55 protein-coding genes and 1 riboswitch (2 of these 56 running past the window's edge) are annotated in these 55,771 nt (G+C 71.6%); of the genes, 36 read left to right on the forward strand and 19 right to left on the reverse strand.

What is annotated here, in order from left to right; all coding sequences use genetic code 11:
* The 4 genes from OG574_RS36915 to OG574_RS36930 all read left to right on the forward strand — a co-directional run.
* Positions 1-126: the 3' portion of a barstar family protein gene (locus OG574_RS36915; RefSeq protein WP_100597436.1), read on the forward strand. It extends 234 nt beyond the left edge of the window; only the last 126 of its 360 coding nucleotides appear in the window; its start codon lies off the left edge, out of view; its stop codon occupies positions 124-126.
* Positions 127-235: 109 nt separating this feature from the next.
* Positions 236-1,678: a GuaB1 family IMP dehydrogenase-related protein gene (locus OG574_RS36920; RefSeq protein ID WP_326776735.1), complete on the forward strand. Its 1,443-nt coding sequence runs from the start codon at positions 236-238 to the stop codon at positions 1,676-1,678.
* A gap of 313 nt (positions 1,679-1,991) precedes the next feature.
* Positions 1,992-3,464, forward strand: coding sequence for an amino acid permease (locus tag OG574_RS36925; RefSeq protein ID WP_100597438.1), 1,473 nt, complete (start codon positions 1,992-1,994; stop codon positions 3,462-3,464).
* 10 nt (positions 3,465-3,474) lie between these two features.
* Positions 3,475-3,927 (forward strand): Lrp/AsnC family transcriptional regulator, encoded by a 453-nt coding sequence (locus OG574_RS36930; RefSeq protein ID WP_100597439.1) that lies wholly within the window; start codon positions 3,475-3,477, stop codon positions 3,925-3,927.
* A gap of 4 nt (positions 3,928-3,931) precedes the next feature.
* Here OG574_RS36930 and OG574_RS36935 read toward each other — a convergent pair whose 3' ends face one another.
* Positions 3,932-4,483 carry a hypothetical protein gene (locus tag OG574_RS36935; protein WP_326776736.1) on the reverse strand — a complete coding sequence of 184 codons (552 nt, stop codon included), beginning with the start codon at positions 4,481-4,483 and terminating at the stop codon, positions 3,932-3,934.
* 306 nt (positions 4,484-4,789) lie between these two features.
* Between OG574_RS36935 and OG574_RS36940 the strand changes: the two genes are divergently transcribed.
* Both OG574_RS36940 and OG574_RS36945 read left to right on the forward strand, forming a co-directional pair.
* On the forward strand, positions 4,790-5,587 hold the full coding sequence (locus OG574_RS36940) for a carbon-nitrogen hydrolase family protein (RefSeq protein ID WP_326776737.1): 798 nt from the start codon (positions 4,790-4,792) through the stop codon (positions 5,585-5,587).
* A 59-nt stretch (positions 5,588-5,646) separates the two neighbouring features.
* Positions 5,647-7,350, forward strand: a complete 1,704-nt coding sequence (locus OG574_RS36945) for a flavin monoamine oxidase family protein (RefSeq protein WP_326776738.1) — start codon at positions 5,647-5,649, stop codon at positions 7,348-7,350.
* Positions 7,351-7,390: 40 nt separating this feature from the next.
* Here the strand turns inward: OG574_RS36945 and OG574_RS36950 are convergent, their stop codons facing one another.
* Complete coding sequence (locus OG574_RS36950) at positions 7,391-8,320, reverse strand: LLM class F420-dependent oxidoreductase (protein WP_326776739.1); 930 nt, start codon at positions 8,318-8,320, stop codon at positions 7,391-7,393.
* Positions 8,321-8,424: 104 nt separating this feature from the next.
* Complete coding sequence (locus tag OG574_RS36955; RefSeq protein ID WP_326776740.1) at positions 8,425-9,129, reverse strand: DUF5995 family protein; 705 nt, start codon at positions 9,127-9,129, stop codon at positions 8,425-8,427.
* Positions 9,130-9,309: 180 nt separating this feature from the next.
* On the opposite strand from OG574_RS36955, the gene OG574_RS36960 reads away from it, so the two are divergent.
* The gene (locus OG574_RS36960) at positions 9,310-10,428 is read left to right on the forward strand and encodes a glycoside hydrolase family 6 protein (protein ID WP_326778741.1); all 1,119 of its coding nucleotides are present in this window, start codon (positions 9,310-9,312) and stop codon (positions 10,426-10,428) included.
* On the opposite strand, the gene OG574_RS36965 is transcribed toward OG574_RS36960, so the two are convergent.
* Complete coding sequence (locus tag OG574_RS36965) at positions 10,410-11,816, reverse strand: uracil-xanthine permease family protein (RefSeq protein ID WP_326776741.1); 1,407 nt, start codon at positions 11,814-11,816, stop codon at positions 10,410-10,412. The two genes, OG574_RS36960 and OG574_RS36965, sit on opposite strands and share 19 nt — an antisense overlap.
* A 204-nt stretch (positions 11,817-12,020) precedes the next feature.
* Between OG574_RS36965 and OG574_RS36970 the strand changes: the two genes are divergently transcribed.
* Complete coding sequence (locus tag OG574_RS36970; RefSeq protein ID WP_326776742.1) at positions 12,021-13,301, forward strand: alginate lyase family protein; 1,281 nt, start codon at positions 12,021-12,023, stop codon at positions 13,299-13,301.
* 98 nt (positions 13,302-13,399) lie between these two features.
* Entirely contained in the window at positions 13,400-13,858 is a 459-nt protein-coding gene (locus tag OG574_RS36975) for an acyl-CoA thioesterase (protein ID WP_326776743.1), read from the forward strand.
* On the opposite strand, the gene OG574_RS36980 is transcribed toward OG574_RS36975, so the two are convergent.
* On the reverse strand, positions 13,818-15,038 hold the full coding sequence (locus OG574_RS36980; protein WP_326776744.1) for an MFS transporter: 1,221 nt from the start codon (positions 15,036-15,038) through the stop codon (positions 13,818-13,820). The genes OG574_RS36975 and OG574_RS36980 overlap by 41 nt on opposite strands.
* Positions 15,039-15,178: 140 nt before the next feature.
* Between OG574_RS36980 and OG574_RS36985 the strand changes: the two genes are divergently transcribed.
* The gene (locus OG574_RS36985; RefSeq protein WP_326776745.1) at positions 15,179-16,372 is read left to right on the forward strand and encodes an ROK family transcriptional regulator; all 1,194 of its coding nucleotides are present in this window, start codon (positions 15,179-15,181) and stop codon (positions 16,370-16,372) included.
* A 19-nt stretch (positions 16,373-16,391) separates the two neighbouring features.
* On the opposite strand, the gene OG574_RS36990 is transcribed toward OG574_RS36985, so the two are convergent.
* Positions 16,392-17,138 (reverse strand): SDR family oxidoreductase, encoded by a 747-nt coding sequence (locus tag OG574_RS36990; RefSeq protein ID WP_326776746.1) that lies wholly within the window; start codon positions 17,136-17,138, stop codon positions 16,392-16,394.
* A gap of 280 nt (positions 17,139-17,418) precedes the next feature.
* Positions 17,419-17,549: riboswitch (FMN riboswitch) on the forward strand.
* A 303-nt stretch (positions 17,550-17,852) separates the two neighbouring features.
* On the opposite strand from OG574_RS36990, the gene OG574_RS36995 reads away from it, so the two are divergent.
* From OG574_RS36995 to OG574_RS37035, 9 genes are all read left to right on the forward strand, one after another.
* A complete protein-coding gene (locus OG574_RS36995) occupies positions 17,853-18,461 on the forward strand; it encodes a riboflavin synthase (RefSeq protein ID WP_100597450.1) in 609 nt (202 codons plus the stop codon).
* 2 nt (positions 18,462-18,463) lie between these two features.
* Positions 18,464-19,108: a nicotinamide mononucleotide transporter family protein gene (locus OG574_RS37000; protein ID WP_326778742.1), complete on the forward strand. Its 645-nt coding sequence runs from the start codon at positions 18,464-18,466 to the stop codon at positions 19,106-19,108.
* On the forward strand, positions 19,105-20,403 hold the full coding sequence (locus tag OG574_RS37005) for a bifunctional 3,4-dihydroxy-2-butanone-4-phosphate synthase/GTP cyclohydrolase II (RefSeq protein WP_326776747.1): 1,299 nt from the start codon (positions 19,105-19,107) through the stop codon (positions 20,401-20,403). The genes OG574_RS37000 and OG574_RS37005 overlap by 4 nt, the downstream gene beginning before the upstream one ends.
* A 66-nt stretch (positions 20,404-20,469) precedes the next feature.
* Entirely contained in the window at positions 20,470-20,955 is a 486-nt protein-coding gene (gene ribH, locus OG574_RS37010; protein WP_266668323.1) for a 6,7-dimethyl-8-ribityllumazine synthase, read from the forward strand.
* 34 nt (positions 20,956-20,989) lie between these two features.
* Positions 20,990-21,262 (forward strand): phosphoribosyl-ATP diphosphatase, encoded by a 273-nt coding sequence (locus tag OG574_RS37015; protein ID WP_100597453.1) that lies wholly within the window; start codon positions 20,990-20,992, stop codon positions 21,260-21,262.
* A gap of 73 nt (positions 21,263-21,335) precedes the next feature.
* On the forward strand, positions 21,336-22,184 hold the full coding sequence (gene hisG / locus OG574_RS37020) for an ATP phosphoribosyltransferase (protein WP_326776748.1): 849 nt from the start codon (positions 21,336-21,338) through the stop codon (positions 22,182-22,184).
* Positions 22,185-22,195: 11 nt separating this feature from the next.
* A complete protein-coding gene (locus tag OG574_RS37025) occupies positions 22,196-22,648 on the forward strand; it encodes a PH domain-containing protein (protein ID WP_326776749.1) in 453 nt (150 codons plus the stop codon).
* Positions 22,649-22,879: 231 nt separating this feature from the next.
* Positions 22,880-24,214 carry a hemolysin family protein gene (locus OG574_RS37030; protein ID WP_326776750.1) on the forward strand — a complete coding sequence of 445 codons (1,335 nt, stop codon included), beginning with the start codon at positions 22,880-22,882 and terminating at the stop codon, positions 24,212-24,214.
* Complete coding sequence (locus OG574_RS37035) at positions 24,211-25,308, forward strand: hemolysin family protein (protein WP_326776751.1); 1,098 nt, start codon at positions 24,211-24,213, stop codon at positions 25,306-25,308. Before OG574_RS37030 ends, OG574_RS37035 begins: the two co-directional genes overlap by 4 nt.
* Before the next feature lie 54 nt (positions 25,309-25,362).
* On the opposite strand, the gene OG574_RS37040 is transcribed toward OG574_RS37035, so the two are convergent.
* Positions 25,363-27,237, reverse strand: a complete 1,875-nt coding sequence (locus OG574_RS37040) for an AAA family ATPase (RefSeq protein WP_326776752.1) — start codon at positions 27,235-27,237, stop codon at positions 25,363-25,365.
* 433 nt (positions 27,238-27,670) lie between these two features.
* Entirely contained in the window at positions 27,671-28,312 is a 642-nt protein-coding gene (locus OG574_RS37045) for a uridine kinase family protein (RefSeq protein WP_326776753.1), read from the reverse strand.
* A gap of 201 nt (positions 28,313-28,513) precedes the next feature.
* Here OG574_RS37045 and OG574_RS37050 point away from each other — a divergent pair, with 201 nt between their 5' ends.
* The 3 genes from OG574_RS37050 to OG574_RS37060 all read left to right on the forward strand — a co-directional run bounded on the left by OG574_RS37050 (position 28,514) and on the right by OG574_RS37060 (position 30,876).
* Positions 28,514-29,881 carry a peptidase C39 family protein gene (locus tag OG574_RS37050; protein WP_326776754.1) on the forward strand — a complete coding sequence of 456 codons (1,368 nt, stop codon included), beginning with the start codon at positions 28,514-28,516 and terminating at the stop codon, positions 29,879-29,881.
* Positions 29,882-30,008: 127 nt separating this feature from the next.
* Complete coding sequence (locus OG574_RS37055) at positions 30,009-30,500, forward strand: hypothetical protein (RefSeq protein ID WP_326776755.1); 492 nt, start codon at positions 30,009-30,011, stop codon at positions 30,498-30,500.
* A 229-nt stretch (positions 30,501-30,729) separates the two neighbouring features.
* Positions 30,730-30,876 (forward strand): SCO1431 family membrane protein, encoded by a 147-nt coding sequence (locus tag OG574_RS37060; RefSeq protein ID WP_107489218.1) that lies wholly within the window; start codon positions 30,730-30,732, stop codon positions 30,874-30,876.
* Here OG574_RS37060 and OG574_RS37065 read toward each other — a convergent pair.
* On the reverse strand, positions 30,854-31,483 hold the full coding sequence (locus tag OG574_RS37065; RefSeq protein WP_326776756.1) for a DUF6230 family protein: 630 nt from the start codon (positions 31,481-31,483) through the stop codon (positions 30,854-30,856). The two genes, OG574_RS37060 and OG574_RS37065, sit on opposite strands and share 23 nt — an antisense overlap.
* Before the next feature lie 111 nt (positions 31,484-31,594).
* Between OG574_RS37065 and OG574_RS37070 the strand changes: the two genes are divergently transcribed.
* Positions 31,595-32,254: a TetR/AcrR family transcriptional regulator gene (locus tag OG574_RS37070; RefSeq protein WP_326776757.1), complete on the forward strand. Its 660-nt coding sequence runs from the start codon at positions 31,595-31,597 to the stop codon at positions 32,252-32,254.
* A gap of 63 nt (positions 32,255-32,317) precedes the next feature.
* Here the strand turns inward: OG574_RS37070 and OG574_RS37075 are convergent, their stop codons facing one another.
* A complete protein-coding gene (locus OG574_RS37075) occupies positions 32,318-33,559 on the reverse strand; it encodes a glycoside hydrolase family 18 protein (protein ID WP_326776758.1) in 1,242 nt (413 codons plus the stop codon).
* Positions 33,560-33,990: 431 nt separating this feature from the next.
* Here OG574_RS37075 and OG574_RS37080 point away from each other — a divergent pair, with 431 nt between their 5' ends.
* Positions 33,991-35,163: an acyl-CoA dehydrogenase family protein gene (locus OG574_RS37080; RefSeq protein WP_326776759.1), complete on the forward strand. Its 1,173-nt coding sequence runs from the start codon at positions 33,991-33,993 to the stop codon at positions 35,161-35,163.
* Here the strand turns inward: OG574_RS37080 and OG574_RS37085 are convergent.
* Positions 35,126-35,386, reverse strand: coding sequence for a hypothetical protein (locus tag OG574_RS37085; protein ID WP_326776760.1), 261 nt, complete (start codon positions 35,384-35,386; stop codon positions 35,126-35,128). The genes OG574_RS37080 and OG574_RS37085 overlap by 38 nt on opposite strands.
* Before the next feature lie 270 nt (positions 35,387-35,656).
* Between OG574_RS37085 and OG574_RS37090 the strand changes: the two genes are divergently transcribed.
* Positions 35,657-36,781: a hypothetical protein gene (locus tag OG574_RS37090; RefSeq protein WP_326776761.1), complete on the forward strand. Its 1,125-nt coding sequence runs from the start codon at positions 35,657-35,659 to the stop codon at positions 36,779-36,781.
* 12 nt (positions 36,782-36,793) lie between these two features.
* A complete protein-coding gene (locus OG574_RS37095) occupies positions 36,794-37,888 on the forward strand; it encodes a phosphotransferase family protein (protein WP_326776762.1) in 1,095 nt (364 codons plus the stop codon).
* Between the two features lie 7 nt (positions 37,889-37,895).
* Here OG574_RS37095 and OG574_RS37100 read toward each other — a convergent pair whose 3' ends face one another.
* Positions 37,896-38,336, reverse strand: a complete 441-nt coding sequence (locus OG574_RS37100; RefSeq protein WP_326776763.1) for a hypothetical protein — start codon at positions 38,334-38,336, stop codon at positions 37,896-37,898.
* A 224-nt stretch (positions 38,337-38,560) separates the two neighbouring features.
* Between OG574_RS37100 and OG574_RS37105 the strand changes: the two genes are divergently transcribed.
* The 4 genes from OG574_RS37105 (at position 38,561) to fxsA (ending at position 42,642) form a co-directional block, all read left to right on the forward strand.
* Positions 38,561-39,001: an Lrp/AsnC family transcriptional regulator gene (locus OG574_RS37105; protein WP_100597468.1), complete on the forward strand. Its 441-nt coding sequence runs from the start codon at positions 38,561-38,563 to the stop codon at positions 38,999-39,001.
* 68 nt (positions 39,002-39,069) lie between these two features.
* On the forward strand, positions 39,070-40,707 hold the full coding sequence (locus tag OG574_RS37110; protein ID WP_326776764.1) for an amidohydrolase: 1,638 nt from the start codon (positions 39,070-39,072) through the stop codon (positions 40,705-40,707).
* A gap of 516 nt (positions 40,708-41,223) precedes the next feature.
* A complete protein-coding gene (locus OG574_RS37115) occupies positions 41,224-41,985 on the forward strand; it encodes a polyprenol monophosphomannose synthase (protein ID WP_326776765.1) in 762 nt (253 codons plus the stop codon).
* Positions 41,986-42,060: 75 nt separating this feature from the next.
* Positions 42,061-42,642, forward strand: coding sequence for an FxsA family membrane protein (gene fxsA / locus OG574_RS37120; RefSeq protein ID WP_326776766.1), 582 nt, complete (start codon positions 42,061-42,063; stop codon positions 42,640-42,642).
* Between the two features lie 131 nt (positions 42,643-42,773).
* Here fxsA and OG574_RS37125 read toward each other — a convergent pair whose 3' ends face one another.
* The 4 genes from OG574_RS37125 to yczE all read right to left on the reverse strand — a co-directional run bounded on the left by OG574_RS37125 (position 42,774) and on the right by yczE (position 46,241).
* Entirely contained in the window at positions 42,774-43,148 is a 375-nt protein-coding gene (locus tag OG574_RS37125) for an RNA polymerase-binding protein RbpA (RefSeq protein ID WP_081223278.1), read from the reverse strand.
* A 255-nt stretch (positions 43,149-43,403) separates the two neighbouring features.
* Positions 43,404-44,762 (reverse strand): MFS transporter, encoded by a 1,359-nt coding sequence (locus OG574_RS37130; protein WP_326776767.1) that lies wholly within the window; start codon positions 44,760-44,762, stop codon positions 43,404-43,406.
* A 46-nt stretch (positions 44,763-44,808) separates the two neighbouring features.
* Entirely contained in the window at positions 44,809-45,576 is a 768-nt protein-coding gene (locus OG574_RS37135) for a glycerophosphodiester phosphodiesterase (RefSeq protein ID WP_326776768.1), read from the reverse strand.
* Positions 45,573-46,241, reverse strand: coding sequence for a membrane protein YczE (yczE, locus tag OG574_RS37140; RefSeq protein ID WP_398378017.1), 669 nt, complete (start codon positions 46,239-46,241; stop codon positions 45,573-45,575). The genes OG574_RS37135 and yczE overlap by 4 nt, the downstream gene beginning before the upstream one ends.
* 99 nt (positions 46,242-46,340) lie before the next feature.
* Between yczE and OG574_RS37145 the strand changes: the two genes are divergently transcribed.
* On the forward strand, positions 46,341-47,840 hold the full coding sequence (locus OG574_RS37145) for an SCO1417 family MocR-like transcription factor (protein WP_326776769.1): 1,500 nt from the start codon (positions 46,341-46,343) through the stop codon (positions 47,838-47,840).
* 19 nt (positions 47,841-47,859) lie between these two features.
* Here OG574_RS37145 and OG574_RS37150 read toward each other — a convergent pair whose 3' ends face one another.
* The gene (locus OG574_RS37150) at positions 47,860-49,470 is read right to left on the reverse strand and encodes a hypothetical protein (RefSeq protein ID WP_100597476.1); all 1,611 of its coding nucleotides are present in this window, start codon (positions 49,468-49,470) and stop codon (positions 47,860-47,862) included.
* Between the two features lie 37 nt (positions 49,471-49,507).
* A complete protein-coding gene (locus OG574_RS37155) occupies positions 49,508-49,702 on the reverse strand; it encodes a hypothetical protein (RefSeq protein ID WP_100597477.1) in 195 nt (64 codons plus the stop codon).
* A 282-nt stretch (positions 49,703-49,984) separates the two neighbouring features.
* Here OG574_RS37155 and OG574_RS37160 point away from each other — a divergent pair, with 282 nt between their 5' ends.
* From OG574_RS37160 to OG574_RS37180, 5 genes are all read left to right on the forward strand, one after another.
* Entirely contained in the window at positions 49,985-50,377 is a 393-nt protein-coding gene (locus OG574_RS37160; RefSeq protein ID WP_326776770.1) for an ankyrin repeat domain-containing protein, read from the forward strand.
* 278 nt (positions 50,378-50,655) lie between these two features.
* Positions 50,656-52,074 carry a HEAT repeat domain-containing protein gene (locus tag OG574_RS37165; protein ID WP_326776771.1) on the forward strand — a complete coding sequence of 473 codons (1,419 nt, stop codon included), beginning with the start codon at positions 50,656-50,658 and terminating at the stop codon, positions 52,072-52,074.
* 140 nt (positions 52,075-52,214) lie between these two features.
* A complete protein-coding gene (locus OG574_RS37170; protein WP_326776772.1) occupies positions 52,215-53,339 on the forward strand; it encodes a glycosyltransferase family 4 protein in 1,125 nt (374 codons plus the stop codon).
* On the forward strand, positions 53,336-54,553 hold the full coding sequence (locus OG574_RS37175; protein WP_326776773.1) for a glycosyltransferase: 1,218 nt from the start codon (positions 53,336-53,338) through the stop codon (positions 54,551-54,553). The genes OG574_RS37170 and OG574_RS37175 overlap by 4 nt, the downstream gene beginning before the upstream one ends.
* Complete coding sequence (locus tag OG574_RS37180; protein ID WP_326776774.1) at positions 54,550-55,407, forward strand: SGNH/GDSL hydrolase family protein; 858 nt, start codon at positions 54,550-54,552, stop codon at positions 55,405-55,407. Before OG574_RS37175 ends, OG574_RS37180 begins: the two co-directional genes overlap by 4 nt.
* Positions 55,408-55,501: 94 nt before the next feature.
* Here the strand turns inward: OG574_RS37180 and OG574_RS37185 are convergent, their stop codons facing one another.
* A protein-coding gene (locus OG574_RS37185; protein ID WP_326776775.1) for a biotin-dependent carboxyltransferase family protein crosses the window boundary here: on the reverse strand, positions 55,502-55,771 show its end. Its footprint extends 600 nt past the window's final position; the window shows 270 of its 870 coding nt (coding positions 601-870); its start codon lies beyond the right edge, outside the window; it ends in the stop codon at positions 55,502-55,504.

Below are 55,771 nucleotides of genomic sequence, written 5' to 3' on the forward strand. Positions count from 1 at the left end.
GACTGGGAGACCGCGCTCGATGTGTTCACGGACGCGGTCGACCGCAGGCGTGGCCGGAATCCGAGGCTCGTGATCGCCCTGACCCTTGGAGGATCCGACCACGCCCCCTCCCGACCGCCTGTGTAATCGTCCGTGGGCATGTGGTAGCGGCGGCATGGGACACTGAAGTACGTGCTTTTCCCCCACGGGCTGACCTGTCCGGGGGCCACCTCTGATCGACTGGGATGAGCAGCACGTGCGTTTCCTCAACGACATCCAGCCTGCGTACGACCTGACCTACGACGACGTCTTCATGGTGCCGAGCCGCAGCGCCGTGGGTTCCCGTCAGGCGGTCGACCTCGCGTCCCCCGACGGCACCGGCACCACGATTCCGCTGGTCGTCGCCAACATGACCGCGATCGCCGGGCGCCGCATGGCCGAGACCGTCGCCCGCCGCGGGGGCCTTGTCGTCATCCCGCAGGACATCCCGATCGAGGTAGTCACCGAGGTCATCTCCTGGGTGAAGACCCGCCACCTGGTCCTCGACACCCCCATCGTCCTCGCCCCGCACCAGACCGTCGCCGACGCGCTCGCGCTGCTGCCCAAGCGCGCACACAACGCCGGTGTCGTCGTGGACGAGGAGCAGCGGCCCGTCGGCGTCGTCACGGACGCCGACCTGACCGGCGTCGACCGGTTCACCCAGCTGTCCGAGGTCATGTCCAAGGACCTGCTCCTGCTCGACGCGGACATCGACCCGCGCGACGCGTTCAACAAGCTGGACCACGCCAACCGCCGCTACGCCCCCGCCGTGGGCGCGGACGGCCGTCTCGCGGGCATCCTGACCCGCACGGGCGCCCTGCGCGCGACGCTCTACACCCCGGCCACCGACGCGAACGGCAAGCTCCGCATCGCCGCCGCCGTCGGCATCAACGGCGACGTCGCGGGCAAGGCCAAGCTGCTCCTCGACGCCGGCGCGGACACCATCGTGGTCGACACCGCGCACGGCCACCAGGAGTCGATGATCGCCGCGATCAAGGCCGTCCGCGGCCTCGACCCGCAGGTGCCCATCGTCGCGGGCAACATCGTCGCCGCCGAGGGCGTCAAGGACCTCATCGAGGCCGGCGCCGACATCATCAAGGTCGGCGTGGGCCCCGGCGCCATGTGCACCACGCGCATGATGACCGGCGTCGGCCGGCCGCAGTTCTCCGCCGTCCTGGAGTGCGCCGCCGAGGCGAAGAAGTACGGCAAGCACGTGTGGGCCGACGGCGGCGTCCGTCACCCGCGCGACGTCGCCATGGCGCTCGCCGCCGGCGCGTCGAACGTCATGATCGGCTCCTGGTTCGCGGGCACGTACGAGTCCCCGGGCGACCTCCAGCACGACGCCCAGGGGCGCGCGTACAAGGAGTCCTTCGGCATGGCCTCGGCTCGCGCCGTCAGGAACCGGACCTCCGACGAGTCCGCGTACGACCGTGCCCGCAAGGCGCTGTTCGAGGAGGGCATCTCCACCTCGCGCATGTTCCTCGACCCGCAGCGTCCGGGCGTCGAGGACCTGATCGACTCGGTCATCGCGGGCGTGCGCTCCTCCTGCACCTACGCGGGTGCCAACTCCCTCGCGGAGTTCGAGGAGAAGGCCGTCGTCGGCATCCAGTCCGCCGCCGGTTACGCGGAGGGCAAGCCGCTGCACGCCAGCTGGAGCTAGTCGCTCCACCGCAGGACCCGGCCCCGCGCCCCCGATTTCGAGGGCGCGGGGTTTCGCTTTTTCCGGAGAAGAACGCAACGGACGAAACGGACTGCGCAACGTTCGTCCACACCCGCGCGCACCACGCAACGTTCATGCGCGCATACGCAAGGTTGCTGCATTACAGCTGGGAAGAGAAACCCTTTAGAGTCAAGCGCTGTACGTGGCGTGGCGGGGACGGCCTGCTCGGCGGTTCCCCGGTCTGTGTGGGCTGCCGTTGCTTGTTGTTCCCGGTGCGCGCCCACCTGACCGGCAGCGATGAAGGAGCCAGCCCGTGCTCGACCACGGCGCACCACCGCGCACCCGAACAACCGAGACCCCCACCCCGGGCCTCGGCGCCAGGCTGATGCGGCGCAAGCCGGTAGAAGCCCTGGTCGCGGAGGGTGGCCAGGGTGAAGGCGGCAGTCTGCGCCGCTCGCTCGGCATGTGGCAGCTGACCATGATCAGCATCGGCGCCACGCTCGGCACCGGCATCTTCGTGGTGCTCGGCGAGGCCGTCCCGAAGGCGGGCCCAGCGGTCACCCTGTCGTTCGTGATCGCCGGTCTCACGGCCCTCTTCTCGGCGCTCTCGTACGCCGAACTGGCTGGGACCATACCGGTCGCGGGCTCCTCCTACTCGTATGCGTACGCAACGATGGGCGAGCTGATCGCCTGGATCTGCGGCTGGTGTCTGGTCCTCGAGTACGGCGTGTCGGTCGCGGCCGTCGCCGTCGGCTGGGGCGAGTACCTGAACGAGCTCCTGGACGGCACGATCGGCGTCACGATCCCCGACGCCCTGTCCGCGCCCCCTGGCGACGGCGGCATCTTCAACCTGCCGGCGCTGATCGTCGTGCTCCTCGCGATGGCGTTCCTGCTCGGCGGCGCCCGTGAGTCCGCCCGCGCCAACACGATCATGGTCGCCGTCAAGATCGTGGCGCTGCTGCTGTTCTGCGCCATCGGCATCAAGGGCTTCCAGTCCGGCAACTACGAGCACTTCATGCCGCTCGGCATGGCCGGAGTGAGCGCGGCCGGTGCGACGCTCTTCTTCTCGTACATCGGCTTCGACGCCGCCTCCACGGCCGGCGAGGAGGCCAAGAACCCGCAGCGCGATCTGCCGCGCGCCATCATGCTCTCCCTCGTGATCGTCACCGCGCTGTACGTCCTCGTGGCCGCCGTCGCCGTCGGCGCGCGCCCCTGGAAGCAGTTCAACGACTCCGAGGCCGCCCTGGCCGGGATCATGAAGGACGTCACCGGGCAGTCGTTCTGGGCGACGCTGCTCGCCGCCGGCGCCGTCATCGCCATCGCGTCCGTCGTGCTGACCGTGCTCTACGGCCAGACCCGCATCCTGTTCGCGATGTCCCGCGACGGCCTCGTGCCCAAGGTGTTCTCGAAGGTCCACCCGAAGACCGGCGCACCGCGCGCCAACACGGTGATCGTCTCGCTCTTCTGCGGTGTCCTCGCCGCCGCGATCCCGCTCGGCCAGCTCGCCGACGCGACCAGCATCGGCACGCTCTTCGCGTTCGCCCTGGTCAACATCGCGGTCGTGGTCCTGCGCCGCACACGCCCCGAAATGAAGCGCACCTTCCGCGTGCCGCTCTCGCCGATCCTGCCGGCGCTCGGCTTCGGGTTCTGCGTCTGGATGATGGGCAGTCTGTCCACCGTCACCTGGGTGGTCTTCGGCGTGTGGATGGCCGTCGGCCTCGTGTTCTACTTCCTTTACGGGGCCCGTCGCTCCCGACTCGCCTCCGCGCCTGCCCAAGAGAAGTGAACCACCTGCCTTGCTGAACGATCTCGACGAACGCATCGTGCACGCCCTCGCCGAGGACGCCCGCCGCTCCTACGCCGACATCGGCCAGCTCGTCGGCCTGTCCGCGCCCGCCGTCAAGCGGCGCGTGGACCGGTTGCGGGCCACCGGAGCCATCACGGGTTTCACGGTGAGGGTCGACCCGGCCGCGCTCGGCTGGGAGACCGAGGGGTTCATCGAGATGTACTGCCGCCGCAACACCTCGCCCGAGGCCATCAAGCGCGGCCTCGAGCGGTACCCCGAGGTCGCGTCCGCGTCCACCGTCACCGGTGACGCGGACGCGATCGTCCAGGTCTTCGCCTCGGACATGCGGCACTTCGAGCGGGTACTGGAACGCATCGCGGGGGAGCCGTTCGTGGAACGGACCAAGTCGGTGCTCGTCCTGTCGCCGCTGATGCGGCGCTACACGTCGGGCTCGCCCGCGTAACACCTCACTGTGTGGGATACACCGGGCGCCACGGCAGCACCTTGAAGTCGCCGGTGCCCTTCTTGACCGTCTCGAAGGGCGCCGAGCCCAGGCACTGCGGCACCTTGTTCTTCTCCGTGTCGGGGCTCACCCAGCTGTATCCGACCCGGTCGTGCCGGCCGTCGTCCTGGACGGTGATGCCGACCCGCTTCCCCTTGAAGGGGGTGTCGGAGTCGGTGACGACGCCTGTCATCACGGCCACCTTGCCGCCCGTCAGCAGGCAGTCGACCCGGCCTTTGGCCCAGCCGCCCTTGCCGTGCAGGTAGTGGCTGAAGGCGAAGGTGCCGTACGCCTTCTCCGGCTCCATGTTGTCCTTCGCCGCCAGGTGCGCGTCGAAGGTGAAGGTGATGTCGTCGCCGAGCGGCCGGTACAGCTTGGCCGAGCCGGTCAGCGCGGCGGCCTCCCGCTCCGCGTGCGGCCGGTGTGCGACCCCGTCGTCCGCGGTCGCCGCCGCCGGGCCCGCCGCTGCCGCCACCAGAAGTGCCGCTGTCGCCGTCAGGACGTGAATGCGCGCCATGGGATCCCCCTGAGTTCACCGTGCTCACCCGGTCCGTCCGGGCGGGATCACGATCCCGCGAAGGCGGCACCCGGCACGTCGGGCCACGGTCGGCTTCCCGCCTCCGCCGCGCGGCGGAGACCACCCCGTGCGGACTGCGACCAAAGGCTCACCCGGACGCGCAACAAATCGCCGTCGACGGCCCCTGAGGCGCAACGGATCGTACGAGAAGACGCAACAGTCCCGTCTTGTCCCGTCGGTCCGCGGAAACGTACCGTCTTATCCGATCCCCCTCCCCCTTTTTTTCGCACGCTCCCTAGGACGCCCATGCCGCCGCTGCGCACCGCCCTGCTCCAGAGCTCCGGCCGCCCCGGGTCCGTCGACGAGAACCTCAAGGTGCTCGATGACGCCGCCGGCCGCGCCGCCGCGACCGGAGCCCGGCTCCTGGCGGCCCCCGAGATGTTCCTGACCGGGTACGCGATCGGCGACGACGTGGCCCGCCTCGCCGAGCCCACCGACGGGCCCTCCGCGCAGGCCATCGCCGGGATCGCGGCCCGGCACGGCGTCGCCGTGGCGTACGGCTACCCGGAGCGCGACGGGGAGCTGGTGTTCAACTCGGCCCAGCTGATCGCCCCCGACGGCACCCGCCTCGCGAACTACCGCAAGACCCACCTCTTCGGCTGCTTCGAGCGCGACTCGTTCACGCCCGGCGACCAGGCCGTCGTCCAGGCCGACCTCGACGGTGTCCGCATCGGCCTCATGATCTGTTACGACGTCGAGTTCCCGGAGAACGTGCGCGCGCACGCCCTCGCCGGCACCGACCTGCTCCTCGTACCGACGGCCCAGATGCACCCGTACCAGTTCGTCGCCGAGTCCGTCGTCCCCGTGCGGGCCTTCGAGAACCAGATGTACGTCGCGTACGTCAACCGGGTCGGCCAGGAGGGGGAGTTCGAGTTCGTCGGGCTCTCCACGCTCGCCGGCCCCGACGGTGTCGCCCGGGCGCGCGCAGGCCGCGGCGACGAGCTGATCTGTGCCGACGTGGACCCCGCCTTCCTGGCCGCGTCCCGCGACGCCAACCCGTACCTCAGCGACCGCCGCCCGGGCCTGTACACGCCGCTGATCTGAGCCCCGAGCCGCCGCCCCGAACCTTCAGTACCTCAGTTCCCGCAAGGAGTCCGTACCCCATGACGTCCACGGTGCCCAACGCCGTCCAGCACACCGACGCGCAGCCCCCCATCACGATGTTCGGGCCGGACTTCCCGTACGCGTACGACGACTTCCTCGCGCACCCCGCGGGCCTCGGCCAGATACCGGCGACCGAGCACGGCACCGAGGTCGCGGTCATCGGCGGCGGCCTCTCCGGCATCGTCGCGGCGTACGAGCTGATGAAGATGGGTCTCAAGCCCGTCGTGTACGAGGCGGACGAGATCGGCGGCCGGCTGCGCACCGTCGGCTTCGAGGGCACCCCCTCCGAGGCCGCCGGGCTGACCGCGGAGATGGGCGCGATGCGGTTCCCGCCGTCGTCGACCGCGCTCCAGCACTACATCGACCTGGTGGGCCTCGAGACGCGGCCCTTCCCCAACCCGCTCGCCCCCGAGACCCCGTCGACCGTCGTCGACCTCAAGGGCGAGTCCCACTACGCGAACACCGTCGACGACCTGCCGCAGGTCTACCGCGACGTCATGAACGCGTGGAACGCCTGCCTCGAAGAGGGCGCCGACTTCTCCGACATGAACCAGGCCATGCGGGAGCGCGACGTGCCGCGCATCCGCGAGATCTGGTCGAAGCTCGTCGACAAGCTCGACAACCAGACGTTCTACGGGTTCCTCTGCGACTCCGAGTCCTTCAAGTCCTTCCGGCACCGGGAGATCTTCGGGCAGGTCGGCTTCGGCACCGGTGGTTGGGACACCGACTTCCCGAACTCCATCCTGGAGATCCTGCGCGTCGTCTACACCGAGGCCGACGACCACCACCGCGGCATCGTCGGCGGTTCCCAGCAGCTCCCGCTGCGCCTGTGGGAGCGCGAGCCGGAGAAGATCGTCCACTGGGCGTACGGCACCTCGCTCGCCGAGCTGCACGACAGTCGGAAGCCGCGCCCGGCCGTGACCCGCCTGCACCGCACTGCGGGCAACCGCATCACGGTCACCGACGCGTCGGGTGACATCCGCACCTACCAGGCGGCGATCTTCACCGCACAGTCCTGGATGCTGCTGTCCAAGGTCGCGTGCGACGACTCGCTCTTCCCGATCGACCACTGGACGGCGATCGAGCGCACCCACTACATGGAGAGCTCGAAGCTCTTCGTCCCGGTCGACCGGCCGTTCTGGCTGGACAAGGACGAGGAGACCGGGCGGGACACGATGTCCATGACGCTCACCGACCGCATGACGCGCGGCACCTACCTGCTGGACGACGGTCCGGACAAGCCGGCCACCATCTGCCTGTCGTACACGTGGTGCGACGACAGCCTGAAGTGGCTGCCTCTGTCGGCGAACGAGCGCATGGAGGTCATGCTCAAGTCGCTCGGCGAGATCTATCCGAAGGTCGACATCAGGAAGCACATCATCGGCAACCCGGTGACCGTGTCCTGGGAGAACGAGCCCTACTTCATGGGCGCGTTCAAGGCGAACCTGCCGGGTCACTACCGCTACCAGCGCCGCCTGTTCACGCACTTCATGCAGGACCGCCTCCCCGAGGACAAGCGGGGCATCTTCCTCGCGGGCGACGACATCTCCTGGACGGCGGGCTGGGCCGAGGGCGCCGTGCAGACCGCGCTCAACGCCGTCTGGGGCGTGATGCACCAGCTCGGCGGCGCGACGGACGGCACGAACCCCGGCCCCGGCGACGTGTACGACGAGATCGCTCCGGTCGAGCTGCCGGAGGACTGACGGGCGTGCGGGCCCCGGCAGGAGCCGGGGCCCGCACCGCTCAGACCCCGGCCGCGCGTGCCGCCGTGAACACCTCGGCCGCGACATCCGTCAGCTCGTCGGCGTCGCGGACGAGGCCCTGGAGGTCGATCAGGATCTCCTCGAGGCCCACCGCGTTGTGCGCGGCCAGGTCCTCGACGATCTGCGCGACGCTGCCCTGGAACGGGCGGCGGTCGTCGCCCTTGTACTCGTCCCGCGTGTAGACCGTGTTCACCCGCAGCACGCTCTGGATGGGCTCCTTGCGGCCGCGCTCCTCGGCCAGTTCCTGCAGATTCCGCCACTGCTCGGCGAGCTGCTCGGCGCCCGCGGCCCCCGGCATCCAGCCGTCCGCGCGGTCCACGAGCCGGCGTGCGGCCTTCGGGCTGTTCGCCGGCAGGAGCACCGGGATCGGCCCGGCGGGCTTCGGCCCCACCACGGACGGCGCGATCGTCGTGAGCTCACCCTCGTAACTCACCGGGTCGGGGCCCCACACGGCCTCGAACACGTCGAGCAGCTCGTCCAGGACCTGGCCTCGCTTCTCGAACGGGGCCACGGAAGCGGCCGCGTACTCGTCGTGGGACCACCCCGTGCCGATGCCCGCGACGACGCGGCCACCGCTCGCCGCGTCCAACGAGGCCAGGGCGCGCGCCAGTTGGAACGGCACGTGCAGAGGGCCGACAAGCACGCTCGTGCCGAGCCTGGCCCGCTCGGTGACGGCGGCGGCCAGGGTGAGCGAGACCAGCGGGTCGGCGACCGAGCGGTACTGGTCCGGCCAGGGGAGGCCCGGAACCCCGTACAGGCCCTGGCGGGCGGGCTCGGGGAAGAGGATCCGCTCGAAGACCCACAGGCTCTCGTAGCCGATCTCCTCGGCGGCGCGTGCCACCGCCGGGATGTCGCGCCCGATGTCGTACTGCTTCATCTGGGGGAGGCTGAGGCCGAGTCGGGTCGCCATGCCGGTGCTCCTTCGCGTTCGCATCAGGGATCGCTTGCGTAACTCCTCGTCAACGTACAGCGATCACGTGGGAGTTCCGTGGCGAAGGCGGGCGCGTGGCCGAATCAGTCCGGCAGGGGGGTGAGCATCATGCGGCCCACCAGGCCCACCGAGGTGTCGAGGCGCCGGACGAACTCCTCGGTGACGTCCGGGAATTCACGCAGCACCCACAGGGCGCGGGCCGCGGCCCAGGCGCCGTCCCTGGCGCGCTCCAGGGTCCAGGAGCCGAGCAGATGGGTGAGGGGATCGGCGATCTGGAGCAGATCGGGGCCCGGCATCAGATCTTCGCGGATGCGCTCCTCCAGCGAGACGAGGAGATCGCCCACGCGGTCGAACTCATCCTCCACGTCCGCCGGTTCGCAGCCGAGCGTACGGCAGGTGTCCACGACGGCGAGCGCAAGATCGTGGCCGATGTGCGCATTGATGCCCGCGAGCGCGAACTGCAGGGGGCGTACCCCGGGATGGCGCCGGTACTGGAGCAGCGGACGCCAGCAGGCGGGCGGACGGTGGTCCGTGGAGCGGGTTTCGACGGCGGCCAGATAGCGCCCGGCGAAGCGAACGTCCAGCGTGGCCGCGGCTTCGGTGTCGGCGAACCGGCCGCCGTCGATGTGCCGGTCGACCTCTTCCGTGACGGACAGATAGACCCGGTTGAAGACGGCCACACCGTCGCAGGCGGGCCAGGACGCGGCCAGCTCACGCATCCGGGCCACCACGGAGTCGACCCCGCGCGCGGCGGGCGTGCACTTCGCGAACCGTTCCAACTGCGCCATGGGGGCAGGTTCTCAAGCCTAGGCTGGCGCGCGCGCAGCCTGGCCGGGGGCTTCCCCAGAACGGGGGAACGGGCCGGGGTCTGTGCGTGGGGGGAAGGGGAGAACAGCGTGTCAGGCTTACGTGCGCAGCGACTGGCCGAGCGTCGCGCCGAGCGCAGGGGCGCCGCCCGCAGGGGCGCCATGGCGGCGGCCGCGTCGGTGGTCGCCGCGGTCGGGGTGGTCGCCGGGATGGTGTCGGCGCTCGACGGGTCCGAGGGCGGCGACGTGGCCCGGCCCCGCGCGACGCGGTCGCCCGACCTGCTGCCGCTGCCGGCCGTGCCGAGCGCGACATCTGCCTCGGCCTCGCCCAGCCCGTCGGCCGGCCCTTCGCGGACCGCGAGGAAGAAGCCGACGCCCACTCCCAAGGCGTCCGACGGCCGGTCCGCGGCGCCCGCCTCCACACGCCTGTACCGGCACACCGACTCCCAAGTGCTCGACTGGGTGAGGACCCATCGCTCGGACCCGCGGCGCGCCCTCATCGAGTCCCGGATCGCCGACCGGCCAGCCGCGGTCTGGTTCGCCGACTTCCGGCCCGGCACCGTCACGTCCCGGGTGCGCGCGGTGACGTCCACGGCGGCGCGCGAGGGCCGGGTCCCGGTGCTCGTGCCGTACGCGATACCCGAGCGCGACTGCGGAGGCGCGTCGGAGGGCGGGGCGCCGGACATCGCCGCGTACGACAGCTGGGCCCGGAAGTTCGCGGCGGGCCTCGGCTCCGGCGAGGTCGTCCTGATCCTCGAACCCGACGCGCTCTCCCAGACCGAGTGCCTCTCCGTCGGGCAGCTCGCCGACCGTTACGCGGCGCTGGCCCGCGCGGGCCGCGCCTTCAAGTCCGCGAACCCCAGGGCCCGGGTGTACTACGACGCCGGGCACTCCGACTGGAACCCCGCCGGTACTCAGGCGGCCCGGCTGCGTGCGGCGGGCGCCGCGTCGCCCGACTCGTCGGACGGCGTTTTCACGAACGTCTCCAATTTCAACCGCACGTCCGCCGAAGTGGCCTACGCCCGCCGGGTCCTGGTGGCGATGGGCGGCCCGCCGTCCCTGGGCGCCGTGATCGACACCAGCCGCAACGGCAACGGCGCCCCGGCGAACGGCGCGTGGTGTGACCCCTCGGGCCGCAAACTGGGGCAGGCGCCGACCCTGCGCACCGGGGAGCGCGGGATCGACGCCTACTTGTGGGTGAAGCTGCCGGGGGAGTCGGACGGCTGCAAGGGCGAGCCGGGATCGTTCGCCCCTGACTACGCCTACGACTTGGCGGACTGACCGCCGTCGTCCGAGGACGGCTCGTCGTACGTCGAGGTCCCCTCGTCGAGCAGCGGCTCCTGCGTCTTGAGGTGCGCGGGGGCCATGGCCCGCAGTGCGTGGTAGCCGGTGATGACGACGATCGTGCCGAGGGCGATGCCGCTCAGCGAGAAGTTGTCGGTGAACTTCAGGGACACGTTGCCGATGCCGATGATGATGCCCGCGGCGGCCGGGACGAGGTTCAGCGGATTGCGCAGGTCGACCTTGGCGTTGATCCAGATCTGGGCGCCGAGCAGGCCGATCATGCCGTAGAGGATGACGGTGATGCCGCCGAGCACGCCGCCCGGGATGGCGGCCACGATCGCGCCGAACTTCGGGCACACGCCGAAGAGCAGGGCGAAACAGGCGGCGGCCCAGTACGCGGCGGTCGAGTAGACGCGGGTCGCGGCCATCACGCCGATGTTCTCGGAGTACGTCGTGTTGGGCGGGCCGCCGACCGCGGTGGAGAGCATGGAGCCGACGCCGTCGGCGGAGATCGCCGTGCCGAGCTTGTCGTCGAGGTTGTGGCCGGTCATCTCGCCGACGGCCTTGACGTGTCCGGCGTTCTCGGCGATCAGCGCGATCACGACGGGCAGCGCTACGAGGATCGCCGACCACTGGAACGAGGGGGCGTGGAAGGAGGGCAGGCCGATCCAGTCGGCCTTGCCGACGGCGGACACGTCGAGGCGCCAGTGGTCGACGGCCTCGGTGCCGCCGGTGACCGAGTGGATCTTGCCGAAGACGCGATCGAAGACCCAGGAGATGCCGTAGCCGAAGAGCAGCCCGAGGAAGATCGCGATGCGCGACCAGAAACCGCGCAGGCAGACCACGGCCAAACCGGTGAACAGCATCACCAGAAGCGCGGTCCACTGGTCCTGCGGCCAGTACGTCGATGCCGTCACCGGCGCGAGGTTGAAGCCGATCAGCATGACGACCGCGCCGGTGACGATCGGAGGCATCGTGGCGTGGATGATCCGCGCGCCGAACTTCTGCACGGCGAGCCCCACCAGGAACAGCGCGGCGCCGACCACGAACACCGCTCCGGTCACCGTGGCGCTGGACCCGCCCTGCGCCCGGATCACGGCGGCGACGCCGACGAAGGAGAGCGAGCAGCCGAGATAGCTGGGCACCCGGCCGCGGGTGGCGAGCAGGAAGATCACGGTCGAGACGCCGGACATCATGATCGCGAGGTTCGGGTCGAGACCCATCAGGACGGGCGCCACGAAGGAGGCGCCGAACATCGCGACCACGTGCTGAGCGCCGAGCCCGAACGTGCGCGGCCAGGACAGCCGCTCGTCCGGGCGCACGACGGCGCCTGGAGCCGGGGTGCGCCCGTCGCCGTGAAGTTTCCAGCGCACACCGAGGTCCATGTGAGTTCTGCTTTCTGTGGTGCTTTTGTGGCTCGAAATGATCGCCGCCATGTTAATGCGCCGTAAGGCCCTTTTCGCGCCACGGCCGACGGCCTCGATCCCATCCATGAATCCCTGTCAGGGGCATTGTCACGCCCACCTCGGAGCTCTACGCTCGCACGGCTCAATCCATGAACGTCGTTCAGATATGTGATGGGAGTTGTGATGCGTGCCAGATCCCGTGTGCGTCTCGGTGCCCTGCTCACCGCGGCGGCGGCCCTCGTCGCCGTCGTCGCCGTCCCGGTGTCGGCCCAGTCCGCGACGGCCCGCGTGAGCGCCCCGCGCACCGCCGTCCTCGACGGTGAGCGCCTGCTGCGGACCAAACAGCGCCTCGACCACGGCGACCCGCAACTCAAGCGCGCGGTTGGGGACTTGACGGCCCGAGCCGACACCTGGCTGGACCAGGGCCCCTGGACCGTCGTCGACAAGCCGAAGCCCGCGCCGGGCGGCGACGTCCACGACTACCTGAGCCAGGCCCCCTACTGGTGGCCCTCACAGACGCCCACCGCCGACAACCCCTGGGGCTGCCCCTACGTCCAGCGAGACGGGCAGCGCAACCCCGAGGTCGACACCGGGACCGACCGCCAGGACGTGGAGAAGGTCTTCGACTCGACGTACGACCTCGCCCTGGCCTGGTACTACACGGGCCGCAAGGAGTACGCGGAGAAGGCCGCCACCGTCCTGCGCACCTGGTTCCTCGATCCGGCTACGCGCATGAACCCGAACCTGGACCACGCGCAGTTCATCCCCTGCAAGTACGACGGCCGGGCCATCGGCATCATCGACTTCTCGCAGTCGTACACGAGCGTCACCGACGCCGTCGCCCTGCTCGGCACGGGCGCCCCCGGCTGGTCGAAGGGCGACCGCTCCGCGATGGGGGAGTGGAACAAGGACTTCCTCGGCTGGCTCGTGGACAGCGACTTCGGCAAGCAGGAGGGTGCCGCCGAGAACAACCACGGCACGTTCTACGACCTCCAGGTCGCGGCCCTCGCCTACGCGACCGGCGACACCGCCCTCGCCCGCCGCACCGTCCTCGACGCCCGCACCAAGCGCATCGCCCCGCAGATCGCGGGCGACGGCAGCCAGCCGCAGGAGCTCGCCAGGACCCGCAGCTGGCACTACTCGACCTTCGACCTGGTCGCCTACACCCGGCTCGCCGCGATCGGGCGGCATGTGAGCGTGGACCTGTGGTCGTACCGGGGCCCGGACGGTCAGAGTCTGTTCAAGGCCGTCGACTATCTGCTGCCCGCGGCCACCGGGGCGACGGCGTGGCCGCACCCCGAGCTGGAGTTCCACCGGTTCGCGGCGAGCGACATCGTGCACGCGGCCGCCGACGCCGGGAGCGCGGCAGCGAAGCGAGCGGTCCCGCACCTGGAGGCGCCGCCCGGCGGGGACCTGTGGGCGCTGCGCCCGGCGGCCGAACAGCTGGACTCGATCGCGGGCTGAGCGGGTCGCGTCCCGCCCCGACCTGGCCTGCTGAGCGTTTGCTTAGTCAAAGGTCGTACGATGGGGCTCTTGTACGTACCGCATCAGGAGCCCCACCCGTGACCGCCGAAGCCCTCGCCCGCCCCGCCCAGTCTTACGGACAGCTCGTCCCCGTCACCGTGCACTTCGACGACCTCGACGCGCTCGGTCTGCTCCACAACGCCCGCTACCCGGTGATGGTCGAGCGGGCCTGGACCGCGCTGTGGGCGGAGCGCGGCCTCGTCTTCGAGGGCGACTGGGTGGCGGCCGGCGACTTCTGCAACGCCGTCAAGGAACTGCGCATCACCTACGACGCGCCGGTCAACCGCCCCGGCGCGTACGCCGTGCACCTCTGGCTCGACCGGCTCGGCACCACCGGCCTGACGTACGGCTTCCGCTTCTGCTCGGCGGACGGTGGGACGACCTACGCCCGAGGCACCCGTGTGCTCGTCCGCCTCGACCCGGCCACCCTGCGCCCCGCCCCCTGGAGCGAGATGTTCAGGACCCTTGGCCGTGAGCTCCTGCGGACGCAGGACTGACCTCGGCCTGCTTCGTCGGCTTACGGTCCCCCGTGCGCAGCACCCCCGCGAACACCGCGAGCCCGCACGCCAGGAACGTCACCAGGCCGAAGGACACCACCAGGCTCGTCGCGTCGGCGACCGTCCCGATCGCGGAAGGGGCGACGAGGCCCGAGGTGTACGTGATGGTGGCGACACCGGCGATGGCCTGGCTCGGATTCGGCCCGCTGCGACCCGCCGCCGCGAAGGCGAGCGGCACGACGACCGCGATCCCGAGGCCCATCAGGCCGAATCCGGCCATCGCGACCGCCGGGTTCGGCGCCACCACGACGAGCAGTCCGCCGAGCGCGGCGCCCACCCCGCCGACCCGCACGGTGCGCACCGCGCCGAACCGGTCCACGATCCTGTCGCCGACGAGCCGCGCCACGGCCATCGTGAGCGTGAACGCGGTGGTGCACGCTGCCGCGAGTCCGGCGGACGTGTCCAGGACGTCCCGCAGATAGACCGCCGACCAGTCCAGGCTCGCCCCCTCGGCGAAGACGGCGCAGAAGCCGACAGCGCCGATCAGCAGCGCCGACCTGGGCGGCAGCGCGAAGCGCGGTGGCGGCTCCTCGTCCTCCGTGGGGCGCAGGTCCAGCACGCCTCCGCACGCGATGAAGCCCACGACCGTCAGCGTCGCCGCGGCGAGCAGGTGGTGCAGCCGGGCGTCGGAGCCGAGGTGCGCGGCCAGCGTGCCGGCCGCCGAACCGATGAGGGCGCCCACGCTCCACATGCCGTGCAGGCTGGACATGATCGACCGGTCGAGGCGGTTCTCCACCTCGACGCCCAGCGCGTTCATCGCCACGTCCGACATGCCCGCCGACGCGCCGTACGCGAAGAGAGCCACGCACAGCACCAGCAGATTCGGCGCGAGCGAGGGCAGGATCAGCGCGAGCGTCCACAGGGCCAGCAGCCCGCGCAGCGCCGTGCGCGCGCCGAACCGATGGCTCACCCAGCCCGCGATCGGCATCGCCACCGAGGCGCCGAGCGCGGGGAAGGCGAGCGCGAGTCCCAGCTGGCCCGCGCTGACCCCCGCGTGCTCCTGGATCCAGGGCACCCGGGTCGCGAACGACCCGGTGACCGCTCCATGGACGCAGAAGACGGCCGCGACCGCATAGCGGGCACGCTTCAACTCCCTTGCCCCGTAACCGACTTCACTCATCCAGCGTGCCCTTCCCGATACCGTCCCAGGCTACTGGCGTAAACTATCAGGAACCCTGCCTGATAAATAGCCGGTTTCCCACCGGTCTCCCCGTACGGCCCCGGTCCCGGCAGCGAAGGCGATCTGGAAGGATCCGCGCCATGCCCGCATCACCGAGTACCGCCAGGGCCATCAACGACCGGCTCGCCCTGCGCCTCCTGCAGAGCGAAGGGCCCCTGACGGCCGGGCAGTTGAAGGAGCTCACCGGCCTGTCCCGGCCCTCCGTCGCCGACCTCGTCGAGCGGCTCACGGCCCAGGGCCTGATCGAGGTCGTCGGGGAAGCCGGCGCCCAGCGCCGCGGCCCCAACGCCAAGCTCCACGGGATCGTTTCCGGGCTCGCCCATCTCGCCGCGCTCGACGTCCGGACCGAGGGCGTCACCCTCACCGTCGCCGACCTGGTGGGCACGGTCCTCGCCGAGGCGTCCGCGCCCATCGACGACGAGGAAGGCACCGGCCCCGCCGTCGAACGGGCCGTCGCACTGGTCGAGCGCACGGCGAAGGAGGCGGGCGCCGAACGCCTGCACACCGTGGGAATCGGCGCGCCCGGTCTCATCGACCCCGTCACCGGCGAACTGCGCGACTCGTCGGGCCTGCCCGAGTGGCACCGCCGCCTCGTCGCCGCCCTCCACGAACGCCTGCCCGCCCGCGTCCTGGTCGAGAACGAGACCAACCTCGCCGCCCTCGCCGAACAGCGCGACGGCGCGGCCCGCGACCGCGACACGTTCGCCCTGCTCTGGCTCGGCCACGGCATCGGCGCCGCGGTCGTCCTCGACGGCGTCCTGCGCCGGGGGGCCTCCGGCGGCACCGGCGAGATCGGCTTCCTGCCCGTGCCAGGGACGTCCGGACTCCCGTCCGCGACCGGGTGCGACGGAGGCTTCCACTCGCTGGCCGGATCCGCCGCCATCGCCGAACTCGCCCGTGCGCACGGCCTGGTGGGCCCGACGGCTGCCGCACCGGGGGAGCCGGCCGCCGCGGCGCTCGTGCGTGAAGCGGTGCGGGCGGAACCCGGGACGCCCGCCGCCCGCTTCCTCGACGCACTCGCCGACCGGCTCGTCCTCGGCGCCGCCTCGGTCGTCGCCGTCCTCGACCCCGGCTGCCTCGTCCTGGGCGGCGAGGTCGGCCGCGCCGGAGGCGACCGCCTCGCGACCCTGGTCGCCAGCCGCCTCGCCGCCATGTCCCCCCTGCCCACCGAGGTGCGGGCCGGCGCCCTCGGGGGCGGCGCGGTGCTGCGCGGAGCGCTGCTCATGGCGCGTGACGGGGCGCAGGACGACCTCTTCGCGCCGACGGACCGCTGACCCCGCGCACGCACCCGGGTCAGCTCGCGGGGAACCGCCGCGCGAGGAACTCCTCGAACGTGCCCTTGCCCACTGCCCGTTCGGGCGTCAGATGCCCACCGTCCCGCATGCCCTTGTACGCCTTCCCGGCCAGGCGCACCTCGACGACCGTCCGGCGCCGACGGCTCGCGCGCAGGTAGGCGCGCGCCAGATCCGGGGCCGTACGCACCTCGGGACCACCCATGTCCGCCACGCGCCCCGCAGGTGCGCCCGTCGCCAACTCCACCAGGCGGTCGGCCACTTCGGCGACATCGACCGGCTGGTCGGCGACCCCCGCGGGAAGGAGCATCACCGGCAGCCTGGCCAGTGTCTGAAGCCCCTGGAACACCAGGTCGTGGAACTGCGTCGTGCGCAGCACCGTCCAGCCGAGACCCGACTCCTCGACCAGCTTCTCGACCGCGTGCTTGGACTTGTAGTAGCCGAGCGGCACCCGGTCCACGCCCACGATCGAGATGTACAGCAGATGCGACACCCCGGCCCGCCGCGCGGCCTCGATCAGATGCCCGGCCGCCTTCTCGTCACCGCCGCGCGGCGTGCTCGCGCAGTGCACGATCGCGTCCACACCCGCGACGGCCTCGTCCAGGCCTGGTCCGCCCTCGCGCAGGTCCACCGCGTACGGCCGCGCGTGCCGGCTGAGCACGCGCACCTCGTGCCCGCCCGCGCGCAGCCGCTCGGCGACGAGCCTGCCGAGGGTTCCCGTGCCGCCGGTCACCAGGATCGTGGTCATCGCAGTTCAGCTCCTTCGCGCACCGGACGCTCCACGGTGGAACGTCCCTCGCCAGGTGAGACTGGTGACGGCGCGAAAATGTGACATCGTCCGCGAGGCGCCTCGGGATTCCGCCGGCACGCCGCCCACCTCGGCGGTTGCGATCGTCACGCTCTTGCCCTGGCAGAGGGGACCGCCCGGAACGCTGCGCGAGTCCACGCACACGGCCTGTGAGCCAGCCCACAGCCGATCACCCGTTTGGCCCACGCGGGGACGTGGCACACTGGCCCTGTACCAGAAGCAGCGCACTCCGGGGTCGGTGAAAGTCCGAACCGGCGGTTACAGTCCGCGACCCGGTCGCTTCCAGCGGCCGGTTGACCAGGTGAAATTCCTGGACCGACGGTTAAAGTCCGGATGGGAGGCAGTGCGCGGCGGGCGGGCATTCGTGCGCGTCGCCGTCTGTTTCGACGTGTCCTCAGGGACAGGTCTCATTCGGCGTCGGCCTCGGTGTCCTCGCCCGTACGTTCTGTCGCCGTATCGCGACAGTGCCCCGGAGTCCGTGCCCGAAGAGGCAGGAGGACCCGGTGGCCCCCACTTCCGCAGTGCCCGCCCGGCGAGCAGCCGTGCGCCCGCACGCGTCCTTCGCTCCTTCAGGAATCCCCGCCGGCCCTGAGGCGTTGCGCCTCACCGCCACCCTTGTCGGCCCCGCGGCCCCTGCAGCGAAGGAGCACTGAAGTGTTCACCGGAATCGTCGAAGAGCTGGGCGAGATCACTGCCGTCGAGGAACTCGGCGACGCCTCCCGCTTCAGGCTGCGCGGCCCCGTCGTCACCGAAGGGGCGCGGCACGGCGACTCCATCGCCGTCAACGGCGTCTGTCTGACGGTCGTGGAGCACGAGGGCGACGAGTTCACCGCCGACGTCATGGCGGAGACCCTCGACCGGTCCAGCCTCGGCGCCCTCGCTGTCGGCTCCCGGGTCAACCTGGAGCGCCCCACGGCTGTCGGCGCCCGCCTGGGCGGACACATCGTGCAGGGCCACGTCGACGGCACGGGCAGCATCGTCGAGCGCAAGCCGTCGGAGAACTGGGAGATCGTCAAGGTCTCGCTCCCTGCGCACCTCGCGCGCTACGTCGTCGAGAAGGGCTCCATCACCGTCGACGGAGTGAGCCTCACGGTCGTCGACGCGGGCCCCGACTACTTCACCATCAGCCTCATCCCCACCACCCTCGCCCTGACCACGCTCGGCCTGAAGCAGGCCGGCGACCCGGTCAACCTCGAGGTCGACGTCATCGCCAAGTACGTCGAGCGGCTGCTCGGCGACCGTGCCCAGGAGGCGACCAAGTGAGCCTGAACTGGCTGAACTCCGAGGCGTTCACGCTCTTCGGCCAGCACATCATGTGGTCCGACATGATCGGCAACACCGTCGGTCTGGTCGCCCTGGCGCTCGGCTGGCGCCGCTCGATCTGGACCTGGCCCGCGCAGCTCGTCTCCGGCCTCATCCTCCTCACGGCCTTCGCCACCGCCCACCTCTCGGGCAGCGCGGGCAAGCAGCTCGTGGTCATCGTCGTCGCCGCGTGGGGCTGGTGGCAGTGGAACCGCGGCAAGGGGCAGGCCCAGGACGGCTCCCTCGCCGTCCGGTTCGCCACCTGGCGCGAGCGCGGCTACCTGCTGGGCGCCGCCGCACTCGGCACCCTGGCGGTCGGCGGCCTGTTCACCGCATTCCCCACGCTGTCGTGGGACCCCTGGCCGGACGCGTACATCTTCGTCGGCACGATCGTCGCCATGTACGCCCAGGCGCGCGGCATGGTCGAGTTCTGGTTCGCCTGGCTGCTCGTCGACCTGGTGGGCGTACCGCTGAACTTCGCCAACGGATTCGCCTTCTCCGGTTTCGTCTACGTGATCTACGGCGCGCTCGTCCTGTGGGGCATGCGCGACTGGTGGCTGCGGTCCCGCTCGGCCTCGCAGCCCGCCCTGGAAGGAGCACCGGCATGACCACGGCACCCGTCTGGTACAGCACCTCGCACGACGAGGACAACTCGGACCTGTCGCTCGACCCCGTCGAGCAGGCGATCCGCGACATCGCGAACGGCCGGCCCGTCGTGGTCGTCGACGACGAGGACCGCGAGAACGAGGGAGACCTCGTCATCGCGGCCGAGAAGGCCACCCCCGAGATCGTCGCGTTCATGATGAGCGAGTGCCGCGGCCTGATCTGCGCTCCCATGGAGAACGACGAGCTGGAGCGCCTCCAGCTGCCGCAGATGGTCGAGAACAACACCGAGTCGATGCGCACGGCCTTCACGGTCTCCGTCGACGCGGGCCCCGCGCACGGCGTGACCACCGGCATCTCCGCCGCCGACCGCGCCACCACGCTCCAGCTCCTGGCCGGCGGCACCGCCGAGGCCGGCGACTTCGTACGGCCGGGCCACATCTTCCCGCTGCGCGCCAAGGCCGGCGGCGTCCTGGTCAGGAACGGCCACACCGAGGCAGCGGTCGACCTCGCCCGGCTCGCGGGCCTGCGCCCCGCCGGAGCGATCGTCGAGATCGCGGGCGAGGACGGCACGATGCTCCGCCTGCCCGAGCTGATCCCGTTCGCCCGCAAGCACGGCCTGACGATCATCTCCATCGAGGACCTGATCGCCTACCGCCGCTCCTCCGAGCCGACGGTCCGGCGCGAGGCCGAGGTCAATCTGCCCACCGCCTTCGGTGACTTCACCGCGTACGGCTACCGCTCCACGGTCGACGGTGTCGAGCATGTGGCCCTCGTTCACGGCGAGATCGGAGACGGCCAGGACGTCCTGGTGCGGGTCCACTCCGAATGCCTCACCGGCGACGTCTTCCACTCGCTGCGCTGCGACTGCGGCCCCCAGCTGGAGGAGTCCATGCGGCGCATCACCGAGGAGGGGCGCGGCATCGTCGTCTACCTGCGCGGTCACGAGGGGCGCGGCATCGGCCTGCTCTCCAAGCTGCGCGCCTACGAGCTTCAGGAGCGCGGCCGCGACACGCTGGACGCCAATCTGGAGCTCGGCCTGCCGGCCGACTCGCGGGACTACGCGGCGGGCGCCCAGATCCTCGAGGACCTCGGCGTGCGCGGCCTGCGCCTGCTGACCAACAACCCCGACAAGACCGACGCGCTCCTGCGGCACGGCCTCAAGGTCGTCGCCCGCGAGTCCATGCCGGTCCAGGCGGGCGAGCACAACCTCCGTTACCTGCGCACCAAGCGGGACCGGATGGGCCACGACCTGCCCTGGCTGGACGCCCCCACGTCCACGACCTGCGCGAACCAGTAGCCCGTACCCCTTTCAGACGGCATACCGAACACCGAACACAGCACCACACAAGCACTGAGGAGCAACGTGAGTGGCAAGGGCGCACCCGAACTGTCCGTACGCAACTGCGGTGACCTGCGCGTCGCCGTCATCGCGGCGCAGTGGCACGAGAAGGTGATGGACGGCCTCGTGGACGGCGCCCTGCGCGCCCTGCACGAGCTGGGCATCGACGAGCCGACCCTCCTGCGGGTCCCGGGCAGCTTCGAGCTCCCCGTCGTCGCCAAGGTCCTTGCGGGCCGCGGCTACGACGCGATCGTCGCCCTCGGAGTCGTCATCCGCGGCGGCACACCGCACTTCGAGTACGTGTGCCAGGGCGTCACCATGGGGCTCACCCAGGTCAGCATCGACACCGGCGTTCCCGTCGGCTTCGGCGTGCTGACCTGTGACACAGAGGAGCAGGCCCTCGACCGCGCCGGGATCGAGGGCTCGAACGAGGACAAGGGCCACGAGGCCGTCACCGCGGCGGTCGCCACGGCGGCCACACTGCGCTCGGTCAGCGAACCCTGGCGCTGAGTGGCCGGGCGTACCCCGTAGTCTTAGGGCCATCATGGCGAACAAAACCTTCGAAGAGCTCTTCGCCGAGCTTCAGCTCAAGGCCAAGAACGGCGACCCCGCGACGTCCCGCACCGCCGAACTGGTGGACAAGGGCGTCCATGCCATCGGCAAGAAGGTCGTCGAGGAGGCCGCCGAAGTCTGGATGGCCGCCGAGCACGAGGGCAAGGAGGCCGCTGCCGAGGAAATCTCGCAGCTGCTGTACCACGTCCAGGTGATGATGGTGGCCCGGGGAATCTCCCTCGACGACGTCTACGCCCACCTCTAGAGCCGGCGCCCGGTTCACCGCCGCACGCGACACGCCCCTCTTTCACGTCTCTCACGCAAAGGAATCCGACCTCATGCTGCGCATCGCCGTCCCCAACAAGGGTTCACTGTCAGGACCTGCGTCGGCGATGCTCCATGAGGCCGGATACCAGCAGCGCAAGGAGTCCAAGGAGCTCGTCCTCGTCGACCCGGTCAACGAGGTGGAGTTCTTCTACCTCCGGCCCAAGGACATCGCGATCTACGTGTCGTCGGGCAAGCTCGACATCGGCATCACCGGCGAGGACCTGCTGATCGACTCCGGCGTCAACGCCGAGGTCATCCTGCCGCTCGGCTTCGCCCGCTCCACGTTCCGCTTCGCCGCCAAGCCGGGCACCGTCTCCGGTCTCGGGGACCTCGCGGGCAAGACGATCGCCACCTCCTACGAGGGCATCGTCGGCAAGCACCTCGCCGAGTCCGGCGTCGACGCGTCCGTCGTCCACCTCGACGGCGCCGTCGAGACGGCCATCGAGCTGGGTGTCGCCCAGGTCATCGCGGACGTCGTCGAGACCGGCACCTCCCTGCGCAACGCGGGCCTCGAGGTCTTCGGCGAGCCGATCATGAAGTCCGAGGCCGTCGTGATCCGCCGCTGCGGCGCGGCCGCGGAGGAGCCCAAGGTCCAGCAGTTCCTGCGCCGCCTCCAGGGCGTCCTGGTCGCCAGGACGTACGTGATGATGGACTACGACTGCCGCGCCGAGCACCTGGAGCAGGCCGTGGCCCTCACCCCGGGCCTCGAGTCGCCCACGGTCTCGCCGCTGCACAACGAGGGCTGGGTCGCCGTCCGTGCGATGGTCCCCGCCAAGGACGCCCAGCGCATCATGGACGACCTGTACGAACTCGGCGCGCGGGCCATCCTGACCACGGCCATCCACGCCTGCCGCCTTTGAGGACCGCAGTCATGCCCGAAGTCCCCACGCTGCCCGTCACCTTCCGGCCGGCCCGCACCCGGGCCGTCCTGCTCGGCCTCGGCGGAGCGATGTTCGTCACTCTCACGGCCATCGCCCTCATGCTGGGCGGCCTCAACCCGGGCGACCGCCTCACCTTCATCTTCACCGGGGCGCTCCTCCTCGGCGGGCTCGTCCTGCTCGCCCGGCCCAAGATCGTGGCGGACGACGAGGGCGTCACCGTCGTGAACATCGCCCGCAGCCGCCGCCTGGCCTGGGCGGAGATCGTCCAGGTCACGCTGCGGCCCGGCGACCCCTGGGTGTTCCTCAACCTCAGCGACGGCACGAGCCTGGCCGCCATGGGCATCCAGCCCGCCATGGCCAAGGAGCGTGCCCTCACCGACGCGCGTGCCCTGCGCGCCCTCACCGAGGCCCGTTCCACGGCCTCCGGGGAACTTCAGGGCTGACTCAGGGCCGCACGCCCTGACGCTTCCACCCCTGTCTTGATTAACCTGGTGGCGGGGCGCGCGCACATCGCCGCCCCGCCCCCGACGACGGGTCCGCCAGGGCCCCGGGGGTTTCCTGCTACCCGAGGAGTGACTCCCTCCGGCGATGGACGGTTCGTCCTGCAGTACATGCGCCGCCCCCTCCCGACATAGCGCGACCGAATTGCGCGTTGTGTGCGCGGAGGCGGCGGCATGACCATCCCCTTGTTGCTCCTCGGAGCGGCATTCCTGCTGATCCTGGCCAACGGCTTCTTCGTGGCGGCCGAGTTCGGCCTCGTCACGGTGGAGCGCGCCGACGCCGAGAAGGCAGCGGCCGACGGCGACCGACGGGCCCGTACCGTCGTGAACGCCCTCAAGGAGCTGTCCTTCCAGCTCTCCGGCACCCAGCTCGGCATCACCATCACCTCGCTGGTCGTCGGCATGCTCGCCGAACCGGCGCTCGCGACGCTGCTCGCGGGGCCCTTCACCGCCGTCGGCATCCCGGAAGGCGCCGTCGGAGGCGTCTCCGTCGTCATCGGCATGCTGCTGGCCTCCGCCGTGCAGATGGTGATCGGTGAGCTGGTGCCGAAGAACTGGGCGGTGTCCAAGCCGCTCCAGGTCGCACGGTTCGTCGCGGGCCCCCAGCACGCGTTCTCGCGCCTCTTCCGGCCCGTGATCGCCCTGCTCAACGCCGTGGCCAACCGCGCCGTACGCGCCCTGGGCGTCGAGCCCGCCGACGAGCTGGCCTCGGCCCGCACCCCCGGCGAGCTCGTCTCCCTGGCCCGGCACTCCGCACAGGCGGGCACCCTGGAGCAGGACACGGCGGACCTGTTCGTCCGCACCCTGTCCCTCGGAGAGCTCACCGCCCAGCACGTCATGACGCCGCGCGTGAAGGTCAGCGCGCTCCAGTCCTCGGCGACCGCCGAGGACGTCGTCAACCTCACACGCGCCACCGGCCTCTCCCGCTTCCCGGTCTACCGCGAGCGGATCGACGAGATCGTCGGCATGGTGCACCTCAAGGACGCCCTCGCGGTGCCCGCGCACGACCGGCTGCGCACCCCCGTGAGCCGCATCGCCCAGGCCCCGCTGCTCGTCCCGGAGACGCTGCCCGTGCAGCCCCTCCTGGAGCGCCTGCGCAGTGAGCAGCCCATAGCCGTCGTCGTCGACGAGTACGGCGGCACGGCCGGGGTCGTCACCCTGGAGGACATCGTCGAGGAGCTCGTCGGCGAGGTCCGCGACGAGCACGACCGCCTCGACCTGCCCGAACTCGCAGTCGCCCCGTCCGAGGACGGCCGCCCCGCGTGGGACGCCGACGGCAGCTGCCGGGTCGACATCCTGCGCCGCATAGGACTCGACGTGCCGGAAGGCCCGTACGAGACCGTCGCCGGTCTCGTCGCCGATCTGCTCGGCCGGATCCCCGCGCCCGGCGACCGGGCCGAGCTGCCCGGCTGGCGGCTCGCGGTGCGTCAGGTCGACCACTACCGCGCGGAGCGCGTCCGGATCGTCCGGACCGCGGACGCCACCCAGCCGGCGGAGGCCGCCCGATGAGCGCCCTCCAGCTCTTCTTCGCCCTGCTCCTCGTGCTGGCCAACGGTTTCTTCGTGGGGGCCGAGTTCGCCCTCGTCTCCGTGCGCCGCAGCCAGATCGAGCCCATCGACAACAACCGGGCCCGCCAGGTCCTGTACGGCCTGGAGCACCTGCCGCAGATGATGGCGGCGGCCCAGTTCGGCATCACCGTCTGCTCCTTGACGCTCGGCGCGGTCGCCGAGCCGACGGTCGCCCATCTGCTGGAGCCGCTCTTCGAGGCGATGCACCTGCCCGAGGGAATGATCCACCCCCTCGGCTACGTGATCGCGCTCGCCGCCGTCGTCAGCCTCCACCTCGTCATCGGCGAGATGGTCCCGAAGAATCTCGCGATGGCGGCGCCGGAGAAGGCCGCGCTGTGGTTCAGCCCCGGCCTCGTCGCCTTCGCCCGGCTGTGCCGGCCGGTCACCGTCGCCCTCGGCGCCTGTGCCCGGCTCGTGCTCAAGCTGTTCGGGGTCGAGCCGCGGGACGAGGTCGAGGCGGTCTTCACCAGCGTGCAGCTCGGCCGTCTCGTCGAGGACTCCGGACAGGCGGGGCTCCTCGAACCAGAGGCGCAGGAACGCCTGGAGGACGCCCTGGAGCTGGGCTCGCGCCCGGTCACCGACGTCCTGCTCGACCGGTCGTCCCTCGTCACGGTCGGCCCCTCGGTCACCCCGGGCCAGGTCATCGAGCTGACGGGCCGTACGGGCTACTCCCGCTTCCCCGTCTGCGCGGAGGGGGGTGCCTTCATGGGCTATCTGCATGTGAAGGACGTCCTCGACCTGATCGACTCCGCGGACCACGACCGCGCGGTGCCGCAGCAGATCTGGCGTCCCATGACGACGCTGCGCGCCGAACTCCCGCTCGACGACGCCCTGACGGTGATGCGCCGCGCCGCGACGCACCTCGCGCAGGTCGCCGACGCCTCGGGCCGGGTCCTCGGCCTGGTCGCCCTGGAGGACGTCCTGGAGATGCTCGTCGGCGAGGTCCGTGACCCCGCGCACCGGGACGCTCCGGCGCCCGGGGCAAGGGTCGCGGAGCCGCGGGCCGAGGCGCCGGAGGAGGCGCTGGCCGGCTGACAGGCGCACACGGCGAAGGGGCGGGTCCCGGATCGGGCCCGCCCCTTCGTCATGTCACATCGCGGACGGATCCTGGGGCCCGCGCCCCGAGAGGACCTCACCGTACGCCTGCATCAGATCGGGCAGCCGCAGTGTCGACAGGTCGTCCCGCGTCGGCGTCGTCGTGTATCCCGTCAGCCGCAGGTCCCGGTAGGCGCACGACTTCTCGTACAGCGTCCGCAGGAAGCGGCCGTTGCCGAGCTCGTCGATCCAGCCCTGGTCGACGACGTGCCCGCTGATGGAGCGCAGCTCGTCGAGGGCCTCCTCGTCCCACACGTCACCGTTCTCCGCGGCGAGCACCTCGCCGATCGCGGTGAGTTCGAGGGGCCGGTACGAGGGGAAGTCGACCCGCGTCGTGAAGCGCGAGGACAGTCCGGGGTTCGCCGCGAGGAGGCGGTCCATGCCCTCCGGGTAGCCCGCGAGGATCACCACCAGGTGGTCCCGGTTGTCCTCGGCGCGCTTCAGGAGCACCTGGAGCGCCTCGTCGCCGTACGCGTCTCCCTTGCCATAGCCCGAGTTCGACAGGGCGTACGCCTCGTCGACGAAGAGGACGCCGCCGATGGCCGAGTCGATCAGTTCGTTCGCCTTCACGGCCGTCTGGCCCAGATACTCGCCGACCAGGTCGGCACGCTGGGCCTCCACGAGATGGTCGCCGCCGAGCAGCCCGAGCGCGTAGAAGACGCGGCCCAGGATGCGGGCCACGGTGGTCTTGCCGGTGCCGGAGGGGCCCGAGAAGACGAAGTGCCGTTTCGGCGGCTGCACGGGCAGGCCCTGCCCGGCCCGCAGGCGCGCCATGTTGAGCTGCGCCGACAGTGCCTTGACCTGTCGCTTCACGGGTTCCAGGCCGACCATCCGCTCCAGCTCGGCGAGTGCCTCCTCGAGGAGCGCCGGGTCGGCGGGCCCGGCGGGCAGCTGCGGCGTGATCGGTACGACGGCCTTCTCGCGGACCGCGTCGGTCTCGGCCGGCACCGCGCCGGGCGGCGGCAGATCGGGCTCGCTCACCTTCAGGTCCCGGCCGTCGCCCTCGTACAGCGGGTCCATCGACTCGGAGCCGTCCAGCACATCCTGGCCGAGCCCGGTCATGGTGAGGGGACTGAGGTCGGTGCCGTCGCCGAAGTCGCCGTAGCCGTCGCCCTCGGCGATGGCCGCGAGGCGGGCCGAGGTGTCCATGAAGGCGGGGTCCACGCGGTGCACGGCCCGGTACAGGGGGAGCGCGGCGGCGGAGCGGCCGGTGCCCTCGTGCGCGCGGGCCAGCCAGTAGCGCAGCTCCTTGCGCTGGGGCTGCTCGCTCCGGCAGCGCATCAGCGCTGCGGACAGCAGCGGCTCGGCCTGCCCGTACATCTCCAGGCGCACCCGGGCCATTCCGCCGAAGAGCCCGGCCTCGATGCCGAGGAGCCCGTCGTCGAGCAGCGGATCGGTATGCCGGACCAGCTGCTCCCAGTCCTTGACGAGGTAGGCGCGGCAGGCGTGCAGGAACCGCACCTGCGGATCGGCGTCCACGCGCGGCAGCGTCGCCAACGCCCCGTCCAGGTCCGGGACATGGCGCCCGTCGAGCCAGTGCGACGCGTGTGCAAGGAGCAGATCGCGCGGCCGCTCCAGGACGGGCTGCACCCACCAGCCCAGCCAGTACCAGGAGTTGAGAGTGCGCCGGTGCCGGGTGCGCTGCTCGCCGAACCGGTCGCGGTGCCGGAACATGCGCAGCAGCGCCGTCGTCGTGTCGATGCGTAACGCGTGCAGCCCCAGCCAGCCGTCGGCCATGCCGGGATCCATCCGGACCGCGGCCCGGAACTCCTCCTCGGCCTGCGGATAGGCGCCCATGGTGTAGGCGTCCACGCCACGCACCCAGGCGAGGTCGGCCGGGCCGGGCGAGCCCTGTGTGCCGAAGTCCATCACGTCCCCCACAAACCGTGCCCCCGTGGTGCGCCGCCGGGCCGGTGCCCGCCGGCTCCTGCGCCGAACCGATGTGCTGTGGACGGGAGTTGTCACGGTACGGGCCGCGAGCCGTCCGTAGGCCGCACCGAAAGGCATCGTACCTGCGCAGGAGTCGTCGGCCGAGGGCGCCGCAGGGCCGGATCCAAGGCGGACGGCGCAGGTGGAGGCGGGGCCGGACGGTGACCGAGGGTGAACGAAGCGGGGCTCACCGCACCCCTGAAAGGGTGAACAGGGCAGAACGAAGCCCCCGATCACGGGGGAACAACCGGGGGCTTCGCGTCTGCGGGCGACCCCGTAAGGCCGCACATTCAGAACGTAAGTCCTGTACGGCCCCTCGGTCAAGCCGAGTTGAGGCACTCGCGGAAACTGGCGGAAGGCGTCTCGGGAGCGTTCAGCGCGCTGCCGACGGCCCCTCACGGTGAGTGACGGAAGGCGTCGAAAGTCCGGTCCCGGGAGGCATCTGACGTGCCTCGTAGCCCTCCGGACACTCTCGTACCAATGTCTGAGCGAAGGGGCGCGAGGGGTCGTCGGCGAAGTGCGCGCGCTCCGCACGGATCCAGCCGTCCCAGAACTCCCTCTGCGCCGGTCCGTCCCGTCGCCGCCCCCGTTCCCAGGACGCCTCCTCGGGTGTGTCCATCCACAACAGTCCCGCCAGGAAAGGCCGTACGGCCCGCCGGCCCGCGCCCACGCCCTCCATCAGGACCACCGGCGCGGGCGCCAGAGCGCGTGGGGCGCCGAAGCTCCGGGCGTTCCAGTCGTACGGCTCGTACCGGGCGCTCTCGCCGCGGGAGAGCGGATCGATGACCTGCTCGCGCAGCCGCGCCGTCCAGTCGAAGAGGGCGTCGTGGCTGGCGAGATCGTCGAGGTGCAGGACGGGCGCCTGCCCGAGCGCCCCGGCGAGCCGGGCGGCGAACGTCGACTTGCCGGAGCCCGCGTGGCCGTCGACGGCGACCAGCCGGACCGGGCCGCAGGAGGGCGGCAGGGCCCGCAGGGTCGCGGCGAGCCGGGGGAGCGGGAGGTGCTGGAAGGTCATCGCCCGCAAGGGTACGGGAGGTACCCGGCCGGTTTCCCGCGCGCCGCCGCAGGTCATGCCAGTGGTACAGGCCAATATTGGTAGCGATGACCGGCCCGGAAACGCTGGTGGAAGTCAGCGGGTACCGGCCATAGTTGGCGCACTGTCGTGCACCTCACCCGCCCCTTTACGGATATCTCGTCGACTGGGGGAGCCCCGCCCATGACCCGACCCGAACCTCTGTCCCGCAGAACCCTGCTCACCGCCGCCGCGGCCACCGCGGGCGCAGCGGCGCTCGCCACGACGGCGGGCACCGCCGTCGCCGGCACCGGCGCCCCGGCGCGCACTCACGCGGCCCCGCGCCTCGTGGACAACCACGCCTGGACCTCGCACTCGGACTGGCGCTCCGGAACGGCGGCCGGCACCCGCGCGGTCGCCGGGTCCCGCCCCGGGCTCACGCTCGCGACCCCCGAGGGCCGCACCGACTACACGGATCCGCACACGGGCAAGACCGCCACCTGGGAGTACGGCCGGTGGACCTCCCCGGCGCACCGCCTGTCGGTGCCCGCCACGGAGGTCATCGCCTCCTGGAACGCGCGGACACCGGCCGGTACCTGGATCCAGATCGAGCTCCAGGGCACTTACTCCGACGGCGCGGCGACGCCCTGGTACGTGATGGGCCGCTGGGCCGCGGGTGACCAGGACATCCGGCGGACCTCCGTCGACGACCAGTCGGACGGCAAGTCCAGTATCTGGACGGACACCTTCGCCATCGACGACGCGGCCTCGGGCCTGCGCCTCGTCTCGTACCGCCTGCGGCTGACCCTGTACCGCGCGCCGGGCTCCAAGGCATCGCCCCTCGTGTGGCGGCTCGGGGCCATGGGCTCCGACGTGCCCGACCGCTTCTCGGTCCCGGCCTCGAAGCCGGGGCTCGCCAAGGAGCTGTCCGTTCCGCGCTACTCGCAGAGCATCCACGCGGGCCAGTACCCCGAGTACGACAACGGCGGCGAGGCCTGGTGCAGCCCCACCTCCTCGCAGATGATCGTCGAGTACTGGGGCCGCGAGCCCTCGTCGGACGACCTCTCCTGGGTCAACCCGGACTACACGGACCCGCAGGTCTGCCACGCGGCCCGCTTCACGTACGACTACCAGTACGAGGGCTGCGGCAACTGGCCCTTCAACGCGGCCTACGCGTCGACGTACAAGGACCTCCAGGGAGTCGTCACGCGGCTCGGTTCGCTCGGTGACCTGGAGACCCTGATCGCGGCGGGGATCCCGGCCATAACGTCGCAGTCGTTCCTCAAGGAGGAGCTGACAGGCGCGGGTTACGGGACGTCCGGACACCTCATGACGGTGATCGGCTTCACCGCGGACGGTGACGTGATCGCCAACGACCCGGCGTCGCCGAGCGACACGGCCGTGCGCCGCGTCTACAAGCGGGCCGAGTGGGAGAAAATCTGGCTGCGTACCAAGAGGTACAACGCCAGTGGCAGCGTCGTGTCCGGCACCGGCGGCGTCTGCTACCTGTACTTCCCGGCCCACCCGACCCCGAAGCAGCGCCGCGCGCTCGAGGCGGTCGGCGTCCGCTGAGGAACCTGCCACGGCCCCTCCCCGCGCGACAGGGAGGGGCCGTGGCGTGCCGCGATGACTTCTGCCGCCGCGCCCGGTCTGCCGTAGACGTGGAGAGTTGGGTGACAGCTCCCGAGAGGAGACCGCGATGCGGCAGCGGAACACCAACCACCCCGCCCTGCGCCGGCTCGACCCGCTGGTCGGGCACTGGCACATGTACGCGCTGGTGGACGATGTGCCGGGCGGCCGGCTCGGGCCCGTCCGCTCCGTCCACGAGTGGACGGACGACGGCGGATTCCTCGTCCAGCGCGCCGACCTCGACCCCGGGGCCGCCCTCGACATGCCCGATCTCTGGCGGGAGAACCTGCCCTTCCCCACCGTCTCGCTCACCGGCTACGACGACACGGACGAGCAGTTCACGATGCTGTATGCCGACGGCCGCGGCGTGTCCCGCGTCTACGGGCTGAGCCTCACCGACGGCGAACTGCGGATGTGGCGCGCGGCTCCCGGCTTCCACCAGCGCTTCTCCGCCCGCTTCGACGGGAGTGGCGACGCCCTCGCCGGCGCGTGGGAGCGCTCGGAGGACGGAGAGGCGTGGGTGAAGGACTTCGGGGTGCTCTACGAGCGGATCAGCCCGTGACCGGATGCGCGACCCAGCCCGGGTGCCTGGGAGTGGCGGGCTGCGAGACCGGTCCCGTCAGGGCGGCCGGCATCGGCCCGGGCACTGCCCCGGTGTCACCGATGTGAAGCGGACGACGCCACGGCGTAGTTGTGCGTGACCAAGCTCTCGCCCACAACCGGCCGAGGCGGTGGCATGGTGGACGGGTCAGTGGGGGGATGCCACTGCCGGACGACCTCAGCGAGATGCCATGACCGCGACCACCGCCACGAACCGCGCCGCCCGGACCCGCACCGGCGGCCCCAAGGACAACGGCCCCAAGATCCTGGAGCACGTCCTCGGCTGGACCTTCGTCGTGGTCCTCGCCATGTTCGTCACGCAGGCCGGACTGATGTGACCCGGCTCTCATGGCCGCCCGGCCCGACGCGCCAGTGCCGGTCCGGGAGCCCCACGAGCCCGTAGAGCCACCGCACGGGAGAGCGCAGCGGGACGAGCCCCGCGACACCGCGAACAGCGGCAGCCCGGCCCAGGCCCCCGCCAGCCGCACCAGAACGCTCGCGGACAGCGCCCCGGCGAACGGCAGCCCGTACACCCCGGCCCCGCGATCGCCACCGCGACCACCCGGGGTACCCCGCGGTCCTCGTCCGCTCCGGGCAGCGCCCACCTCTCCACGACCCGGCCTCCGCCCCTCGGAAGCGCTTCTTGCCGCCGGTGCTCACAGCGACCTTCATGCCCCTGAGCCGGAAGTTCCCGCCGGTCGCGGACCAGGCGTGCGACCTGACCTCGGCGACCTCGATGCCGCGCGCCTGGAGCCCGAACTTGCCCCGCCCGCCCTGCCCCTTGGCGTCGACGTCCCGGTCCGTCGGGACGTACGACGAGAGCCCCAGGCTCTTCAGGTTGTCCGAGGAGACCAGGAAGCTGCTGCCGGAGACGGCGAACGACGCGGCGAGCGCGCCCTGCGCCATCTTCCAGTCGGTTCTGCCGTGCCGCTGTGCTTCGCTCACTGTTCCTCGCGTACGTCGTCCGCATGCGCAGGGAGCGCGCGGGAAAGGGGGAGTGCGTGGGAAGGTTCAAACTGCGGATGTCCCGCCGGCAGTTGGAGACCAGGGCTGAAATTGAGTAACAGTCAACAGCGTGGAGCGGGCTCCGGTCTCGGGCGCCCGCAGGCGCGCGGCACCGACCGGTCCGTGGCGCGCCGCGCCGAACTCATCACCATCGGGCGGAAGTTGTTCGCGGACACGTCCTACGACGCGCTGTCGATGGACGACATCGCCCGGCACGCGGGCGTCGCCAAGGGGCTGATCTACTACTACTTCAAGTCGAAGCGCGGCTACTACCTCGCGATTGTGGAGGAGTCCGTCGCCGACCTGGTCGCGCGCGCGGGTGGCGTCGGCGACCTCACGCCCGTGGACCGCGTGCACCGCACGATCGACGGCTATCTCCGTTACGCCGAGCACCACCAGGCCGCGTACCGCACCGTCATCAGCGGCGGCGTCGGCTTCGACGCCGAGGTGCACGCCATACGGGACGGTGTGCGCGAGGCGATGATCGCCACCATCGCCGAGGGCGCGTACGGCCGCAGCGACATTCCACGGGTCGCGCGGATGGCGCTGCTCGGCTGGCTGCACAGCGTCGAGGGGGTCACGCTCGACTGGATCGGCGACCGCACGCCCGCCAGGGACACGGTGCGCGAACTCCTGGTGCGCCTGCTCGGCGAGACGCTGCGGGTCATCGAGCAGTTCGAGCCGGACTGCCCGGCGCCCGCGAGGCCCTGACGCGACGTGCGAAGGGGCGGGGGACGCCGCGCATCCCCCGCCCCAAGTGCCACACTCAGAAGGCTAGTCGACCGATTTGATCAGCTCACCGTTCGTCGTGTCACCGCTGAGCTCCCAGAGGAATGTTCCCCCGAGGCCCTGCTGGTTCTTGTAGTCCATCTTCCCGGCGATGGTGGCCGGGGTGTCGTAGCTCCACCAGTTGTTGCCGCAGTACGCGTAGGCGGTGCCGCCGACCGTGCCCGTCGCCGGGCACTTCGACTTGAGCTCCTTGTAGTCGTCGATGCCCTGCTCGTACTTGCCGGCCGCCGGGCCCGTCGCCGTGCCGCCGGGCGCCGCCTGCGTGACGCCGGTCCAGCCGCGCCCGTAGAAGCCGATGCCGAGCAGCAGCTTCGACGCCGGGACGCCGAGGCCCTTGAGCTTGGTGATGGTGGCGTCGGTGTTGTAGCCCGCCTTCGGGATACCGCTGTACGAGGTCAGGGGCGAGTGCGGGGCGGTCGGCCCCTGCGCGTCCCAGGCCCCGAAGTAGTCGTACGTCATCGGGTTGTACCAGTCGACGTACTGGGCGGCGCCGGCGTAGTCGGTGGCGTCGATCTTGCCACCGTCGGAGGCGTCGGCCGGGATCGCGGACGTGATGAGCGCGCTGGAGCCGAACTTCGAACGCAGCGCGCTCATCAGGTTCTTGTAGGCGTCGCGCCCGCTCGTGTCGCAGGAGAGGCCACAGGCGTTCGGGTACTCCCAGTCGATGTCGATGCCGTCGAAGACATCGGCCCACTTGGAGTTCTCGACCAGGTCGTAGCAGGACTGGGCGAACCCGGCCGGGTCCTTGGCCGCGTCGGTGAACCCGCCCGACCAGGTCCAACCGCCGAAGGACCAGAGGATCTTGAGGTTCGGGTGCAGCTTCTTCAGCTTGAGCAGCTGGTTGAAGTTGCCGCGCAGCGGCTGGTCCCAGGTGTCGGCGACGCCGTCCACCGCCTGGTCGGCGGTGTACGCCTTGTCGGTCGCGGCGTAGGAGTCGCCCATCGCGCACTTGCCGCCGGTGACGTTGCCGAAGGCGTAGTTGATGTGCGTGAGCTTGTCGGCCGAGCCCGACGTCTCGATGTTCTTGACGTGGTAGTTCCGGTCGTAGACACCCCATTCGGTGAAGTAGCCGACGACCTTCGAACCGGCCGCGGCTCTCTGGGGGCCGGCGTCGTTCTGCGCTGCGGCGGTGCCCGCGGAGGCGAGCAGTCCGGCGCCGAGGACGGCGCAACACGCGGCGGACAGGAGCGCCCGGAAGGAGGCGCGGGGACGGTGCGGTCTGAGCATCGTGTCTCCTCGTGGGGGAGGGGAGCGTGGGGGGATTTGCTGTGGACCTCGGGGGCGTCGTCACGCGATCCGTGTCACGAGTCTTTGGCATGAACGCGTTAAGACGTTGCAGGGAACCTTAGGAGGACTAGACCAGTGGGGTCAATGGTGCGGACCAATGTGCTCGGCTCCCGGCGTGGGCTCCGGGAGTCGCCGGTGAGGGCTCGGGGCCGCCCCCGGCCGCCTTGCCGCCGTCCTTTCGGTATCTTTGAAGTAAGCGGTCGTTAACTGGTGACTGGCCGCCGTCGAACGGGCATACTCAACGGGCCGCAGCCGCTGGTCAGCGCCCGTCCGAGACCCGGAAGGGAGCCCTCGGCGGCGGCTCGAACACGGCGCCGCCGCACACCCCGCGCGCGACCGCCGCAGTGCCCGACAGGGAGGAGAGCGTCGATATGCCCGACCGCGCCCCGCAGCCGGTGGACCGTCAACTGCCCACGGACGAGGCCCGGGATCTGTTCTCGCTCGTACGTGAGCTCGTGCAGCGTGAGATCGCCCCGAGCGCGGCCGAGGAGGAGGATGCCGGACGCTTCCCGCGCGAGACGTTCTCACTGCTCTCCGAGTCGGGCCTGCTCGGCCTCCCCTACGATTCCGACTTCGGCGGCGGCGACCAGCCGTACGAGGTCTATCTCCAGGTCCTCGAGGAGCTCGCCGCCGCCCGGCTCACCGTCGGCCTCGGCGTCAGTGTCCACTCGCTGGCCTGTCACGCACTGGCCAATTTCGGCACCAAGGAGCAGCGGGCGGAGCATCTGCCCGCCATGCTCGGCGGCGGCCGCCTCGGCGCGTACTGCCTCTCGGAGCCGTCGTCTGGATCGGACGCCGCGTCCCTGCGGACCAAGGCCGTCCGCGAAGGCGACGACTGGGTGATCACCGGCACCAAGGCATGGATCACGCACGGCGGCATCGCCGACTTCTACACCGTCCTGGCGCGCTCCGGCGGCGAGGGGGCGCGTGGCATCACCGCGTTCCTGGTCCCTGGCGACGCGGAGGGGCTGAGCGCGGCGGCGCCCGAGAAGAAGATGGGGATGAAGGGCTCGCCTACGGCACAGGTTCACTTCGACGGGGTGCGCGTGAGTGACGCGCGCCGGATCGGCGACGAGGGGCAGGGCTTCGCGATCGCGCTTTCTGCCCTCGATTCCGGGCGGCTCGGCATCGCGGCCTGCGCGATCGGCGTGGCCCAGGCGGCCCTCGACGAGGCCCTCGCGTACGCCACGGGGCGTGAGCAGTTCGGGCGGCCCATCGCCGACTTCCAGGGCCTGCGCTTCATGCTCGCCGACATGGCCACGCAGATCGAGGCCGGCCGCGCGCTCTATCTGACGGCGGCCCGCCTGCGCGACGCGGGCCGGCCCTTCTCCAAGCAGGCCGCCATGGCCAAGCTGATGTGCACGGACACGGCGATGAAGGTCACCACGGACGCCGTCCAGGTGCTCGGGGGGTACGGCTACACGGCAGACTTCCCGGCCGAGCGCTATATGCGCGAGGCCAAGGTGCTCCAGATCGTGGAGGGCACCAATCAGATCCAGCGGATGGTCATCGCCCGGCACCTCGCCGGTCCTGAAACCCGCTGAACTGCCCGGTGCTGACCGGGGACGCCACCAGCCGGGCCCACTCCGGGTCGTGGCGTCCCGGCAGGGTCTTGCCGCGGTCGGCCCAGTGTCTGACCAGGGCGTGGTAGATCGGCGGGTCCGGGGGTGCGGGGCGCTCCGGGGGCGGCGGCTGCGGAACCGATTCTGCGGTGGCGGGGGTGAGGAGCCGGCGGCGCCGGCCGGTGGCGCTCTGCGTAGGGGGCATGTCCGGGACAACGCGCCCGCGCCGGGCAGGTCACCGTCCAGGGCATGGGGGCGTGAGTTCTAGGGCCTTGCGTTTGGATCGGGCTGTTTCGGATCGGATGGGATCGGATCAGGGTCGGCCCCGCGCGCCCGGCCTGATCCGGCCATCGCCAGGTCCGGGTCGGCGCACGCATCTGGCTCCGGCGGCTCAGCTGACGTACCGTCAACTCCGCCGCCGGGGGCCGCACCCCTCCGGGCGACGTCAACCGCCGTACGCCCAGGGAGGGAACGCGTGGCAGACGACCGCCCCGTCGCACTCGACGAATACCCGGTCCACCAGGTGCCGCTGTCCATGAAGCACGTCGCGACCGGTGACCGTAACGCGTACGACCGCTGCATCTTCCATCTCGTCGACCCCACCGGGGAGTTCCTGCTCATCCTCGGTCTCGGTGTCTACCCGAACCTCGGTGTCATCGACGCGTACGCGACCCTGCGCGTCGGCGACACCCTCCACGCGGTCCGTGCCTCCGACGCCCTGCGCGACGACGCCCGCATGGAACTGGCCGTCGGTCCGCTCCGGATCCACGTCGAACGCCCCTTGAAGGACTTCGTCCTGACCTGCGCGGCCGACCCGGCCGACCCCGACGGACTCTCGTACGAGATCAACTGGTCGGCGGCCTTCCCGGCCCTCTGGGAGCCCCACCACACCCAGCGCCGCGGCGGCCGCCTCACCCTTGAGGGCAGGCGCTTCGTGCAGGCCGGGCGCTGTGACGGCCGGCTCCGCGTCGGCGGGCGAGAGGTGTCCCTCGACGGCTGGACCGGCACCCGCGACCGAAGTTGGGGCGTGCGCCCGGTCCCCGGCGAGGAGGGCGGCCGGCTCGCCGAGGAGAACAGGACCGAGGGCTTCCACTGGATCTGGTCACCGGTCCGCTTCGACGACCGCTTCCTGATGGTTATCGTCCAGGAGGACGCGGACGGCTACCGCACCCTCAACGACGCCACCCTCGTCCGCGACGGCCACCCGGACCTCCAACTCGGCTGGCCCCAGGCCGACATCACCTACCGGACCGGCACCCGCCACCCCGAGAGCGCCGTCGTGCATCTCACCGACCCGCTGTCCCGCAAGCCCGTGGAACTCGGCGTCGAGATCCTCGCCTCGTCCCCGCTCGCCGTCGGCGCCGGATACCCGCCCGCGGACGACTGGCAGCACGGCACCTGGCGCGGCCGCGACTGGACGGACCGCCGCAGCTACGACCTCTCCGACCCCGCCGCCCACCCGCTGGCCGCCTACGGCGTCATCGACCACGCGGCGCGCTTCACCCTGGACGGCCGGGTCGGCCACGGCATCTTCGAGCACGGCAGCTTCGGCAGGCACGACCCGAGCGGCTTCACCGGCTACGACTCCGTGGCGCCCTGAAAGGAGCCTGCGATGGCGACAGCACCCAGACCGCGCACCAGCACCCGCGACCCGGAGGAGGTGTCCCGAAGGCTCACGTCCTGGCTGGCCGCCCGACTGCCGGGCGCCGAAGCGGTGAACGTGACCGTCCCCGAGTCCAACGGCATGTCCAGCGAGACCCTGCTCTTCGACATCGAACACCCCGAACCCCCGGTCCGGGCCTGCGCGTTGAGACTCGCCGCCGACCCGTCCGCGTACTCGATCTTCCCGGACTACGACATGCCGCGGCAGTACCGCACGATGCGGCTCGCCGCAGATCGGACCGGGCTGCCGGTGCCGCGCGTGCTGTGGCTGGAGGAGGATCCCGGGCCGCTGGGCGCTCCGTTCTTCGTGATGGAGCGCGTCGAGGGCCGCGTACCGCCGGACGTCATGCCCTACACGTACGAGGGCAACTGGCTGCACGCCGCGACGGACGCCGAGCGCGCGCGGCTCCAGGACGCGACCGTGCGGCTCATCGCCCGGCTGCACGACGGAGTCCCGGCGTCCGAGGCCGAGTTCCTCGCCGCACCCGGAAAGGGCAGCGCACTGCGCCGCCACGTCGAGGCCCAACGCGCCTACTACGCCTGGGTGGTGGACGGACTGCCGCCGTCACCGCTCATCGAGAGCGCCTTCGACCGGCTCGCCGAACTCTGGCCCGCCGACGAGGGCGAACCCGTCCTCAACTGGGGCGATGCCCGCATCGGGAACATCATCTACGACGGCTTCGAACCGGCTGCCGTGCTCGACTGGGAGATGGCGGCCCTGGCCCCGCGCGAGGTCGACCTCGGCTGGACCGTGTACCTGCACCGCTTCTTCCAGGACCTGACCGAGAGCTTCGGCCAGGCCGGCCTGCCCGGCTTCCTGCGCCGCGAGGACATCGAGCGCCGCTACGCCCAACTCACCGGCCACGTACCGCGCGACATGGACTTCCACACCCTGTACGCCGCCCTGCGCCACGCCGTCGTGATGCTGCGCGTCGCCTACCGGCAGGCGTACTTCGGAGAGGTGGCCGTGCCGGACGATCCGGACACACTGATCCTGCACCATGCCAGTCTGCGGGCCATGGTGCAGGGCAGTTACTGGAGTTGAGGCGTCGTCAGGCGGCCGTGCGCCGCACCTGCTCGGGGACGCGCAGCGGGCGCGAACCCGGGCCGCCCACGTGCGAGAAGGGCTGCATCCGCCAGTCGAGGCCCTGAGGGAGCGTCAACAGGAGGGCGGTGTCCTGCTCCTGAGCCTCCGTCGAGTCGTCGGCGGGCCGGGCGTCGGCCGCCGGGCGGCCCGTACCGGCGCAGACCGTGAGACCGAACGGGTTCCACGGCGAGGCGCACAGCGCGTGCTCGGGCAGCACGTCCTCGTCGGCGAGCAGCGCGATCGGCTGCGCGCAGTCCGGGCAGAACACCCGGTACATCTCGAAGGTGTCGTACTCGTCGAACGCGTCGATGCCGGTGTCCGCCGGTTCGACACCCTCCGGCTCGGGTTCGATCGCCGGCTGCTGCCGACTGCGGGCAGGACGACCGGGACGCTTCACATTCTGCATGGGACTCTCCCCCTCGGGTGGGCCGACAAGGCGCTGCGGCCTCGACCACAGCAAGCACTTCCCGTCCCGTCGTGGGGGTAATCGTGGCACGCGCCTGGACACGGTTCGACAGGTGTGGTCTTCGTCACATGCTGATTGCGGATGCCCGGCAGCAGGTAGGCGTGTCCGCCCCCATGGCCCGCTCGGGTATCCCCGGGGATCAAGGGCCCTGTAGGTTCTGCGCCATGGAGGAGCTCGACCGACAGATCGTGCAGCTGCTCGTCAAGGACGGGCGGATGAGTTACACCGACCTGGGCAAGGCCACAGGCCTGTCCACGTCCGCGGTGCACCAGCGCGTGCGCCGACTCGAACAGCGCGGGGTCATCCGCGGCTATGCCGCGGTCGTCGACCCCGAGGCGGTCGGCCTGTCGCTCACCGCCTTCATCTCGGTGAAACCGTTCGACCCCAGCGCCCCCGACGACATCGCGGAACGCCTCGCGGGCGTCCCGGAGATCGAGGCGTGCCACAGCGTCGCCGGCGACGAGAACTACATCCTCAAGGTCCGCGTGGAAACCCCGCACGACCTGGAGAACCTGCTGGCCCGGGTGCGCTCCCTCGCCGGCGTCTCCACCCGCACGACCGTGGTCCTCTCCACGCCGTACGAGGCACGGCCGCCCCGCGTCTGACCGACGCGGGTCCGACCGCTGGGGCCCCCGGGTGCGGCCCTGGGGCACAAACGCGGGAAACTGTCCCCATGAGTACGACCCCCACGCCGCCCGCACCGGCTGAGTCCCGCACCTTCCTTCTGCGCGGTGGCGACGTCCACAGCCCCGCCGACCCCTTCGCCACGGCCATGGTCGTCGAGCGGGGGCACGTCGCCTGGGTCGGTTCCGAAGGCGCGGCAGACGCATTCGCCGAGGGGGTCGACGAGGTCGTCGACCTCGAAGGCGCCCTCGTCACTCCCGCGTTCACCGACGCCCACGTCCACACCACGTCGACGGGGCTCGCCCTGACCGGCCTCGACCTCTCCGCGGCCCGCACCCGGGGCGAGGCGCTCGCCCTCGTCCGCGCCCACGCGGCCGCCCGCCCCACGGACCGGATCCTCCTCGGCCACGGCTGGGACGCCGCCCGCTGGCCCGACGGCGCGCCCCTCACCCGCGCCGAGCTCGACGAGGCCACCGGCGGCCGCCCGCTCTACCTCTCGCGCATCGACGTCCACTCGGCCGCCGTCACCACGGCCCTGCTCGACCTCGTCCCCGGCATCGCGGACCGCCCCGGATTCACCCCCGACGGACCCCTCACCCGCGACGCCCACCACGCCGTCCGCGCCGCCGCCCACGCCGCCGTCACCCCGCAGCAGCGCACGGAGGCCCAGCGTGCGGCCCTGCGGCACGCGGCCTCCCTGGGGATCGGGTCCGTGCACGAGTGCGGCGGTCCCGACATCTCCTCCGAGGAGGACTTCACCGGACTGCTGCGGCTGGCCGCCGAGGAGTCCGGCCCCCGGGTCGTCGGCTACTGGGCCGACCGGGACATCGACCGGGCCCGCGCGCTGGGCGCCGTCGGTGCCGCCGGTGACCTGTTCGTGGACGGCGCCCTCGGCTCGCACACGGCCTGCCTGCACGAGCCGTACGCAGACGCGGCCGCCGGGCACACCGGCACCTCCTACCTGGACGCCCACGCCGTTGCCGGCCACGTTGTCGCCTGCACCGAGGCGGGGCTCCAGGCGGGCTTCCACGCCATCGGGGACGCCGCGGTGACCGCCGTGGTGGACGGCGTGCGCGCCGCCGCCGAGAAGGTCGGCCTCGCCCGTGTCAGGGCCGCGCGGCACCGCGTCGAGCACGCCGAGATGCTGTCGCCGGAAACCATCGCCTCCTTCGCCGAGTTCGGCCTCACCGCTTCCGTTCAGCCCGCGTTCGACGCCCTGTGGGGCGGCGAGGACGGCATGTACGCGGACCGCCTCGGCGCTGAACGGGCCCGCGCCCTCAACCCGTTCGCCGCGCTCCTGCGCGCCGGGGTGCCGCTGGCCTTCGGCTCCGACAGCCCCGTCACCCCGCTCGACCCGTGGGGCACGGTCCGCGCCGCGGCCTTCCACCGCACACCCGAGCACCGGGTGTCCGTGCGGGCCGCGTTCACCGCGCACACCCGCGGCGGCTGGCGCGCCGTCGGCCGGGACGACGCGGGAATCCTGGTCCCGGGCGCCCCGGCGGACTACGCCGTGTGGCGCACCGAGGAGCTCGTCGTCCAGGCGCCGGACGACCGCGTCGCGCGCTGGTCGACCGATCCGCGCTCCGGGACGCCCGGTCTCCCCGATCTCACGCCGGGGGCCCAACTTCCGCTCTGCCTGCGCACGGTGGTCGGCGGGCGGACCGTGTACGTAGGGCCGGACGAGTGATGTAGGCACGCGCAGTACCGCCGACAGCGGTCCGCCGCACGCTCGCGCGACCTGCGAGTCCTCGGCGCTGACCAGGTGGTTTCCTCAATCACCGCAGATCAAACGGGTGTTGACAGCTGGGCGCGGTCGACGGGTAGGTTCGGCCGGGTCCACCACTGGACGTCCGACCGGGGAACCTCCGCGCAGTCGATGAACGCCGCTGGGTCATGGGCGGTGTGCCGCACCGGCGCACCGCCACTGGGAGCCAGGCCCAGCACCCGCGCCATGGGGCGCTGGAACGTTCCGGCCGGATGGGGGTCCCTCCCTGCTCCGCGGGAGCACGGGGGAAGGTGCGACCCGGGTGGGGCCCGGACGCTCAGTAGACAACGGCTCTCGGTAGACCCGCAGCCAGCGGTCCCAGGCCGGCCCGAAGGGCACCGGGCCCCGATCCCGCAGTCCCGCGCAGGGCGCCTTACCAGCGCCGACAAGCACTCTCGCTATGGTGGTCCCCTCGTACAGGAGTCTTAAGGGGAAGCTGTGAACGACGGCGGTGGGCGGCAGTTCGGCCCTCTCGGTACGGCGCTGGTGATCATCCCGACCTACAACGAGGCGGAGAACATCAAGTCGATCGTCGGCCGGGTGCGCGCGTCCGTGCCCGAGGCGCATGTCCTCGTCGCCGACGACAACAGCCCCGACGGCACGGGAAAGCTCGCCGACGAGCTCGCCTCGGGCGACGAGCAGGTGCGGGTCCTGCACCGGCAGGGCAAGGAAGGTCTGGGCGCGGCCTATCTCGCGGGCTTCCGCTGGGGCCTCGAGAACGGCTACGGCGTCCTGGTGGAGATGGACGCCGACGGCTCTCACCAGCCCGAGGAGCTGCCCCGGCTGCTGACCGCGCTGAAGGGCTCCGACCTCGTGCTCGGCTCGCGCTGGGTGCCCGGCGGACGGGTCGTCAACTGGCCCAAGTCACGTGAGTTCCTCTCCCGCGGCGGCAGCACCTACTCGCGGCTGCTGCTCGACGTGCCGATCCGGGACGTCACCGGGGGCTTCCGTGCCTTCCGCCGCGAGACCCTCGAAGGCCTCGGGCTCGGCGAGGTCTCCTCGCAGGGCTACTGCTTCCAGGTCGACCTCGCGCGCCGGGCGGTCAGGGCCGGCTATCACGTCGTCGAGGTGCCCATCACGTTCGTCGAGCGCGAGCTCGGCGACTCCAAGATGAGCCGTGACATCGTCGTCGAGGCGCTGTGGCGGGTCACCGCGTGGGGCTTGGGGGAGCGCATGGGGCGTGTGATCGGCCGCAAGTAGGCCTGAGCCGCAGCCTCCGTCGATCTTGATCTCCCGCTTACGCCACTCGGGCCGGGGCCCAGGCACACTGGGGGCATGACCACTGGCACACCGCCCCCTTCGCGCTCCGCCACGCCCCGGCGTTCCCGGGTCCGCACGTTCCTGCCGCTCGGTATCGCCGCGTGGCTGGTCCTGGAGATCTGGCTGCTGACCGTGGTCGCGGGCGCGGCCGGCGGGTTCACCGTCTTCCTGCTGCTGCTCGCCGGGATCGTGCTCGGCGCCGTCGTCATCAAGCGCGCCGGGCGCCGGGCCTTCAAGAATCTGAGCGAGACGCTGCAACAGCAGCAGAGCGGCGCGGTCCCGGCGGGCGAGCAGCGCCCCGGGGGCAACGGTCTGCTGATGCTGGCGGGCCTGCTCCTGATGATCCCCGGCCTGATCTCGGACGCCCTGGGTCTCGTTCTGCTCGTGCCGCCCGTCCGTACGGCCCTGAGCCGCTACACGGAGCGGACCATCGAGCGGAAGATGCAGTCGGCCACCCCCGGGACCTTCGGTGACGCGTTCCAGCAGGCGCGGATGCACCGGCCGGACGGCACGGTCATCCAGGGCGAGGTGATCAAGGACGATGAGCGGCCCGCACAGCGCCCCGACGCGGGTCCGCGCCCCCCGATCACTCCCTGAGCGCGTGCGGGGCTCAGAAGCTCACTGAGCCCCGCACGGCGCCGGACATGCGAAAAGCCGTGGGCCGGGCACACATGACGTGTGTCCGGCCCACGGCTTCTGTCAGTCGCGTTCCCGCTGCTCCCGAGGGATCAGGCGGACTTGCGGCTGTCGCGCGGATGCACCGCGATGTTCATGGCACCTGATCGGAGAACGGCGAGCCGCTCCTCGAGGACCTCTTCGAGTTCCTCGCGAGTGCGCCGCTCCATCAGCATGTCCCAATGTGTACGAGCGGGCTTGGCCTTCTTCTCCTCAGGGCCGTCTCCGTCGACCAGAAGTGCTTGGGCCCCGCAGACCTTGCACTCCCACTCGGCCGGAATTTCGGCCTCCACCGAGAAGGGCATCTCAAAGCGATGTCCCTTCTCGCATGCGTACTCCACGGCCTGGCGCGGGGCCAGGTCGATGCCGCGGTCCGTCTCATAGCTGGTCACTACGAGGCGTGTGCCGCGAAGAGCTCGCTCACTCATGAATCGTGCCTCCCGGGCTTGTCGCCCACAGGACAGGTGTCGCTGTCGTCGTCATCCGGTCAACGTCCGGTCGGCGGTAAAGATTCCCGGTTCCGGGTCATGCGTCGCCGTCGTAGCCGCCCCTTGTTGTACCCACCGGCGCCCGGTTTGTCACATCTGCCAGCAGATGTCACCCAGCGTTTTGCGATATTGACGTGCAGTAACGGTACGCCTGGCAGGCCAAACGCGTACACTACCGGCCTTTGGCCCCAGGTGCTAAATCCGGGTGGGCACGGGATTTCCTGCGGCCCGCACCGCCTGCCTCACCGGAACCCGGGCAAGCAGCACAAAGCCGATCATGAAGAACGCCACCAAGGACACGATGGCGTCCCTATAACTGCCGGTCAGCTGGTACGCGAGGCCGAAAACGAGCGGTCCGAGCCAGCTCATTCCCCGGTCGCTCATCTCGTATGCGGAGTAGTACTCGGCCTCCTTTCCGGCCGGTACCAGATGGGAGAACAGGGAACGCGACAGCGCCTGCGTGCCGCCGAGGACGAGCCCGATCCCGGCCGCCAGCGCGAAGAACCACACCGGAGCACCCGACGGCAGGAAGTAACCGGCCCCGATCGTGACCGTCCAGGCGATCAGCGAACCGAGAATCGTGTTCTTCGCGCCGTACGTACGGGCGAGGCGCCCCATCGCGAGCGCGCCCGCCACGGCGAGGACCTGGACCAGCAGCACCGCCACGATCAGCGTCGACTGGTCGAGGCCGAGCTCCTCCGAGCCGTACACGGATGCCTGCGAGATCACCGTCTGGATGCCGTCGTTGTAGACCAGATAGGCGAGCAGGAAGGAGAGCGTCAGCGGGCGGCGGCGCATGTCACGGACGGTCGAGGCCAGCTGGCGCCAGCCGGGCACGGCGGCTGCCCCGTCGCCGGCGGGTGCCGTGCGCCGGTCCCGCAGGCGCCGTAGCGGTACGAGCGTGAAAGCGCCCCACCACACACCCGCCGAGGCCAGGCAGATCCGGACCGCCGTCGACTCGGAGACGCCGAAGGAGTCGTGGCCGGAGTACAGGACGAGGTTCGCCACCAGGACCAGCGCCCCGGACGCGTAGCCGAAGGCCCAGCCGCGCGAGGAGACGGCGTCACGTTCCTCGGGGGGCGCGATCTGGGGCAGATAGGAGTTGTAGAGCACCATCGACACCGCGAGCGAGGCGTTGGCGACGACGAGCAGGAACCCGCCCAGCAGATAGCGGTCCCCGTCCAGGAAGAACATCCCGGCGGTCGCCGCGGCCCCCAGGTAGGCCGAGATCGCGAGCAGCGGCTTCTTGCGGCCCGTACGGTCCGCCGCCGCACCCGCGAGCGGCATCACCAGGATCGAGATGATCACCGAGGCGGAGACGGTGTACGCGAAGAACGCGCCGGCCCGGACCGGTATCCCCAGGGGGTGCACGAAGCCGTCCGCGTCCGCCGCCGACTTGGCGACCGCCGTCAGATACGGCCCGAGGAACACCGTGAGGACGCTCGTCGAGTAGACCGAGCAAGCCCAGTCGTAGAAGTACCAGCCGCGCTGCTCCCGGCGCCGTTGCTCCGCATCGTCCCCCGCCGTCTCCGCCCGCACGGTGTCGCTGCCCACGCGCGCCCCCTCGCTGTCCCCGTGTCCGGACGCGGCCTGCGGGCCGTCAGGTCCAGGCTCCCCGGTCCCTGAGCACGTCACGCAGCGTCTCGATGTGATCGGTCATGATGCCATCCACACCGAGGTCGAGGAGTTCACCCATCTGCGCGCGGTCGTTGACCGTCCAGACGTGGACCTGGAGCCCGCGCGCGTGGGCCGCGCGGACGAAGCGGCGGTCGACGACGCGTATCCCCGAATGGGCCACGGGCACTTGGGCGCACACCGCCGAAGGGCGCAGCGCCGCGGGCAGTCCGAGGGACCGCAGCCGCAGGCCGAGCACGCCACGCGTGCCGTACGACGTGGCGAGGCGGGGGCCCGCGAGGGACTGTGCCCTGGCGACCCTGGCCTCCGAGAACGAGCCGACGCAGACCCGGTCCCACGCGTTCGTGCGGCCGATCAGGTCGAGCAGCGGGAGCAGCGCGGGCTCGGCCTTGACGTCCACGTTCCAGCGCACGTCGGGGAAGGTCTCCAGGAGTTCCTCGAAGAGCGGCACCGGTTCGCGGCCCGCCACGCGCGCGTGGCGCACATCGCTCCAGGGGAGGTCCGCTATGCGGCCCGCCGCGTCCGTGACCCGGTCGAGCGTCGCGTCGTGGAAGGCCACGAGCGTGCCGTCGGACGTGGCGTGCACATCGGTCTCGATATAGCGGTAGCCGAGGTCCACGGAGCGCCGGAACGCCGCCATCGTGTTCTCCAAGCCGTCGGCCGTCCCGCCGCGATGGGCGAAGGCCAGCGGTCCGGAACGGTCGAGATACGGATGGCGTACGCGCGTGGTCACCGCGGAAGTATCGCCCCTTCGGGTGACGCGCCGGCAACCGCGGTGGGTGCCTCGGGCGGCGCGGGGGCGGCGAAGACCTTCAGGAACACCTGGGCCAGCGGGCCGATCGCCACGGCGTACAGAACGGTGCCGACGCCGATGGTGCCGCCGAGGGCGAAGCCCGTCGCCACCACCGCGATCTCGATGGTCGTGCGCGCCAGCCGGATCGAGCGCCCGGTACGCCGGTGCAGTCCCGTCATCAGGCCGTCGCGCGGACCGGGTCCGAAGGAGGCGGCGATGTAGAGGCCCGTCGCCGCGCCGTTCAGGACGATCGCCGCCACCATCAGCGGGATCCGGATCCCGAGGGCGTGCACATCGGGGACGACGGCCAGCGCGCCGTCCATCGCGATGCCGACCACGAAGACGTTCGAGACGGTGCCGAGGCCGGGGCGCTGCTTGATCGGGATCCACAGGAGCAGCACCAGGGCGCCCACGATGATCGACACGACGCCGATGGAGAGCCCTGTGAGCTCGGCGAGGCCCTGGTGGAGCACGTTCCACGGCTCCAGGCCGAGCCCCGCCTCCACGAGGAGACCGGAACTCACGCCGTACAGCGCCAGGCCGACGTAGAGCTGGAAGAGGCGCCGGGTGAGACCGGGGCCGGGTGGCGTGGACGACGCGGACAAGTGGAGCCCCCTGTGGTGGTAGTGGCCTGTCGCATGACACTCTGTGGCTTGGGAACACAGGCCAACCATGGCCAATTCGGGGAAGGTGGACTGGACTCCATGGCTCAGTGGACTTCGGCGGTCGGCGCGGCCCAGCTCGCCCGACTGCTCACCTCCCAGCAGACGCGCCCCCCGGGCCCCGGCAGCCGCCGCCCGCCCGCCTACCGCGCCCTCGCCGACGGCATCCGCCTCCTGGTCCTCGAAGGGCGTGTCCCCGTCGCGGCACGCCTGCCCGCCGAGCGCGAGCTCGCCGTCTCCCTGGCCGTCAGCCGCACGACCGTCGCCGCCGCCTACGAGGCGCTGCGCGGCGAGGGGTTCCTCGAATCTCGCAGGGGAGCGGGCAGCTGGACGGCCGTACCGGCCGGAAACCCGCTGCCCGCGCGCGGCCTGGAGCCCCTGCCGCCCGAGGCGCTCGGCTCGATGATCGACCTCGGCACCGCGGCCCTGCCCGCCCCCGAACCCTGGCTGACCCGCGCCGTCCAGGGCGCGCTCGGCGAACTCCCGCCCTACGCCCACACCCACGGCGACTACCCGGCGGGCCTGCCCGCCCTGCGCGAGATGCTCGCCGAGCGCTACACCGCCCGCGGTATCCCGACCATGCCCGAGCAGATCATGGTGACCACCGGCGCGATGGGCGCGATCGACGCGATCTGCCACCTGTTCGCGGGCCGTGGCGAGCGCATCGCCGTCGAGTCGCCCTCGTACGCCAACATCCTCCAGCTCATGCGCGAGGAGGGCGCCCGGCTCGTCCCGGTCGCCATGGCCGAGGGCCTCGCGGGATGGGATCTCGACCGCTGGCGGCAGGTCCTGCGCGACGCGGCGCCCCGCCTCGCCTACGTCGTCGCCGACTTCCACAACCCCACCGGGGCGCTCGCCGACGAGGACCAGCGCAGGCAGCTCGTCGACGCGGCGCGCTCGGCCGGCACGGTGCTCGTCGTCGACGAGACCATGACCGAGCTCCACTTCGACCAGGACCTGGACATGCCCCGCCGCGTCTGCGCGTTCGACCCGGCGGGCTCCACCGTCATCACGGTCGGCTCGGCGAGCAAGGCGTTCTGGGCGGGCATGCGCATCGGCTGGGTCCGGGCGGCGCCCGATGTGATCCGCAGCCTCGTGGCCGCGCGCGCCTACGCCGACCTCGGCACCCCGGTCGTGGAGCAGCTGGCCGTGAACTGGCTGCTCAGTACCGGCGGTTGGGAGGAGGCCGTTCAGCTGCGCCGCAGCCAGGCCCGGGACAACAGCACGGCGCTGGTCGCCGCGCTGCGCCGCGAGCTGCCCGACTGGGAGTTCGACGTGCCGGTCGGCGGTCTGACGCTGTGGGTGCGTGCCGGAGGCCTGTCGGGGTCGCGGCTCGCGGAGGTCGGCGAACGCGTCGGCGTACGGGTCCCCTCGGGTCCTCGCTTCGGGGTGGACGGCGCCTTCGAGGGCTACGTGCGGCTGCCGTTCACGGTCTCCGGGGCGGTCGCCGACGAGGCCGCGGTGCGGCTCGCGGCGGCGGCGCGGCTGGTGCGGGAGGGCGGAGCGTCCGGGGCGGAGCCACCGCGGACGCTCATCGCATAGGGGCGCTGGGGCCCGGCCGTCACCCCTCGGCGGCGACCGCCTGCACCGTACCCACCGCTTCCACGACGTGGACCGGCTCGGCCGCTTCGACCGGCTCGGGCTCGGGGCTGTCGTCGGCAGGCGTCGTCCGCTGCGGGAGCAGCCCGAGCACCGCCTGCCGGTGCGCGTCACTCGTCGCGTCGTCGTACGGGTCGGGGGTGGCCGGCACCTGGAGGCGGTGGACGGGCCCCGCGCCGAGGCGCGCGTAGCCCCGTCCGGCGGGGACGTCCGGGGTGGGCGTCGTGTGGGGCGCGACCCCGAGGACGTCCTCGATCTGGTCGTACGTGGCCGGGCCGAGCACCACGCGCGCGCGTGTGTGCTGACAGACGGTGTCGGTCAGGGAGTCGAGGCTGTCGAACTGGTCCGCCACGACGACCGTGACGTTGGCCGCGCGCCCGTGCTGCAGGGGGACCTGGAGCAGGGTCTGCGGGTCCTTGCGCCCGTCGGCCGCGGCCAGATGACCGAGGACGCTGGGCCGGTCGAGCAGGATCCACAGGGGGCGCCGGGTGTCGTCCGGCGCGGGGTGGCCTGCCTGGCGCGCCCGGTTCGCGGCGATCAGGCGCCGCTCCGTCTCGTGGGCCGCCCATTCCAGGCTGGCCAGCGCGCCGGCGAGCCCGCACTCGACGGCCAGGACACCACTGCGTCCGGTGAGGCACGCGTAGTCGCCCGTTCCGTTGCCCTCCACGATGAGGACGTCACCGTGCTGGAGGGCCTGGAGAGCGATCGAGCGCAGGAGCGAGGTGGTCCCGCTGCCGGGGTGGCCGACGGCGAGGAGGTGCGGCTCGGTGGAGCGCATCCCCGTACGCCAGACGACGGGCGGTACGTCGCGCCGCTCGTCGCCGTCACCGAGGGGCAGGGTCCGCTGGGTGCCGCTCTCGTCGGTGAAGCCGAGGACCATTTCGCCCGGTGCCGTGACGAATCGCTGGGCGGCGATGTCGGTGGGCAGCGGGGGCATGACGGTGACCGTCAGCTGGTTGCCCTCCTCGTCCCACTCGAAGTGGTACTCGCGGCCCCGGCCCGACTTGGCGTGCAGGAGCTGTTCGATACGGGCGCGGGAGTCGGCCTCACCGTCCGTGAAGTACGCCGGGTAGTGCAGCACGATCCGTGAGACGCGCCCGTCGTCGTCGAAGTCGTACGACTCGAAGGCCTTCTCCCACTCGCCGCCGTGGGCGAAGAGCGGGTTCGGGTCCTCTGGGACGGAGAAGTACGGGACGAGCGCCTCGTAGAGCGCGGTGAGCCGCTTGACCTGGGACTCGTCGGGACCGGTCGGCGCCGGCGGGGTCTGGTCCCGGCCCGTCCATGCGGCCGCTGCCATCAGGGTGATGAGCGCCAGCAGCGGCCCGTACGGAATCAGCACCACGACCAGCACCGAGGCCGCCACCAGGAACAGCAGCGGTCCGCGCCGGTCCTTGGGGGTGTCGGCCCACTTGTGCCGCCCGGCGGATGCCAGGCGGCCCAGGCCCTTGGTGATCGTGATCAGGGGATGAAGTACGTCGATGGCCCCGTCGGCTGCCGTCCGTGCCAGTTCCCGGCTCCGGGCGATGGGGGCGCTGCCGTTGCTCAGAATGCGGGGGAGGGGGCGCCGGGCCACGTCTGTCTCCTGAAGTTACGTGCGAAGGGGGAGGGGGTCAGAACTTGATCCCGCCGAGCAGGCTGGCAAGGCTCGCGCCCCCGGCCTTGATGCTCGGGGCGATGGCGGTGCCCGCGAGGTAGAACCCGAAGAGGGCGCAGGTCAGGCCGTGCGAGGGCTTGAGTCCGTCTTTGCGGAAGAAGAGGAAGACGATGATTCCGAGCAGCACCACGCCTGAGATGGACAGGATCATTTGAGTTCTCCTGGTTGATGGGGACAGTCACCATGAGTCCTTCCAGGCTCACAGCATGTATCTATACGATAAAAGGTGCAAATGGGTGGAATATTCTTGATTTCACCCGTTCGGCAGGCGTCCCGTGAGCCTCCTGGGCGTGTGCTGTTCGGCCGTCAGGGCTCTTCGTGATCTTTGCCTCGGTCGGCGCTGCTCATGTGCTGAACCGGGCAGTACTCTGTCGATTCACTCGTACGGCCGCACGGTCGTAGCACTCCGTATACGCAAAGGCGGTCTGTTTCGATGAGCGAAGTCCCCGACCCCGAGGTCGTGGAACTGGCTACCAAGATCTTTGATCTTGCGCGCCGGGGTGAGAGCGAACAGCTCGCTGTCTATGTCGACGCCGGCGTATCCCCGGACCTCACGAACGACCGTGGCGACTCCCTGGTGATGCTCGCCGCCTATCACGGGCACGCCGAGGCGGTCCGCGCGCTGCTCGCCCGCGGCGCCGACGCCGACCGAGCCAACGACCGGGGCCAGACCCCGCTCGCGGGCGCCGTCTTCAAGGGTGCGGACGACGTGATCCGGGCGCTGCTCGACGGCGGGGCCGACCCGGCGGCGGGAACTCCGTCGGCGGTCGACACGGCCCGCATGTTCGGCAAGGCGGAGCTTCTGGAGCTCTTCGGCACTTCCTGAGACACCGCTTTTGACCAGGCAGAACGGGGGAGCAGGAAATGTGGTCGCGGCGAGAAGAACCGCTGGGTCATCATGACGACGTGATTCACGGACGCGACGGCGGGGCAGATGGTGCCACACCGCGTGGGCCGTGAACGGTCCGATTCGGACCACAGACGAGAGGCAGAGGAAGATGGTCTACAGCAAGCAAGAGACGGCGGGCGCCCCGCAGTGTTGTCGCGTGGCCAGGTAGTGCAGTTCCCCCGGTTGCGTCGACGCTTGATGTGAGGCTGTTTCCCATGTTCGATCCGGTCATAGCGCCCAGCGGTACGCTGCTCGGCCTGCTGCAGAGGGGCCGCGGCGACGGCACCCTGCACGCGTTGACGGCGCCGCGCGCCGAAGCGCTCGCGGCTCTGAACCACTGTGTGCTGAGCGACCCCCGCCACGACTGGCAGGTGGAGAACCGCTCGCTCTACTACGCCCGTCTCTACCTCGACCTCCACGGAGAGCTGGGGGAGATCGAGCGTCACCTCTTCGACCCCGACGACGTCCTCAATACGGACGAGTCACGCACGGGCCTCGCGCTCGCGGTCCTCGGCCACCTCGCCTCGTACGGCAGGCGCGACGCCCTGGAGCTGCTGCGCCGCTACGCCGCCTTCGGGGCCAGCTGGGCCTGGGCGCTCGACGAGCTGGCCCTGCGCGACGACGACGCGGGGCTGCGCGTGCTCGCCGCCCCCATCCTCGACAGATTCCCCGAGGACCCCGAGGGCGACGCCGAACTCGCCGCCGCCGTGCGCGACGCCTATGAACCGCGCCCCTGGCGGCTGTGGGCCGACGACCCCAGGGAAGCCATCGGCGCCCGCGTGCGCGCCGCCCAGGAACGCGGCTCCTTCGACCAGTGGCAGCGCCAGATGCGCCCCGCCGGGCCACGCCCCGGCTGGAGCGTGCGGGCCGTCTTCGACTGGGCCCAGGAAGGCCTCGAACGCGGAGCCGTCCTGTACGTGCCCGCCGCGCGCTGCCTGACCGCCGTCGCCGGACCCGACGACAGGGCCGAGATCGTCCAGGCCGCGCTCACCGGGCACGACGGCGCCCGCAGCACGGCCCTGCGCTATCTCGCCGACAACCATGATCCCGACGTACTCGATCTGATCGAGGCCGCCGTGGAGAGCCCCTCGCACGCCGTGGTGGACGCCGCCCTCGACGCCTTCGAACGCATGCGGACGGTCGCCTCCCTGGAGCGCGCCCGCCGCTGGGCACCCAGGCCCGACGCCCTCGGTGCCGCCGCGGGACGCATGCTCGCCTGCCGCGGCGGAGCCCAGGACACCGAACCGGTCCTGGCCGCACTGCGCGAGGCGGTGCGCGGCGAAGGCGCCGACGCACCGACCTTGTGGCCCCTGGTCGACGGGGCGGGACGCCTCGGCATCGCCAGCGCCGCCCCCGTTCTGCGCCACGTCTACAGAGAGACCGCCTCGTCCCACCTGCGCGGCCACGCCGCCAGGGCCCTCGCCGCCACCGACCCCTCCTTCGCCGCAGGATTCGCCGTCGAATGCCTGTGGGACTGCGAGGAATCCACCCGCGAAGTCGCCGCGCGCCACGCGGAGACAGGCGACGCGCGCGTCGTGGACCAGCTCAGAAGACTCGCCGCCGACCCGGCCGAGGAGGCCGAGGTACAGACCGCGGTGCGCAGCAGAATAGGCCCGGACGCGACGGCTTTGTGACCGACGGCTTTCCGGGAGGCAACGCTCGATGGACGCTGCCTCCCGGCCGTCGGCGAGCGAGGGCCAACGCTCATGGGACGTTCCTCGCCAGGAAAGATCCACGTTGACGTGCCCACGCTCGACGCGACGACAACACCGGTATGCGTGTCGTCATCGTCACCGAGTCCTTTCCCCCCGACATCAACGGTGTGGCTCACTGCGCCCTGCAGACCGCCCGGCACCTCGCCGCGCGCGGTCACGACCCCCTCGTCATCGCCCCGGCCACCGCGCCGGGCCCTGACACCGACACCGATGCCCCCTGCCCCGTCGTACGGGTGCCCTCTCTGCCGCTGCCGGGCTACCCGCAGGTCCGGGTGGCGCTGCCGAGCCGCCGGGTCGCGGCGGCCGTGGCCGCGCACGGCGCCGAACTCGTCCATCTGGCCAGCCCGTTCATCCTCGGCGTGCGCGGTATGGCCGCCGCCTCACGGCTGCGGATCCCCGCCGTCGCCGTCTACCAGACCGACCTCGCCGGTTACGCGCGTACGTACATGGGGGCAGGAGAGGCCACCGCGTGGCGGCGGATCCGCAGCGTCCACGGTGCCGCCGACCGCACACTCGCCCCGTCCAGCGCCGCCGTGCACGACCTGGAGGTGCACGGGGTGCCCCGCGTGCGGCTCTGGCCGCGAGGGGTGGACACCGTCCGCTTCCGGCCCGACCTGCGTGACGAAGCCCTGCGGCGCGAACTCGCGCCCAACGGCGAGCTGATCGTCGGCTACGTGGGCCGGCTCGCCCCCGAGAAGCAGGTCGACCTGCTGGCCGGCGCGTGCGCCCTCGACGGCGTGCGCGTGGTCGTCGTCGGCGACGGCCCCAGCGAGCCCGGCCTGCGCGAGGCGCTCCCCGGCGCCGTCTTCCTCGGCCGCCGCACCGGCGCCGAACTCGCCCGCATCTTCGCCTCGTTGGACATCTTCGCCCACACGGGCCCCTACGAGACGTTCTGCCAGACCGTGCAGGAGGCCATGGCCAGCGGCGTACCGGTGATCGCGCCCGCCGCCGGAGGGCCGCTGGACCTCGTCGCGCACAGCCGGACCGGGCTCCTCGTCGCACCCGGCGACCCGGCCGCCGTCCGCGACGCCGTCTGGTCGCTCGCCGCTGACCCGCTGCGTCGCCTCGCCTACGGGGCGGCCGGCCGCAGCGCGGTCGAAGGGCGGACCTGGGCGGCCGTCGGGGACCAACTCGTCGGCCACTACGAAGAGGTCCTCGACGCGCGGACGGCGGTGGCGGCATGAGCGGGCTGCGGATCGTACGCCTCGCCAACTTCGTCGCGCCCTCCTCGGGCGGACTGCGCACCGCCCTGCGGGAGTTGGGGGTCGGCTACCGCGCCGCCGGGCACGAGCCCGTACTGATCGTTCCGGGGGAGCGGGCCGGCGAGCACGACAGCACGCAGGGCCGCGTCATCAGGCTGCCGGGGACGCTGCTTCCCGGCACTGGCGGCTACCGCGTCCTCACCGACCGGCGGCGCGTGACCGAACTGCTCGAACGCCTCGCCCCCGACCGGATCGAGGTGTCCGACCGCACGACGCTGAGGTGGACGGGGGAGTGGGCGCGGCGCGCCCGGGTGCCCGCCGTGATGGTGTCCCACGAGACGGCCGACGGGGTCCTGCGGACCTGGGGCCTTCCCGAGAAAGTCGCCCTGCGCGCCGCCGACGCGCTCAACTCCCGCACCGCGCACGCCTACGCGCGCGTGGTGTGCACGACCGAGTACGCCGAACGCGAGTTCATCCGCATCGGGGCGCGCAACGTCGTACGCGCCCCGCTCGGCGTCGATCTGGAGCGGTGCCATCCGAGCCTGCGGGACCCGGCCGTGCGGGAGCGGTACGCGCGGGTGGGCGAGGTGCTGCTCGTCATGTGCTCGCGTCTCTCCGTGGAGAAGCGGCCCGGCACCGCTCTCGACGCACTGGCCGCGCTCCGTCGCCGCGGGACGCAGGCGGTGCTCGTCGTCGCCGGGGACGGGCCGTTGCGGGCCCGGCTCGAACAGCAGGCGCGCGCACGGAGGTTGCCGGTGACGTTCCTCGGGCACGTGGCCGACCGCGGGCATCTCGCGGCGTTGCAGGCCGCCGCCGACGTGTGTCTGGCGCCGGGTCCCGCGGAGACGTTCGGGCTCGCCGCGCTCGAGGCCATGGCCTGTGGCACTCCCGTCGTCGCCAGCGCGTCGTCGGCGCTGCCCGAGGTCGTGGGCCCCGCCGGGGGAGTCGCGCAGGACACCGGCGAGGCCTTCGCCGTCGCGGTCGACGAGCTCGTCGCGCGGCCCAGGGACGAACGCCGGGAGGCGGCACGCGCGCGTGCGGAGTGCTTCGGGTGGGGGGCCGCGGTGGACGCCTTCCTGCAGGCGCATGACGCGGTACGGGTGACGGCCGACGCGCCGCGCCAGGCGACCGCCGACGTGTCTCTCCTGGGGACGGCCGACGTCCCTGTACGGGTGACCGGGTGGGATGCCGTATGAGCGCGGTCCTGCGGTTCGTCGCCCTCGGTGACTCCCTCACCGAAGGGCTCGGCGACCCGGTCGGCGACGGCTGGCGCGGCTGGGCCGTGCTGCTCTCCGCCGGGCTTGCCCCGGACGGCATGCCCGTGGAGTTCCACAACTTCGCGGCGAGCGGCGCCCAGACGCATGACGTCCTTGCCCGCCAGATGCCGGAGGCGCTCGCTCTGCGGCCCGACATCGCCTCCGTCCTGGTCGGCGTGAACGACACCCTGCGCCGCACGTTCGACATCCACGCCGTGGCCGCCCGCCTGGACCATGTGTACGCGGCGTTCACGGAGCAGGGCGCGGTCCTGCTCACGGCGTGTCTGCCCGACCCCGGCACCATGCTGGGGCTGCCCGGTCTGCTCGGCCGCCCTCTCGCGAGGCGCCAGCAGGCGGTGAACTCGGTCGTCCACGCTCTGTCCGAGCGCTACGGCGCCGTGCATCTACACGCGGCCGAGGGGGCATGGGTCGCCGACCGCGCCATGTGGAGCGCGGACCGGCTGCACCCCGGCGAACGGGGGCACCGGATGCTCGCCGCGCGGTTCCACGCCCTGCTCGAGGCCGACGGGCTCGCCCAGGGCACGTCGCCGTCGCAGCAGCCCGAACGGCCCGCGCCCACGCGCTCGGCGAGCCTGTTGTGGCTCGCCACGGCGGGCACGGGCTGGGTCGCACGGCGGTGCACCGACCTGCTCCCCCAGCTCCTCACCCTCGCCGCGGACGAACTGCGCCACCGGGCCCGCGGCACCAGTGCCCGCCTCGACCTGCGGGCGTCCAGCTCGGTGGTCTCGGCACTCGCGGCGCTGGCGGCCGTGGAACAGGCGGACGCGGCGTGAGGGGCGGACGGCGGGTGAGGTGACGTGGTGAAGGGCGCGCCCGGCCACCGTACGACGGTGGCCCGGTGGCCGGCGGTCGCTTTGAGGTCTCCCGTCAGCGGCCCGCCGCCAGGACAAAACGGACCGGTGTGCCAGGGGTCGCCTGTGCCGCGGCGGGCAGGTCCGCCTGGCGTACGACGGCGACCACGGGATAGCCGCCCGTTGTCGGGTGGTCGGCGAGGAACACGACCGGCCTGCCGTCCGGCGGTACCTGTACGGCCCCCAGGACCATTCCCTCACTGGGGAGTTCACCCTCCGACGCCCTGAGCAGAGGCGGGCCCTCCGTGCGCAGGCCGATGCGGTTGCTCGCCGACGACACGCGGTA

The sequence above is a fragment of the Streptomyces sp. NBC_01445 genome (assembly GCF_035918235.1).
Taxonomy (GTDB): Bacteria; Actinomycetota; Actinomycetes; order Streptomycetales; family Streptomycetaceae; genus Streptomyces.

Coding starts and splice junctions, on each gene's coding strand:
- OG574_RS37055 (WP_326776755.1), top strand. CDS start 30,009: ATGCGGCAGCGGAACACCAACCACCCCGCCCTGCGCCGGCTCGACCCG.
- OG574_RS37125 (WP_081223278.1), bottom strand. CDS start 43,148: ATGAGTGAGCGAGCTCTTCGCGGCACACGCCTCGTAGTGACCAGCTAT.
- OG574_RS37030 (WP_326776750.1), top strand. CDS start 22,880: ATGACCATCCCCTTGTTGCTCCTCGGAGCGGCATTCCTGCTGATCCTG.
- hisG (WP_326776748.1), top strand. CDS start 21,336: ATGCTGCGCATCGCCGTCCCCAACAAGGGTTCACTGTCAGGACCTGCG.
- OG574_RS37095 (WP_326776762.1), top strand. CDS start 36,794: ATGGCGACAGCACCCAGACCGCGCACCAGCACCCGCGACCCGGAGGAG.
- OG574_RS37025 (WP_326776749.1), top strand. CDS start 22,196: ATGCCCGAAGTCCCCACGCTGCCCGTCACCTTCCGGCCGGCCCGCACC.
- OG574_RS36965 (WP_326776741.1), bottom strand. CDS start 11,816: ATGGACCTCGGTGTGCGCTGGAAACTTCACGGCGACGGGCGCACCCCG.
- OG574_RS36980 (WP_326776744.1), bottom strand. CDS start 15,038: ATGAGTGAAGTCGGTTACGGGGCAAGGGAGTTGAAGCGTGCCCGCTAT.
- OG574_RS37165 (WP_326776771.1), top strand. CDS start 50,656: ATGTTCGATCCGGTCATAGCGCCCAGCGGTACGCTGCTCGGCCTGCTG.
- OG574_RS37035 (WP_326776751.1), top strand. CDS start 24,211: ATGAGCGCCCTCCAGCTCTTCTTCGCCCTGCTCCTCGTGCTGGCCAAC.
- OG574_RS36945 (WP_326776738.1), top strand. CDS start 5,647: ATGACGTCCACGGTGCCCAACGCCGTCCAGCACACCGACGCGCAGCCC.
- OG574_RS36970 (WP_326776742.1), top strand. CDS start 12,021: ATGCGTGCCAGATCCCGTGTGCGTCTCGGTGCCCTGCTCACCGCGGCG.
- OG574_RS36935 (WP_326776736.1), bottom strand. CDS start 4,483: ATGGCGCGCATTCACGTCCTGACGGCGACAGCGGCACTTCTGGTGGCG.
- OG574_RS37040 (WP_326776752.1), bottom strand. CDS start 27,237: ATGGACTTCGGCACACAGGGCTCGCCCGGCCCGGCCGACCTCGCCTGG.
- OG574_RS37180 (WP_326776774.1), top strand. CDS start 54,550: ATGAGCGCGGTCCTGCGGTTCGTCGCCCTCGGTGACTCCCTCACCGAA.
- OG574_RS37015 (WP_100597453.1), top strand. CDS start 20,990: ATGGCGAACAAAACCTTCGAAGAGCTCTTCGCCGAGCTTCAGCTCAAG.
- fxsA (WP_326776766.1), top strand. CDS start 42,061: ATGACCACTGGCACACCGCCCCCTTCGCGCTCCGCCACGCCCCGGCGT.
- OG574_RS36950 (WP_326776739.1), bottom strand. CDS start 8,320: ATGGCGACCCGACTCGGCCTCAGCCTCCCCCAGATGAAGCAGTACGAC.
- OG574_RS37175 (WP_326776773.1), top strand. CDS start 53,336: ATGAGCGGGCTGCGGATCGTACGCCTCGCCAACTTCGTCGCGCCCTCC.
- OG574_RS37060 (WP_107489218.1), top strand. CDS start 30,730: ATGACCGCGACCACCGCCACGAACCGCGCCGCCCGGACCCGCACCGGC.
- OG574_RS36960 (WP_326778741.1), top strand. CDS start 9,310: ATGGCGGCGGCCGCGTCGGTGGTCGCCGCGGTCGGGGTGGTCGCCGGG.
- OG574_RS37100 (WP_326776763.1), bottom strand. CDS start 38,336: ATGCAGAATGTGAAGCGTCCCGGTCGTCCTGCCCGCAGTCGGCAGCAG.
- OG574_RS37110 (WP_326776764.1), top strand. CDS start 39,070: ATGAGTACGACCCCCACGCCGCCCGCACCGGCTGAGTCCCGCACCTTC.
- OG574_RS37045 (WP_326776753.1), bottom strand. CDS start 28,312: ATGACCTTCCAGCACCTCCCGCTCCCCCGGCTCGCCGCGACCCTGCGG.
- OG574_RS37155 (WP_100597477.1), bottom strand. CDS start 49,702: ATGATCCTGTCCATCTCAGGCGTGGTGCTGCTCGGAATCATCGTCTTC.
- OG574_RS37085 (WP_326776760.1), bottom strand. CDS start 35,386: ATGCCCCCTACGCAGAGCGCCACCGGCCGGCGCCGCCGGCTCCTCACC.
- OG574_RS37145 (WP_326776769.1), top strand. CDS start 46,341: ATGGCTCAGTGGACTTCGGCGGTCGGCGCGGCCCAGCTCGCCCGACTG.
- OG574_RS37075 (WP_326776758.1), bottom strand. CDS start 33,559: ATGCTCAGACCGCACCGTCCCCGCGCCTCCTTCCGGGCGCTCCTGTCC.
- OG574_RS36955 (WP_326776740.1), bottom strand. CDS start 9,129: ATGGCGCAGTTGGAACGGTTCGCGAAGTGCACGCCCGCCGCGCGCGGG.
- OG574_RS37080 (WP_326776759.1), top strand. CDS start 33,991: ATGCCCGACCGCGCCCCGCAGCCGGTGGACCGTCAACTGCCCACGGAC.
- OG574_RS36985 (WP_326776745.1), top strand. CDS start 15,179: ATGCCCGCATCACCGAGTACCGCCAGGGCCATCAACGACCGGCTCGCC.
- OG574_RS37170 (WP_326776772.1), top strand. CDS start 52,215: ATGCGTGTCGTCATCGTCACCGAGTCCTTTCCCCCCGACATCAACGGT.
- OG574_RS36990 (WP_326776746.1), bottom strand. CDS start 17,138: ATGACCACGATCCTGGTGACCGGCGGCACGGGAACCCTCGGCAGGCTC.
- OG574_RS37005 (WP_326776747.1), top strand. CDS start 19,105: ATGACCACGGCACCCGTCTGGTACAGCACCTCGCACGACGAGGACAAC.
- OG574_RS37050 (WP_326776754.1), top strand. CDS start 28,514: ATGACCCGACCCGAACCTCTGTCCCGCAGAACCCTGCTCACCGCCGCC.
- OG574_RS37105 (WP_100597468.1), top strand. CDS start 38,561: ATGGAGGAGCTCGACCGACAGATCGTGCAGCTGCTCGTCAAGGACGGG.
- OG574_RS37160 (WP_326776770.1), top strand. CDS start 49,985: ATGAGCGAAGTCCCCGACCCCGAGGTCGTGGAACTGGCTACCAAGATC.
- OG574_RS36940 (WP_326776737.1), top strand. CDS start 4,790: ATGCCGCCGCTGCGCACCGCCCTGCTCCAGAGCTCCGGCCGCCCCGGG.